The following is a 55,331-nucleotide window of genomic DNA, read 5'->3' as shown; positions in this document are numbered from 1 at the left end:
CAACCAGCCCCAGCTTAAACGCCCAAGCCAACAGCCGCCGGCTGCGCGTTTTACCTGTTTTTGCACTGCGTTTTCTAGCCATAGTTCCCGTACTGCCAAAGTGTTAACAAGGATTGCCAAAGGGGCAACCGGCATAGCGCCAAGGTTGGCCTGAACCATGCCAACCCGCATAATGCGTCCTTTGCCCGTTAAAGCAAGGACAAACCGTGAGCCTGACACTGCTGAAAGCACTGCAAAACCCTGATCTTTTCGACCACCCGGTGACCGAGTTTACCCTGATGGAAACGCATATCTCCTGGGTTCTGCTGACCGGCGATTACGTCTACAAGGTCAAGAAGCCAGTTAACTTCGGCTTTCTCGACTACAGCTCACTGGAAAAACGTGCGCATTATTGTCGTGAAGAAGTTCGCCTGAACCGCAGACTGGCACCCGAGATGTACCTTGATGTCATCGCAGTCCATGGCACTGAAGCCCAACCAAACCTCAAGGGTAATGGCCCGATCATCGAGTATATGGTCAAGACCAGACAGTTCCGCCAGCAAGACCTGCTCGGCAACATGCAGCACGCCGGAACCCTGACAAACGATCACATCGACAGTCTTGCCGCACGCCTGGCCGCGTTTCACCAATTGGCGCAGCCAGTAGCCAAGGACGCGCCCTGGGGTACACCGGACAACCTGCATTCGCCAGTAGCCGATAATTTCACGCATATCCGGCCTTTGCTCAGCGATGCTTCAGACCTGTCGCAACTCACACAACTTGAAAGCTGGGCGCATAGTACCTTTCAGCGCCTGATTCCCCAACTGGCACAACGCCGAAGCCAGGGTTTTGTGCGCGAATGCCATGGCGACATCTATCTGGATAATGTCACGCTCATCGACGGACAAGTGACCCTGTTTGATGGCATTGAGTTCAATGATGCCTTCCGCTGGATTGATGTCATGAGTGACGTCGCCTTCATGGCCATGGATCTGGAAGACCGCGGTCTCAAGGCCATGTCCCAGCGCTTCGTGAATGCCTACCTGGAGCACACAGGTGATTACGCCGGCCTGGCGGTACTGGACTATTACAAGGCCTACCGCGCCATGGTCAGGGCCAAGGTTGCATTGCTGCGCCTGGGTCAAGCCGGCGTCAGCGAAGAAGAGCGACGCCAGGTGCTTGATCGGTACCATAGTTATACCGCTCTTGCTGAACGCTATACTCACGTGCCATTGCGCTTCGGCATTCTCACTCAAGGCATCGCCGGATCCGGCAAAAGTACAGTTGCTTTACACCTTGTCGAGCATCTGGGTGCTATCCGCATCCGTTCGGATATTGAGCGCAAGAGGCTATTTGGCAAGCAAACAGACACTGGGCTGGACTCGGGCTTGTATGCCCCCGAACTGAGTGCGCAGACCTACACCCGCCTGGCGCAACTGAGTGATCAGATTCTCTCTGCCGGCTACCCCGTTGTGGTTGACGCAACCCACCTGAAGCAGGCCCAGCGTTCAGAAGTCAGGCAGGCAATTGAAGAACAGGGTGTGCCCTGTCTGATGCTTCAGTGCAATGCCTCGCTTGACCTGGTAGAACAACGCATTGAGGCACGCCGCAAGCACAGCAGCGACCCCTCAGACGCAGATATCGAGGTAGCCCGCCAACAGCTCCAAGCCATGGAGCCCCTTGATGAGGTCGAAAGTAGTCTGTGCATCCAGGTTGATACTGCTAATACCAACAGTCTGGACCAACTGATTGAGGAGCTGCACAAGCGTTTCTAGTCTGTCTTGCCCCTGACTGTACCTTCTGGCAGGAGCCATCTACACTGGATCGCGGGAACCAATAAAAAGAAGCCCGGACCATGCCTATTCTGACAAACACGCCGACCAGCCGGTCGGCCATGAACAGCTTGCACCTTGATGTCCTGCCACCCGTCACTGACCGGGAGGCTGTTGATGCTGAATGATGAGCTGTTAACCCTGCGCAACCTCGGTAAGACTTCGGCCCAATGGCTGCACGCCACAGGTATCCATAGTCGCGATCAGTTGCACCAGAAGGGTCCCGTTCAGGCTTATTGTGCTGTGCGCGCCCGAGGCTTTCGAGCCTCGAAGTCGCTGCTTTTTGCAATCGCCGGCGCCCTGCAGGACATACATTGGAATCAGCTGGACCCGCATTACAAGGCTGAACTGCTGGAACAATTACGCCGCCATGACAGTAGCTGAACAGAAGGCGAAGCAGCTCACATTGCCGCTGACCGGGACTTGCCATAGGCATGCCTCACATTTATGTTGGCAGTAGCTGTACCCGTTACAGTATCTTATGGGTAAAGACGCCCCCTTGACGCTCCTGACCAGCCGATGGCCATGACAGAGCACGATAGGAAAACCACAAAAAGGAATTCGCTTATGTATCTCATCGGTGATCAGCCACCCTACGCTGAAAATCTTATTGCCGCGTTACAGCGTATTCCTGAACAGCTACTGGACGGCCTCGAGCCCTGTGGCGAGCCCATCTCTCTGGATGCAGTGGACGATCTTTATCAGCACGTTGGCAATAATCGGATTTACCTGTTGCAGAGCGGCCTTATTCACGCCGTCATCGAAGACAAGCCGCTGTTCTATATTCAGGAAGGCGATCTGATTGGCCTGCGTCAGGGCCTTAATACCGCACCCTGCACCTACAAGAGTGAAGAATCACTGGTGCTGATCCCCTTTGATCGGGAAGCCCTGTTCAAGCATATCCACACCAGCAGTCAGCGCCAGGAACAATTTACCCAGTACATCCTCGGCCAAGCGGCTCTGATGTCCGACGCGCTGGCCCATAGCCGCCCACCGGAAGTCCGTCCGGTAACGGGATTCCAGCACTTCCAGGCTGGCGCAGAGCTGATTCGCCAGGGGGATGATGCCGATCACGTCTTCATTATCACTGAAGGCCATGCCGAAGCCTTTGTGCAAGGCATCAAGGTTGGCGACGTTCAGAAAGACGAAATTTTCGGTGCCATGGCCCTTTTTACGCGCGAAAAGCGCTCGGCCACTGTTATTGCCAGCGCGCCAACCACAGTAATGATGATTCCCAAGGAGCAGTTTCTGGCGCTGATGCAAAGCAATCCACGTATTGCTCACAGCCTGATCGAGAGCATGGCAAGGCGTATCGATCTGATGAACAAGGAATTGACCCACTACAAACAGAAAGCCATGAATTAATCGAATGAGAGGGGTTGACATGCAAATGATAATCTATATCATTTGCAACAAGTCATCGCGATGGTGACCAGAAAAAGCAGATCTAATCCTCTGTTTTTTTGGATGACCGACTGTCTTCGGACCCAGGTTATCTCCTCATCAGGCTAATCACGGACTTAAGCCCGCTCTCTGAGCGGGCTCTTTTTTGTCCTGAAATCATACAAAGCAAATCTTCCCTACCTGTCACGACTCTCTCATCTGGGCGCAATAATCGGTTTCTGGTGTTGCCGGCGTGACCCAGATGTAATCTGCCTGATCTGCATCGGCCAAATCCGCCCCACTCTCGTGCAACAACAGAACAACCGGGGCGCTGACCTGTTGCGGCCAATGCACGGGGGCACCGAGATCCTTGCGCACATGAAAGCTGCCAGCAATCAACAAGGCTGGCACCGGCGCAGCCGCCATAACCTGGGCCATACGCTGGTCACGTCCCTGCTGAATCGACAACATGGCGGGCACAGCTGTCTCCGGCAAAGCGCCACAGTGCGAGTCCAGCATGACCTGCGCAAGCAAGTCCCTCCCTTCTTCATCAATCACATCTGCCAGCGGCAGAGGATCTCGGTACAGCACCCCCATCTCCCCGCGAGTCAAATTGGCTGCCAGCAAACTGTGCGCTGTACTCAAGCCCCACTTGACCAGATCAGCGTATTGCGCCCAATCCCAACCCGCGCTCCAGGCCAACTGCTGCTGCAATTCCAGATCGTAAGGCAAGGATTGACCCTGCAATTGATCAATGGCCTGCTGCTGGTCCGGCCCCAGCATTTCCATAACCAGGGCAGCCTGCAGCCTGCGCTGCTGCAACGCACGCAGCAACCATAACTGCAGTCGATGATGGTCAATATTGTCGTGCTTCTCACCCACCAGCACATGCTCATGGTTCACCAGCCTGTCGATCAACTGCTCGGCTGAGAGCCACTCGCCACTGGCCGTATCCAGCACCTGGCCAAGCCGTGGGTGCTCAAGCCCGTGCTGATTGACCCAGCTCGGCACGGGTTCAGCACTGAGCATCGAGGGGACGAAAAGTACAAGAATAGTTAACAGCGTGCGCATGCCCACCTCAGATAATCACCAAAGGACAATCCTGCAACGGATGGCGCTCAACACGGGCGCTGACGCCAAATACAGTTTGAATACGATCACGCTCCAGCACCTCCCAGGGAGTACCCAGGACCGCCATGCGACCACGATGAAGCAGCATGATGCGGTCAGCATAGCGGGCGGCCAGGTTCAGGTCATGCAAGATGACCAATACGGCGCCTCCGCGCTCTGCCACCTTGCGGGCTTGAGCAAGGGCAACCTGTTGATGCGCCAGATCCAGAGAGGCTGTAGGCTCATCCAGCATCAAACAGCTACCCTCAGCCTCGCCAATCTGCGCCAACACACGGGCCAGATGCACACGCTGACGCTCGCCGCCAGACAGGGTCAGGTAATTACGCCCGCGCAACTGCATGACATCCGCAGCCAGCATGGCCTGCTCAATTACCTGCTTATCCCGTTCGAGACCGCTGTCATGCGGCAGCCGTCCCATGGCCACCACCTCCTCACAGGTGAACGGGAAAGCCAGGGTTGAGGCTTGCGCCAGTACCGCAAGCCGCCTGGCGCGATCACCTGAAGACCAATCAGACAAGGCACGGCCAGCAAAGATCACGCTGCCAGCTGCCGCCGGCAACTCGCCCGTCAGCGTTGCCATCAGGGTGCTTTTGCCCGCCCCGTTGGTACCCAGCACCGCCATGACCTCCCCCGCCTTGAGATCAAAATCAATACCCTCAAGGATACGGCAGCCACCACGCGCGCAACTCAATTGTTCAGCCCTGAGCATCACAGACCTCCCCGGCGTTGTGCGCGCATCAGCAGTACCAGGAAGAATGGCGCTCCCAATAGCGCGGTCAAAATACCGATCGGCAGTTCTGCCGGTGCAATCACCAGACGCGCCACCACGTCGGCTATCAACAACAACCCGCCGCCGAGCAACATTGACGCCGGAATCACCCGACGATGGTCCGCACCCAGCATCAAACGCACCAGATGTGGCACCACCAAGCCGACAAAGCCGATCAGCCCCGCTACCGCCACACAGGCACCCACGCCCAGTGCGGTGAGCAGCACCAATTCACGTTTTACCCGCTCGACATCAACGCCCAGATGCCGTGCTTCGGACTCACCCAGCAGCAGGGCATTCAGCGCCTTCGCCTGACGCGGCAAGCGCCACCAGACCAGTGCACAGCAGAGCGCCAGCACCATCACCTTGTCGACGCTGGCGCCGCCCAGGCTCCCCATATTCCAGAACGTCAGGGTACGCAGCATGGCATCGTCGGCAATGTAGCTGAGCAGGCCAATAAAGGCGCCGCTGATCGCCGCAATGGCAATACCGGCCAGTAGCATGCTGGCCACCGACGTACCCTGGGCTGTCTGACCGAGGCGATAGACCAGCAAGGTGGTAACCACACCACCAACGAACGCACCACCAACCGTCGCATAGGGCAACCAGCCTGAAGGCAGCCCACTGAGCAGAACGCCGCCCAGCACAATGATCAAGGCCGCACCCAGCGCCGCGCCGCTGGAGACGCCTATCAAACCCGGATCAGCTAAAGGGTTACGGAACAGCCCCTGCATCACCGCCCCGGTCAGCGCCAGTGTGGAGCCAACCATCAGTCCCATCAGGGTGCGTGGCAGACGAATATGCTCAATAATCAAAGCGGTTTCAGTCGCAACCTCGGTCAGGCCGAGCAGACTGCCCAGAGCGCGCAAGGTATCCAGCGGATGGATAGCCACGGCGCCCAGCGTCAGCGACAGCACAACAGCCAGCAACAGAAAAGCCAAGAGCAAGCTGAGTGTGATCAGGTGCAGGCGATGCAAGTGATTCATGACAGTTCCTTGATGAATCGAGTCATACCCGCCAGCTCGTGCGCCGGCAAAAGCCCAAGGGGGGGGACAACACGGTATCAGCAACCGCCAATGTGCGGCCACCAGACTTGTTTCGTTTTTTTAGGACCGACAGGCCCCTTAGCCACTTGATTGCCCCATGTTGGATACGGCGTGCAATGGTTAGAGACGCTGGTCATGACAGCACAGGACGGCGATAATCAGCGTATGAATACCGCGACGCCACCCAACGCTCTGTGCCTGATGGCAGACATAGCCGATCCCGGCAGCAAAGGTATGATTTACCGGGGACTGGCTGTATTTGCCGTTCGCCAGGGCCAGCAAGTACAGATCTACGAAAACCGTTGCCCGCACCGGGGCATTCCCCTGGAGTGGGTAGCGGACCAGTTTCTCGACCACTCCGGACGTTTGATCCAGTGCGCTTCACATGGCGCCTTGTTTCTGCCTGAGACCGGCGAATGTGTCGCCGGTCCCTGTAGCGGTCAGTTTCTGCGCCAACTTCCCAGCACCCTGCACAACGGCTGGATCTGCATGGAGTGAGCTTACAGCTCGACCGGCAACATCCCGGCCACACACAAACCCGCTGGCGTTGGTACAACCGACAGCGCGTATACCTCGACGCCGCCGGCCGCCGCAGCTCGCAGTAGCCGTCCATACTCCGGATCAATCTGATCGGCCGGCTGTACCCGACTGATCCCCTCATGCATGACGCAAAACAGCAGGCAAGCCCGGCGGCCCGTGGCAACCACCTCAAGCAACGCCTTGAGATGCTTCTGCCCGCGCAGACTGACCGCATCCGGAAAGGCGCCCAAACCGGCCCCCATGGCCAGAGTCACGCTTTTTACCTCGACCACACACTCACCCGGATCGACCAGCAAAAAGTCAAAGCGGCTCTCTATGTCCGGCAGACTGACCTCGGCGCGCTGCTTGCCATAGCCGACCAAGGGCGTCACCCATCCGGCAGCCAGCGCCGCTGCCACCACGCGGTTGGCCCGCGCGCTATGAATACAGGCCAGCTCACCCGGCGCGGTTTCAACCAGTTCCCAGGTCCCCGGCAACTTTCGTCCCGGCTTGGACTGCAGGCTAACCCATACGCGACTGCCCGGTTCAGCGCAATTGAGCATCGAACCGGTATTCGGGCAATGCAGTGTCAGCTCGCGACCATCGGCCAAGCGCACATCCGCCAGAAAACGCTTGTAGCGCCGTATCAACTGCGCCTCAAACAAGGGTGGATCAAAGGGAATCAGACGCTCGGCCATTGTGCCAACCCCCGCTGCAGCCGCTCAACGGCCTGCTCAAGCCTGGGCAACGAGGCGGTGTAGGCAAAGCGCACATGTTCGTTACAGCGATAATGACCAAAATCCAGTCCCGGCGTCAGCGCCAGGTGCTGGGTCTCGATCAGATGCCGACACAGGCCGGCACTGTCGCCGCCAAAGCGCTGCATATCGGTATACAGATAAAAGGCGCCCTCGGGCGTCACTGGAATACGGAATCCCAGATCACGCAAGGCCGGCAGAAGATAATCCCGGCGCTGCTTGAAGGCCTCCCTACGCGCCTCGCAAATACCCAGGGTTTCTTCACTGAACGCAGCCAGGGCTGCCTGCTGGGCCATATGCGGCGCGCAAATGTAGAGGTTCTGCGCCAGCTTTTCCAACTCTGGCACCGCAGCCTCCGGCGCCACCAGCCAGCCGAGCCGCCAGCCAGTCATGCCAAAGTATTTGGAAAAGCTGTTCAAGACGAAGGCGTCCGGCGCCACTTCCAGCACCGAACTGGCCGCGCAGTCATAGGTCAGGCCATGATAAATCTCGTCAACCACAAGGTGCCCACCCAAACGCCGGGTGGTCTCGGCCAGCGCCAGCAGCTCTTCACGCTGCAACAAGGTACCAGTGGGGTTGGCCGGCGACGCCGCCAGAACGGCGGCACTGCGGCTGCTCCAGTGTGCTTCGAGCAACGCCGGGGTCAGCTGGTAGCGGCTGTCCGGCCCGGTTGGAATCAGCAGTGCACTGGCCTCAACCAGGCGCAGGAAGTTGCGATTGCACGGGTAGGACGGATCGGCCATCAGCACCTGCTGACCCGCCTCGACCAGCAGCGCGCTGATCAACAGCAAGGCCGCCGAGCCGCCCGGAGTAACGACGACCCGCGCCGGATCCAGATCCACACCGTAACGGCGCTGGTAGAACGCGGCTATGGCCTCGCGCAGCGCGGGCAGGCCGAGTGCCGGGGTATAGCTGGTACACCCACTGCGCAGGGCCGCATGTCCGGCACGCATGATCGGCTCTGGCGTGGTGAAATCCGGCTCGCCAATCTCCATATGAATAACGTCGTGCCCCGCTGCTTCAAGCGCCTTGGCTCTGGCCAGAACCGCCATGACGTGAAAGGGCTGTATCTCGCTGCTGCGTCTGGCCCACTGCTGTTGGCGCATCGTTGTCTCCGTCCAAAGCCTTGGCAAAGCCGGATGATACCCTTGCAAAGCCTCTGCAAGCAGCCTGTTTGATCACGATTGAGGCTCGCCGCCGAGCCATCTGGCGGCAAACAGTAGCGCGCGTGATCAGGTTCTGGTAGTTTTGCCCGCTTGCACGCCAGAGGCTGCACCCTCAGGTCACGCCAGACTGGGACCTGATACAGGACGATCGAGCTAAAAAGTGAGGGGTTCTCATGCCCAGCAATGCCAAAGAAAAGAGTTCCATGCTGATTCGCGGGTTTGCGCCCTACAAGGAAAAGAAAGGCGAAGAGTACATGAGCGAGCAACAGCTTGCGCATTTCGCCAGCATCCTCAACGGCTGGAAGCAGGAGTTGATGGAAGAGGTTGACCGTACTGTGCATCACATGCAGGACGAAGCGGCCAACTTCCCTGATCCCGCTGACCGTGCCAGCCAGGAAGAAGAGTTCAGCCTTGAACTGCGCGCCCGCGACCGTGAGCGCAAGTTGATCAAGAAAATCGATCAGACACTGCAGCGCATTGAAGATCAGGACTACGGTTACTGTGATTCCTGTGGCGTCGAAATCGGCATTCGCCGTCTTGAGGCTCGCCCAACTGCCACCCTGTGCATCGACTGCAAGACCCTTGCAGAGATCAAGGAAAAGCAGGTCGGCGGCTAACCTCAGCCTGACCCCATCGGATCTGCCCATGTGGGAGACCGGATCCGATGGCCAAGTGCTCTCCACCTTCAGGCCAGATCATGCCTGACGTTATCCCGTCACAACCCGTGGGGCGCTTTGCGCCAACACCCAGCGGCCTGCTGCACTTCGGCTCGCTGCTCGCCGCGCTGGCCAGTTATCTGGACATCAAGCATCGCCGCGGCCAATGGCTTGTGCGCCTGGAAGACCTTGACCTGCCGCGCAACCAGCCCGGCGCCGCCGATCACATTCTCGACACCCTCGATCGCTATGGACTGAGGGCCGACGGCGAGATTCGACAGCAAAGCCAGCGCACAGCTTATTATCAGCAGCAAATTGATCACTGGCTGGCCAGCGATCAAGCCTATTACTGCAACTGCAGCCGTGCTGATCTGGCCGGAACCGATGGCATCTACCCGGGCACCTGCCGGGAACGCCATCTGCCGGCCCAGGCCGATCATGCCGTGCGCTTACGCGTAAGCGATCAACCCATCGCCTTTACCGACCGATTGCAAGGGCCTTTCAGTCAGAGACTGGAAAGCCAGGTGGGCGACTTTGTCATCCGCCGTCGCGACGGCATCATTGCCTACCAATTGGCGGTGGTACTGGACGACATCGATCAGGGCGTCACCGAGATAGTAAGGGGCGCCGACCTGCTCGATTCCACCCCACGACAACTGTGGATCTACCAGTTGCTTGAGCAGCCCGCACCCGGTTACCTGCACATCCCGCTGATCATGCGCGCCGATGGTGAGAAGCTCAGCAAGCGCCTGACCTCAACCCCGGTCAGCACTGATGCCGTATCAACCACCCTGTTCCAGGCACTGCAGGCTCTGGCGCAAAAACCACCACTGCACCTGGTTGGCGCCAACCCCAGCGAACTGCTGGCGTGGGCCGTAGCCCACTGGCAGCCCATGGCACTGCCTGCCAGCCGGCAGTTGCTGCAAACTGATTTACCCCATTGAGCGCTCAGCCACTGCGCACCCCCTTGGCAAGCAACGCCCGGCTGATTACCCTAGCCGATGTTTGCGGTCGCCTCAGCGACCTGATGCGACGCAGGTTTGAGCGCGCCGCCATACCGAGACTACGGAAGCCCATGTACATCTACCGACTGGTTCTGCTGCTGGTTATCGGCATTTACCTGTTTTCACCGGCCATCATGGACTGGTGGATTCAACCCCAGGGCGCCTGGTACAGACCCTATGTGCTATGGCTGATCCTGATCATTGCCGGCATCCTCCTGCAGAGTCCAAAAGATGCCGACGAGCTTTGATCTCAATCAGCTCCTGCTGATCAGCATTGCCTATCTACTGACCCTGTTTGGTGTGGCCTGGATTACCGAACGCGGCATGCTGCCCCGTGCGCTGATGCGACACCCTGCGGTCTACACCCTGTCGCTCGGCGTGTATGCCAGCGCCTGGGCCTTTTATGGCACTGTTGGCCTGGCCTACCAATACGGCTACGGCTTCCTCACCTATTACCTGGGTATCTGCGGCGCGTTTCTGCTGGCACCAGTGCTGCTCAATCCGATTCTGCGCATCACTCGCACCTACCAGTTGTCGTCGCTGGCCGACCTGTTCGCCTTTCGCTTTCGCAGTACCCTGGCAGGCACACTGACGACCCTGTTCATGCTGATTGGCGTGTTGCCGCTACTGGCATTGCAGATTCAGGCGGTCGCCGACTCGGTCATGATCCTGACCCAAAGTCGCGGTCAGGAGTCGGTCGCCCTGGGCTTCTGCATTCTGATCATTCTGTTTGCCATCCTCTTTGGTGCGCGGCATATCTCGACCCGGGAAAAGCATGAAGGCCTGGTCATGGCCATCGCCTTTGAATCCCTGGTCAAGCTGTTTGCCCTGGGCGCCGTCGGCTTGTATGCCCTGTATGCGGTCTTTGATGGCCCGGGTGATCTGGAAAACTGGCTGGCAAGCAATCAGCAGGCCATTCAAACACTGCAGCCCCCCCTGCAGGAAGGCCCCTGGCGCACCCTGCTGCTGGTATTTTTTGCCGCCGCCATCGTCATGCCGCACATGTATCACATGGCCTTTACCGAAAATATCAGTCCGCGCTCACTGGCCACTGCCAGTTGGGGTCTGCCGCTGTTCCTGCTGCTCATGAGTCTGGCAGTACCGCCTATTCTCTGGGCCGGCCTGCACCTGAATGTGCCAACCAATCCGGAATACTTCACGCTCAGTCTGGGGGTGACCGCCGGTGCCGATTGGCTAAGTCTGCTGGCCTTTGTCGGCGGTCTGTCGGCAGCCAGCGGACTGATCATCGTGATTACCCTGGCGCTGTCCGGCATGGTCCTCAACCATCTGGTGTTGCCGGTCTATCAACCCAGCGCCGATAACAATATCTACCGCTGGCTGCTGTGGACCCGACGCACCCTGATCGCCGCCATCATCATGGCCAGTTACGGTTTTTATCGGCTGCTCGGCGCCGAACAGGATCTGGCCAATCTGGGTATCGCCGCCTTTGTCGCCACGGTGCAATTTCTGCCCGGCGCGCTGTCGGTGCTCTACTGGCCGCAGGCCAATCGCCGCGGATTCATCGGCGGACTGGTCGCCGGCATGCTGGTCTGGGCATTAACACTGCTGCTGCCCCTGGTAACCGAGCTCGCCAGCTTGCAGGTCTTCGGCCAGCAACTGCTGTTCAATGCCGATACCTGGCATCTGGCGGCCATTGCATCGCTGGCCGCCAACATCTTCGTGTTCACCTCTGTGTCACTCTTTACCCAGCGCTCGGCCGAGGAAACCAGTGCCGCCGAAGCCTGTTCAGTGAACAACGTCAGTCGCCCGCAACGCCTGGAACTGATCGCCAACTCACCCCAGGAATTTGCCCAACAACTGGCCAAGCCGTTGGGTAACAAGACCGCCCAGAAGGAAGTCGAGCAGGCTCTGCGTGACCTGCAGCTACCCTTCGACGAACGTCGCCCCTACGCTCTGCGGCGCCTGCGCGATCGCCTGGAAGCCAACCTGTCCGGCCTGATGGGCCCGGCAGTGGCCCAGGACATCATCGAGACCTTTCTGCCGTTCAAGCTGGCGCGTGATGGTTACGTTACCGAAGATATTCACTTTATCGAGAACCGACTCGAGGACTACCACTCTCGACTGACCGGCCTGGCCGCCGAACTGGATGCCCTGCGCCGCTACCACCGGCAAACCCTGCAGGATCTGCCCATGGGTGTCTGTTCGCTGGCCAAGGACAACGAAATCCTGATGTGGAACCGCGCCATGCAGTCACTCACTGGCATCACCGCTGAGACGGTGGTTGGCTCACGCCTGGAAAATCTGCCCGCGCCCTGGAACGAGCTGCTTGAGCGCTTCGTCGCCGACCAGTCCGCCCACCTGCACAAACAGAAAGTCCTTATCAACGGTCATACCCAATGGCTCAACCTGCACAAGGCAGCCATTGACGAGCCGGGCAATACCGTCAGCAGCGGCCTGGTGCTGTTGATCGAAGATCAGACCGAAACACGCATGCTGGAAGATGAGCTCATGCACTCCGAGCGCCTCGCCTCGATCGGCCGGCTGGCTGCCGGGGTGGCCCACGAGATCGGCAACCCGGTTACCGGCATTGCCTGTCTGGCGCAGAATCTGCGTGAGGAATCCGACCAACCCGAGGCGCGCGAGATGGCCGAACAGGTCATCGAGCAGACCCGACGCATCTCACGCATCGTGCAGTCCCTGGTCAATTTTGCCCATGTTGGCAGCCGCCACAACAACGCCAATGAAGCAGTCGACCTGAGCGCCTGCACCAACGAAGCGATACATTTGCTGTCACTGAATCGAAAGGGTTCAGAGGTGATTTATGTTAACCTTTGCAACCCTGATCACTTGGCCGCCGGCGACAGTCAACGTCTGGTTCAGGTCCTGATCAACCTGTTGGGCAATGCGCGGGACGCCAGTCGCAACGGCGATCGCATCAGCATCAGCACACAACAGAACGAGCATCATGTGCTGCTGCTGGTCGAGGATCAGGGCAGCGGCATAGACAAGGCCGCCATGGCCCGCTTGTTCGAACCCTTTTTCACCACCAAGGAACCAGGGACAGGAACAGGGCTCGGTTTGGCACTGGTTTACTCGATCATCGAAGAGCACTATGGACAGATTACCGTCGATAGTCCGATAGACGACATTCTCAAGCGCGGTACGCGTTTTACAGTAACGCTACCGCGCTACAGCGTTTTGAGCACAGGTCCGTCAGCCTGATACCGGGCGGGCCGCGCATGGGGTATCTATGTCACATATTCTGGTTGTCGAAGACGAAAGCATCATTCGCTCTGCCCTGCGCAGACTGCTGGAACGCCACCAGTATCAGGTGAGCGAAGCCGGCTCGGTGGCGGAGGCCGCTTCCAACTTTGACCTTGGCCAATTTGATCTGATTGTCAGCGACCTGCGCCTGCCCGGTGAACCCGGTACCGAAATGATCCGCAAGGCGCCGGATACCCCGGTACTGATCATGACCAGCTATGCCAGCCTGCGTTCGGCCGTAGATTCAATGAAACTCGGCGCCGTGGACTACATCGCCAAACCCTTCGATCACGACGAGATGCTGCAGGCCGTAGCGCGCATCATCAGCGACAAGCACAACCGCCAAAACCAGCCCGAGGCCGCCAGCGCAGCAGCACCCACCCTGCCTACGCAGGCCACCAGCAGCCAGCAATCGATGGGCATCATTGGCTCCTGCGCGCCGATGCAAACGCTGTTCAAGCGTATCGGCAAGGTCGCACCGACGGACTCCACCGTATTGATTCAGGGCGAGTCCGGCACCGGCAAGGAGCTGGTTGCACGGGCACTGCATGAGCATTCCCGGCGCGCCAAGGCGCCGATGATCTCGGTCAACTGCGCCGCCATTCCGGAAACTCTGATCGAGTCAGAGCTCTTTGGCCATGAGAAAGGCGCCTTTACCGGAGCCACCGCGGGCCGCACCGGACTGGTTGAAGCAGCTGACGGCGGCACCCTGTTTCTTGATGAAATTGGTGAACTGCCGCTTGAGGCCCAGGCCCGACTGTTACGGGTACTGCAGGAAGGCGAAATCCGCCGCGTTGGCTCGGTGCAGTCACACAAGGTCAATGTCCGCCTGGTGGCAGCAACCCACCGCGATCTCAAGACCCTGGCACGCCAGGGCCTGTTCCGTGAAGATTTGTACTACCGCCTGAACGTGATCGAACTGCGCCTGCCACCGCTGCGCGAACGCGATAACGACGTGATGTTGATTGCCAATGCGTTACTGGCCCGAGCTGCCCGCACCATGCAACAGGAAGGCCTGCACTTCACCCCTGAAGCCACCCTGGCGATTCGTCGCCACAGCTGGCCTGGCAACGTGCGCGAACTTGAAAACGCGGTAGAACGGGCGGCAATCCTTTGTGACGAGGATGCCATTACCGCCGAGCTACTGGGCATTGAGCTGGACCTGGAGTTCGAACGCGCCTCACAGGCTGCCAATGCCCTGGAAACCATGCAACACAGCGACAGCATCAGCAACGAACCTACTGAAGACCTATCGCTGGAAGATTATTTCCAGCATTTTGTCCTCGAGCACCAGGAACACATGACGGAAACCGAACTGGCCAACAAGCTGGGCATCAGCCGCAAATGTCTGTGGGAACGCCGTCAGCGACTGGGTATTCCGCGCAAAAAGACCGCCAATAGCTGAGGGCAACCCGGCAAGTGTTACCTGCCTCACCGCGCACAAACCCAAAAGTGTTACCCCTATCAGTCTGTTACGTAACACATGGACGGGTTGATAGGTAACGAATCACCCTCTGCAGCCTGCCCCGCTTTAACTGAAAAAATCTTAACCTGTTGAATTAAAAGAGATTGCCTAAGTTGGCACGGCAAGTGCTATATGTTTTGCACAACAAAAATAAAAACCAAGCACCACATAATAAAAATAAAATCTGACTACACACACAATAAAAATAAAACGTGCGAGTCGTAGCAAACTGATTTTTTTGGAGAATGTGTCCTCCACTCTGCGAACAGGACGTTCGACTGGACAGAGAAGAATAAAAGTTGCCTGAGCAACCGACAGTCCAGCGCCACGATAGGCAATGAGTTGAGTCATAAGCGTCCAAAGCAATCCGTTTGTTTTTGGGATAGCCCGGGATGGGCATATCAAAGGCGGCTCTGTCGCCTCTGCCTAACAAAAACAACTTTGCTGAACATAATAAAAATAAAAAATACCATTAGGGGGAGTTCATACTCCCCTTTAGCTTTTCTGGAACCCGCATTCTTTACCGCTTTTTCCCCTCCGTAGTATTGATTATCAGCGCACAATTCTATTCCAACGCCATACAGGCTAGAATGCCGTTCATTCAGGTCAGGCAATTGGCTGCCATACAGCAGTTCAGTCCGATCCAACCCACACTGTCATGCAGTGTCGTGATCGGTCAGAAACGGCTCTTCAGTGATTTTTCCCTGACATACATGCGACTTTCAGCCCCCCCTGATGCGGGTTTGAATATGCCGGTGGAACGCCAGCCCCTATGATTCGAAAGCTGTTGCAAAAACTGCCTACCCCCTTTGGTCGTCCGGCTCGCCGCCGCACAACACCCTCGGTGATTCCCGCCAGCCAGCACTCCCTGCGCCGCGAGCGTATCAGTCGCAACGCCGTCAACGTAGTCGAGCGTCTGCAACAGGCGGGTTACCAGGCCTTTGTCGTCGGGGGCTGTGTGCGGGACTCGCTGTTGGAAATGACACCCAAGGATTTCGATGTGGCCACCAGCGCCACACCCGAACAGGTACGCGCCACCTTTCGCAACGCCCGGCTGATTGGCCGTCGATTCAAACTAGTGCATGTACACTTTGGCCGCGAAATCATCGAAGTCGCGACCTTCCGCGCCAGCCATGGTGATGAAGGCGAAAGCAGCGACACCCACAGCGACGAAAAATCCCGACAAAGCGAAAGCGGTCGCCTGCTGCGTGACAACGTTTATGGCAGTTTTGAAGACGACGCCCAGCGCCGTGACTTCACCATCAACGCGCTCTATTACGACGTCAGCACCGGTCATATCCATGACTATGCCAACGGCATGCATGATATTCGCAACCGCCTGATCCGCCTGATCGGTGACCCGCAGCAACGTTACCAGGAAGATCCCGTGCGCATGCTGCGGGCGATCCGCTTTGCTGCCAAACTGGATTTCGAGCTGGAAGCCCACACCGCCGCGCCGATCCCAGATCTGGCCGAGCTGTTGTTCGATATTCCACCAGCCCGACTCTTTGATGAGAGCCTGAAATTGCTGATGAGCGGTCAGGGCGAAAAGACTTTTGATCTACTGCATTACTACTACCTGTTCGAGCCATTGTTTCCCGACACCGAAGAGGCCATTGAAGCGAACCCGGATTACTGTCTGAGACTGATCCGACAGGCTCTGCGTAATACCGATGAGCGCATCCGTGATGGCCGGCCGGTGACCCCGGCTTTCCTGTTCGCGGCCTTGCTGTGGCCGGGTCTGGCGCCCCGCATCAACGCCCTTGAAGAAAAAGGCATTCCGCTGATTCCGGCCCAGCAGCAGGCAGCCCAGGATCTGCTCAGTGATGCCTGCAAGCATATCGCCATTCCCAAGCGTTTCAGCGTGCCGCTGCGGGAGATATGGGACATGCAACCGCGCCTTCAGCGGCGCAGTGGCCGACGTGCTGACCAGTTGCTGGAACACCCGCGCTTCCGAGCCGCCTACGACTTCCTTCTGCTGCGCGAAGGAGCCGGTGAAGAAACCGAGGGGCTGGGCCAATGGTGGACCGACTATCAGGACGCCAGTGCCGACAAACGCCGCAAGATGATCTCCGAGCTGGACGACAAGCCGGGCGCGGGCAAGGGTGCTCGTCCCCGGCGCAAGCGCAAGCCCAGGTCGAGACCGCAGAGCGACGCATGACAAATCGGTGCTACATCGGACTGGGCAGCAATCAGGCTGACCCGGCCAGTCAATTAAGGCGTGCCTTGCAGGCCATGGCCGCATTGCCTGACACCCGGCTGGCTGGCTGTTCACGCCTCTACAGCAGTGCGCCAATGGGGCCGCAGGATCAGCCCAGCTATATCAATGCCGTTGCCGCGCTGGACACCGATCTTGCGCCACATGTTCTGCTCGATGCCCTGCAGCAGATCGAACGGCAACAGGGTCGTGAACGCAAGGCCGAGCGCTGGGGCCCGCGTACGCTGGACCTGGATATCCTGCTGTACGGCAACCGGCAGATCCAGGACGAACGCCTGCAGGTGCCGCATTACCATATGCACGCCAGAGCCTTTGTGCTTTACCCCTTGGCAGAGCTGGCCGCTGATCTACTGCTGCCCGACGGTACGCCGTTGCAGCATTGGTTGGAAAAATGTCCGAAATCGGGCCTTGAACCCCTTGCCGACTTCTCATCACAGGGGTAAAAGATGTCTCGCAACCAAGCACACGCTTCAGGACTATACTGCCCATGAGGTTCATCCTGAGCATCCAGCGCCAGCGCCGCGACACAATCCGGCCAGTGCCCAACCAGACGACGCCTTCGCCGGCTCGAACCAGTGGAATCAACCATGCCTGATGTAACCCTGACAACGCTGAACAAGCTCAAGCAGGACGGTGAGAAGATTACCTGCCTCACCGCCTATGACGCCACGTTCACCAAGCTGGTCAATGAGGCCGGCGTAGAAGTGATTCTGGTCGGTGACTCACTGGGCATGGTGCTGCAGGGCTGCGACAGCACCCTGCCGGTCACCGTCGCAGATATGGCCTACCATACAGCGGCCGTGAAACGCGGCAACACGCACGCCTTCATCATGGCCGACCTGCCGTTCATGTCCTATGCCACCCAGGAGCAGGCCATCAATAACAGCCGCGTGCTGATGCAGGCCGGTGCACAGATGGTCAAGCTCGAAGGAGCCGGCTGGCTGGCGCCAACCATTCGTACCCTGGTGCAGAACGGTGTACCGGTATGTGCGCATCTGGGCCTGACACCACAGTCCGTCAATCTGCTCGGTGGCTACAAGGTCCAGGGTCGTCTGGATGCCCAGGCGCAGATCATTCTCGATGACGCCAAGGCGCTTGAGGCCGCCGGCGCCAGCATGCTGCTGCTCGAATGCGTGCCCAGCACCTTGGCCAATGCCATCACCCAGGCAGTGTCCGTCCCGGTTATCGGTATTGGCGCTGGCAGCGGCACGGATGGTCAGGTTCTGGTGATTTATGACATGCTCGGCCTGACCCGCGGTCACCGCCAGCCCCGTTTTGTGAAGAATTTCATGCTCGACCATACGGATATTCCGGCGGCACTGCGTGCCTATGTTGATGCAGTAAAAGCCCTGACCTTCCCTGCGGCCGAAAACGAGTTCTGAGACCATGAACACCTTGCACAGCATTGCGCAATTGCGCGCAGCCCTCAGTCGTGCCCGCCAGGAAGGCAAACGCATCAGCCTGGTTCCGACCATGGGCAATCTGCATGCCGGGCATATCACCCTGGTCGAGAAAGCCCGCCAACGTACCGATTTCGTGGTCGTCAGCATCTTCGTCAACCCGCTGCAGTTTGGCGCCGGTGAAGACCTCGACAGTTACCCGCGAACCCTTGAGGAGGACCAGCTCAAACTATTGGATGTCGGCACCGACCTGATCTTTGCGCCCAGCGTGAAGGACATGTACCCGCACGGCATGCAAGGCCATACCCGGATCAGCGTGCCGGTGGTGTCTGAAGGCCTGTGCGGCGCCAGCCGTCCAGGCCACTTTGAAGGCGTGGCCACCGTGGTCTGCAAGCTGCTGAACATAGTCCAGCCGGATCTGGCCGTCTTTGGCCAGAAGGACTATCAACAGTTGGCGGTGATTCGCAAAATGGCCCATGACCTGTGCCTGCCGGTGCAAATCATGGGTGAGCCGACCATTCGGGCAGAGGACGGGCTGGCGCTGTCCTCACGCAACGGTTACCTGTCCAGCGCCGAGCGCAAGACCGCGCCGCAGCTGTACCGCACCCTGCAACAGGTGGTCAGCGAGATCCAGTCGGGCCGCCGTGACTACGCGGCGGTGATTGAAGCCGCGCGCCAACAGCTGGAAAGTGCCGGACTGCGTGCCGACTACCTGGATCTGCGCGACGCCCTGAGCCTCGACCCGGTGAATCAGGACACCACCGAGATGGTAGTCCTGGCCGCCGCCTTCCTCGGCAAGACACGCTTGATCGACAATCTGCAGTTCAGCCTCAAGTAATAGCCTTCCGCCGGCTTGATCTACTGCGATCAGCCGGCCACCCCCGTCCTCCCTATCAGACCAAAGAAGGGTTGAATTAGCCGCTGATATGATCAAGTCTTGTCGCATAACAAAGCTGGCCATGCCGAGACAACAAGAGGACCCCATATCATGTACAAGATCGAGAACCACAAGGTATCCGATGCGGCGCGCGCCAATACGCATATCGATGATGCCGGCTATCAACAACTGTACAAAGAGTCCATCGAGCAACCCGATACGTTCTGGGCCAACCAGGCAAAACGCTTCCTGAGCTGGGACAAACCCTGGACCAAGGTCCACGAAAGCAACATGCTCAAGGGTCAAGCGGCGTGGTTTATCGGCGGCAAACTCAACGTCAGCGTCAACTGCATCGACCGGCATCTGGCCGAGCGCGGCGACCAGACCGCGATCATCTGGGAGGGTGACGAGCCCACCGAGCACAAACACATCAGTTACCGCGAGCTGCATGAGCAGGTGTGCCGCCTGGCCAACGTGCTCAAGGCCCGTGGCGTCAGCAAAGGCGACCGCGTCTGTCTGTACATGCCCATGGTCGCTGAAGCCGCCTATGCCATGCTCGCCTGCGCCCGGATTGGCGCCGTTCACTCGGTGGTCTTTGGTGGTTTCTCCCCGGACGCCCTGCGCGACCGAATTCTCGATGCCGATTGCAAGGTGGTGATCACCGCTGACGAGGGCGTGCGTGGCGGCAAGAAGGTGCCCCTCAAGCAGAACGTCGAACAGGCGCTGAAGGCCTGCCCGGATGTGCACACAGTGATTACCGTGCAGCGTACCGGCAGCTCGATTGACTGGCAGCCCGCGCGCGATCTCTGGTACCACGAGGCCTGCGCCGCGGCATCCGCCGAGTGTACGCCCGAACCCATGGACAGCGAAGATCCGCTGTTCATCCTCTACACCTCGGGCTCCACCGGCAAGCCCAAAGGCGTACTGCATACCACCGGCGGCTATCTGTTGGGCGCCGCCATGACCCATCACTATGTGTTCGACTACCACCCCGGTGAGGTTTACTGGTGTACCGCCGATGTCGGCTGGATCACCGGCCACTCCTATATTGTCTACGGCCCACTGTGCAACGGTGCCACCACCCTGATGTTCGAAGGCGTACCCACCTACCCGGATGCCTCACGCTGCTGGCAGGTAGTCGACAAACACAAGGTCAATATCTTCTACACCGCACCGACCGCCATTCGCGCCCTGATGGCCAAGGGTAACGAGTATGTCAGCAGCACCTCGCGCAGCAGCCTGCGCTTGCTTGGCAGTGTCGGCGAACCGATCAACCCGGAAGCCTGGGAGTGGTACTACCATGTCGTCGGTGAAATGCGCTGCCCGATTGTCGATACCTGGTGGCAGACTGAAACCGGCTCCATCCTGATCACGCCCCTGCCCGGCGCCACCGATCTCAAGCCCGGCTCGGCGACCCGCCCGTTCTTTGGCGTCGAACCCGCGCTGTTTGATCCCGAGGGCAACGAACTGCAGGGTCCGGCCAGCGGTAACCTGGTTATCAAACGCTCCTGGCCGAGTCAGATCCGTACCGTCTATGGCGATCACCAGCGCCTGGTCGACACCTACTTCAGCACCTACAAGGGCGTGTACTTTACCGGTGACGGCGCGCGCCGCGACGAGGATGGCTACTACTGGATTACCGGTCGGGTTGACGATGTCCTCAACGTCTCCGGCCACCGCATCGGCACGGCCGAGGTCGAGAGCGCCCTGGTACTGCACGACGCGGTCGCCGAGGCAGCCGTGGTCGGTTGCCCGCACGATATCAAGGGGCAGGCCATCTACGCCTATGTCATGCCGATGCACGACGTCACGCCGACACCGGAGTTGATCAAGGAACTGACCGCCTTTGTTGCCAATCAGGTCGGCGCCTTCGCCAAGCCGGACTATATCCAGTGGACCCCGGGCCTGCCGAAAACCCGCTCGGGCAAGATCATGCGCCGCATTCTGCGCAAGATTGCCTGTGATGAACTGGACAGCCTCGGTGATACCTCGACGCTGGCTGACCCGGCGGTAGTCGACGAGTTGATCGAGCACAGACTGAATCGCGCCTGAGACAACTTGTTCTGACCGATCAAGGCCTCTATGCTGACGTCCTTTGAGAATCCGTGTAGAGGAATGCCCCATGCAAGAGGTCGTGATCGTCGCCGCCACCCGTACTGCCATCGGCAGTTTTGCCGGACAGTTCGCCAGCCTGCCCGCCCATCAACTGGGTGCCACGGTGATCCGTGCGCTGCTGGAGAAAACCGGGATTGATCCAGCCAGTGTCGATGAGGTGATCTTCGGTCAGGTACTGACCGCCGGCTGCGGCCAGAATCCCGCGCGCCAGGCAGCCATCCATGGCGGCCTGCCTGTCAGCGTCCCTGCACTGACCCTCAACAAGGTCTGCGGCTCCGGCCTCAAGGCCCTGCATCTGGGTGCCCAGGCGATTCGCTGTGGTGACGCCGAGATCATTATTGCCGGCGGTCAGGAATCCATGAGCCTGTCGCCCCACCTGCTGCCCAGCTCGCGCAGCGGTCAACGCATGGGCCATGGTCAGATGCTCGACAGCATGATCCATGACGGTCTCTGGGATGCCTTCAATGACTATCACATGGGCATCACCGCCGAGAATCTGGTTGACCGCTACGGCATCAGCCGCGCCGAGCAGGATGCCTTTGCGCTCGCCTCACAGCAAAAGGCCGTGGCGGCTCAGGATGCCGGTCGCTTTGACGCGGAAATCACTCCGGTTATGGTACCCCAGCGCAAAGGCGACGCGCTGGCCGTCAGCCGTGACGAACAGCCCCGTGCCAGCACCACCGCCGAATCACTGGCGGGTCTGCGCCCGGCGTTCAAAAAGGACGGCAGCGTCACGGCGGGTAACGCCTCAAGTCTGAACGACGGTGCCGCTGCCGTGCTGCTGATGAGTGCCGACAAGGCCAAGGCGCTGGGTTTGCCGGTGCTGGCTAAAATCGCCGCCTATGCCAATGCCGGGGTAGACCCGGCCGTCATGGGCATTGCCCCGGTCTCGGCTACCCAACGCTGTCTGAGCAAGGCCGGCTGGGCCGTGTCCGACCTGGATCTGATCGAAGCCAACGAAGCCTTTGCCGCCCAGGCACTGGCAGTAGGCAAGGAGCTCAAATGGGATGCCGAGAAGGTCAACGTCAACGGTGGCGCCATTGCCCTGGGCCACCCGATTGGCGCGTCTGGTTGCCGGGTACTGGTCAGCCTGTTGCATGAAATGCTGCGCCGCGATGCCAAGAAAGGTCTGGCTACCCTGTGTATCGGCGGCGGTCAGGGCGTGGCCCTGGCGCTCGAGCGCAGCTAAGGCTGCTAGGTGCCGGGGCAGATTGCTCCGGCACCGTTCAGTCGGCCGAGCGCCCGGCGCCAAAGCGCGGCGGGTAGCGCCACCAGGACGCCAGTACCAACCCGGCAAAGCCGGTATAGATCAGAATAAATACCCATTCCGGAAAATCGTGGTACAGCAACCGCTGCATCCAGAAGGCAACAAAGCCACCACTGTAGGTGCTCTGACCAGCCAAACTGCGTAACAACATCTCCAGCGTGGTCAGCGGGCAGACCAGCCCCATCCAAGCCTGCGCTACCACCACCAGAATGGTCAGCAAGTGCGCGAGCCGGAACCACAGGTTGTTGACCCAGCGCCAGCCCAACGCATTGCCGACAAACACCAGAATCAACCCCACCAGCACAAAGCAGACTACCGCCAGATGGCTGGCCAGCACCAGATCAGCGAGCAGTTTGTAATGCCAGTCCTGCATCTTCGCCCCCTCAGAGTCCCGGTAACTGGCCGGTGGCGGCTTCGGCTTCCAGTAATTGCTGCTGCAGCGCCTCGCGCAGAATTACCGCTACCGGTGCGCGCAACACCTGCCTGAGAAAATCGGCGTTATGGCCCTTGGCATGCCAGTAACGGAAAATATCCTGGACTCTGGGGTACTCCGCCGCCGCCGGCACCAGCTCAATGGCATCGCCGGCGCACAGCTGACCCGGTTGCAGCACCCGTGCATAGGCACCAGAGCGTTCGGCCCGAATGAATGCCTTGAGAAAAGCCGGGTTACCGACACGACTGGCCATGACTGCACAGGGCATACGCGGCGCGGTAATTTCCAGTAGCACCTGACCTATCTGCAGGCGGTCGCCGACCCGCACATCCGGCCACCAGCGCGAGATGCTCAGGTTCTCACCGAAAAAGCCGGGTTCCAACTCACGCTGCAACTGCCCGGCCCACCAATCACTGTCTTCACGGCTGTATAGATACAACGCCTGATCCGGCCCGCCATGAAATGTGCGATTGATTATCTGATCGCCGGGCACGCCCGCCGCGGTGATGCTGACCGGACCCGATACCGGCTGTTTGAACAGCCCGGTATTGAGTTGCTTGTTACCCACCTGCAGGGGCCGGGCGGTTGCCGCATTGATCGACAGCAGTTGCAATTCACAGGGGCTCATACAATCAGGCCTTAATTATGGAGTCTGCCCCTATGCTGTGCGCTAGACGTCTGGCGGGCAAGTACTTTGCTGCCCTTCCAGGTCATCCAGCGCTTGCCGCGTCTCGGCCTGACGCTGGCGGTCAATGCCATAGAAGCAATAGGCGCCGATCGAGGCAAAACCGAACAGGCAGGCTGACAGATTCAGCATGGCCAGACGATTGACCTCGGCCAGGGTGACCGTGCTGGGTTCGGCCTGAACCGGAAAGGCGATCAGGTCAAGACCGATACCTGCCACCAGATAACCCACGGCAGCGGCCATCTTGCCGGTAAAGGCCGTAGCACTGAACAGAAAGCCCTCCTGGCGACGACCGGTGCGGTACTGATGCTCCTGGGTCACGTCGGCCATCATCGAGGCACCGGAAATGATCGCCAGACCTGATGCCACCCCGCCGACAAACAACAGGCAGAAGATCAGCGGCACAAACAGCGCGCTGTCCTGGGCGGGGAAATAACCCAGCAACTTGGCTGCCACGGCAACGTTGCTGGACAGGGCTCCGACCAATGCAGCGCCCATGATGGTGGCTTTCTTGTCGAAGCGTGCATGCATCGGCCGGGCCAGCAGAATACCCACCGGCCAGCCGGTCAGCAGACCGATGGCGAGAAAGGCAATAGAGCTGCTGGAAAGCTGCCAGAAGAACACGTTCAAGTGCATGTTCAGGGTTTGCACTATGCCAATCGACACCGCTACCAGCAGCGTGCCGAGAAACAGCGAGCGAAACGACAGATTGCCCCAGGCCGCGGCAATATCGGCGCGTACCGATGAGCGCGCCTGGCCTTTCAGCGACTTGGGTAGCGTAGGTATGCGATCCAGGGTGCCCCAGGTTGACAGCAGAATGGCCACCACCATCAACAAGGCGCCGGTCAGTGCCACCTTGGGATAACCGGCCGGATTGAGCAGACCGTTCTCGTAGGCGTCAGTGTCAGGAAAAAACAGGGCAATCCCGACAACCACCACCAGCGCCGCAGCAGTGACACCGCAGAATCCGCGCCAGGCCGCTACTGATGTGCGCTCCTGATAATCGCTGGTCAGCTCTGCACCGAGCGCCAGATAGGGCACGTAGTAGAGGGTAATGGCGCCGCGCACCAGAATGGCAAAACCGGTCAACCAGAAGAACAGTCCCCACTCACCGAGCCCCTCGGGCGGCATGAACAGCGCATACCAGGCCAGGCCCAGCGGCACTGCTGCAGCAAACATGAAGGGGTGGCGACGGCCACGCGGTGAGTGCCAATGATCCGAGACATAACCGGCCAGCGGGTCGGTCACGGCATCAAACACCAAGGCAATCATGACGGCTATGCCCGCCAGGGTACCGGACAAACCCAGTACCTGGGTAAAGTAGAAAAACAGGAAAATATCAAACCCGGTCGCCTTGATGGTCTCGGCAATCTGGCCGATGCCATAGGCAAAACGGGTTCTGAGAGGAAGTGTCATGGTCTGCCCGCACATATTTGTTTTTATTTCGAGTACATCGACCTGCCCCGGACGGGTGATGCCGGGGTGCGCCAGTTTATGCTCCACTGAGCCGGAATGGTCAATGGATTCAACGCATAATAATGAATAACGCCGCCGAGATACCGCACAGCATCGACTGCCGCTGGCTATTGGCGCTGTATGCCATCATCCCACTGTGCCTGTCGCTGGTGCTGATTGACAGCCTGTTGTTGAATGGCCTGGCGCTGCACCAGTATCTGCCGGACAACCCGGATAACTGGCCGCTCTGGACGCTGATTTTCGGCTTGCCGCATATCATTGCCAGTTTGATCACCATGGCCGACCGGGATTATCTGGCGCATTACCGCCGCACCCTGTTCTGGCCCATGCTGGCCTTTGCCGCGCTGGCCAGCGCCGGCTACCTGGGTCCGCAGCCACTGAGTTACAACCTGCTGTTCGTGTTCTTCGCCTTCTACACCATCTACCACGTGTTGGCCCAGCAACTGGGCCTGACCCTGATGATGATGGGCATAGCGCCCAACGGCACTTTCAAGGCCTGGAAGTGGCTATCGGTGTTTGCCGGTTTCGCCATTTATATCAATGTCTACGGGGCCCAGTATCTGGGTCAGATCCATCTTGGCCCGATCAGCCTGTACCAGTTGATGACCACGGTTGCCGCTCTGCTGTGCGCCGCGCTGCTCACCCTGGCAATACGCCTGACGCCACAATCGCGCAGCCGTATCGGGGTATGGTATCTGTGGGGCAATGTCGCGCTGCTGCTGTCAGCGCTGCTGATCAATGAAATCGGCTACACCCTGTTTGTCATCCTGATCCCGCGCATCATCCATGACGTGACGGCCTACATGGTCTATATCACCCATGACCGCAACCGCAACAAGACCCAGCCAGTCAATCTGGTGTACCGCGCCACCGCCTTCAGCCGACTGTCACCGGTGCTGCTGCTACCCCTGTTTTCCATCCTGATTGCCCTGGCACTGACCAGCCATCAGCAATACCCGCTGGTCAGTATCGTGATTCTGACCCTGTCCTTTCTGCACTATTATTTCGAGGGTTTTATCTGGCGCGGCCCAAATCCACACCGGCAGTTTATCCAGTTCAAACACTGATTGCCGGCTCGGCCGCGGACAAACACTCAACCCGGTTACGCCCTGCCCCCTTGGCCCGGTACAGCGCCTGGTCAGCCTGGCTTAACAACCAGGCCGGAGTAAGATCCGGACCGTAATCCTCAACCGTTGCCACGCCCAGACTCAAGGTGACAACCTCGCCGGCGTGTCCGGCCACATGCGGCAGACCCAGCGCCATGACGGCCTGACGAATACTTTCGGCGACCCGACAAGCGCCGGCTTCATTGGTCTCCGGCAGCACCACGGCAAACTCCTCGCCACCATAGCGCGCCACCAGATCCCCCGGGCGCACCACGGTTTCGCGCAGCGCTCTGGCCACTGACTGCAACGCCAGATCGCCGGCCTGGTGACCGAGGTTGTCGTTATAGATCTTGAAATAATCGACGTCGCACATGATCACCGACAAAGGGCGACTATTGCGTTTCATGCGCAGCCATTCGCGCTCCAGCGTGTCATCCAGCTGTCTACGATTGGCCAGACCCGTCAGGGTATCGGTCTTGCTCAGGGCGGTCAGCGTCCGGTTGCTTTCGGTCAGATCGCGCTCGGCCATATCAATCTCGCGACGAAACAGATAGGACAGCACAGCCGACATGCTCAATACGCCGAGAACACTGCAGGCAAACATGATATCGACGAAGGGTGACGGAACAGCTGTTGGCGTGCGTTGCGCCGTAAAGGCAAAGTGGCTGATCAGAAACAACAAGCCAACACCTACAGACTGCAGCCAGAAGCGCAGCGGGCGCATTTCCTTGTAGATCAGCGCCAGCACGCCTCCAATGGTGAAATAAAACAGGTGTACGCCTGCCGCCGAGCTGATGAAATAAGTCACGACAAACACCTGAGCGCTTGCGTTCAAAAGCAATAGATTGCGCGAGAACTCATAGCGTCCTCGGTAGTTGAAATACAACACCGAGATGTACAACAGGATAAAAAGTACATTAAAGCTGAATACCAGGCGGTACTGGGTAAAATCATAAAGGAAATAAAACAACTGGTAAGGCAACGTCATAGCCGCTGCCATCAGGCCAACCTGATTTCCCAGGGCAATCTGACGGCGCATGTTGATCGACTTGTCTCGGGCGCCTATTGTCCATAGCCAGCTTATTAGTCTTGTCACCTGTCACCCTGATGCGGAACACCCTGTTGCTGCAATAGTAGTCCAAAACCCGCTGCGCAAACCAAGGCAGGTCAAGAATTGAGCCTGAGGACAGCTGTTAAGGATAAAATGGCGGCATGAAACTCGACCGCCTGATCAGCAATCTGCCCGACTACAGCCGCCATAGCGCCCGTTTGCTGATCGCCAGCGGCCAGGTCTGTGTCGACGGTCTGATTGTGCGTGATGTCAACGCCGACATTGATCGTTTCATGTCGGTGACCCTGGAAGGGCAATGCGTTCAGGCTGCCACCCCGGCCCGCTATCTGATGCTGCACAAGCCAATGGGGTTGCTCAGTGCTACCCAGGATCCGCAACACCCGACGGTACTGGAGTGCCTGCCCGCCGCATTGCGCAGCGATCTGCACATAGCCGGGCGCCTGGATCGCAGTAGCTCAGGTCTTTTGTTGCTGACCAATGACGGCCTCTGGTCCCGTCGCATTACTGCGCCGGAGAAAAAGACCCCCAAGGTCTATCTGGTCAGCACCGCTTACCCGATCAGCCCGGATACGGCTGATCGCTTTGCTCAGGGCATGTATTTCGCCCATGAAGGCATCACGCTGCAACCTGCCTACCTGCAACAGCTCAGCCCCTGCCAGGCTCGACTGACTATCCATGAGGGGCGCTACCATCAGATCAAGCGCATGTTTCATGCCGTCGGAAACCGGGTCACGTCGCTGCACCGTGAGAGCATGGGGTCCATTGTCCTGGACCCCGGATTAAGACCGGGCGAGTACCGGCCACTGACTCAGGCCGAGGTAGCCTCGGTCTGAGCACCGAACAGCACCGAACCGCTGTTCAGTCCGGTTACCGAGAATGTTTCCATTTCCGTGGTCTGCATGGCTATTTTTACCAACATGCGGCTCGAACTCGCATCCGTTGGGAAGCGGCTTGAGCCAAGCCGCCACTGCAAGGCTACTGCACCGTCGGCCAGTTGCAGCGGCAGTTGCTGAAGACGCTTGGTCAGCGCGCTACTGTCTGCCAATTGCGCTTGATCAAGCAGCAACATGAAACCGCCAGAGGCATAACGGGCGAGGAATATGTCTGCTCCAACCAGGCGCTTCAAAATCAGCGAAAGACTGTGCAGCCGGGTCTCATCCAGTTGTTTTTCGACGCTGCGAAAGTTGGACAGCGACAGGAAAAGCAGCCCGAAAGGCGACTTGCTGCCCTCACTGCGGATCATCAGATCAAAAACGGCCTTGTCGAAAGCAGCACGATTGGGCAGACCGGTGGCGCTATCAAAGAAAGCCATCTGCTTGAGCTTTTCCTCTTGCTCCACTGCCCGCAACTGTTCTAGTTTACGCAGACGCATATCCGCGACGGCGGACATCACCGCCAGTGCAATAAAGACGCTGATGGTCAAGGCCAGCGGTAACCCGAGCCAGCCACCAGCCAGTTGGTTACCAGGATGTGGCATGGCATCGGCCGGAAAGCTTACAGCCATCATGCCGGTATAGTGCATGCCACAAATAGCGGCCCCCATCACCAACGAGGCAATGGCTTGCAAGGTTGCGGCCTTGCGACCGCTGGTGCCCTTGAGAGCGCGGCAGATCAGCATCGCAGCCGCCGAGGCGACAATGGCGATTACAATCGAGAGCACCAGCAGCAGCGGATCATAGCTGGGGGCCGGACTCATGTTGATCGCCCACATTCCCGAATAATGCATCAAGGAAATACCGCCACCCATGACCAGGCTACTGACAATCACATGCAGCACACGGACGTTCTGCAGACTGATAATGAACAGGGCAATGGCGGACGCCAGCACTGCAGCCAACCAGGAAAACACTGTTATGCCCAGATCATAGGTCATTTCCACCGGCATGATATGCGCACGCATACCGACAAAATGCATGGTCCAGACGCCCGTACCCATGGTCATGGCACCCAGAGCCAGCCAGAATCGGCCCTTGGCCCGACCAGACGATGACAGTTGCGCGCCAAAATGCAGGGCACTGTAGGACGCCAGAATGGCGACCAGGTAAGACAGCAAAACAAGACCTGGATCGTAATGACCGTTCATGTACAACGCTCTCCGAAAAATGGGGCCCTGGAATGTGGCCGCTTTCACATTTCGACGCTTTTGTACCACAAACCTATACAAAATAAACAAGACGTCAGCACTCTGTATAAGTATTAGAAATTACCCCTGGGCTGCTCATCTTGTGTCAGCAATACGTCATTCAGGCTTTGTTCTTTCAACCATACGGGCCAAGGCATTGAAATAATGGATCATATAACTCATGGCTGTGAGCAGTGATTCATACAAAAATACACCCCGTCTCTGTATGAAAGCCCAGGTCAGGCTCATAGCCCGTTACATTTCTTGTACGCCAGGTGTCGGCGATAACGCTCGGGACAGGAGCCTGTCCAGCGGCGAAAGGCGCGATTGAAGGCACTTTGTTCGGAAAAGCCAAGCAGGAAGGCGATATCCGTGCCACTCAGTGCGGCGTCAGCCAGATAGTCACAGGCCAACTGTTCACGGGTCTGATCCAGAAGCTGGCGCCAGCAAGTCTGTTGCTCGGCAAGCCGCCGCTGCAGGCTGCGCACCGACAAATGCAGCTGCCTGGCAATACGTGGCAGCGTTACCTGCCCCTCAGGCAAGCAACGGATCAGCGCCTGCTGCACCGCGCGGTCGATCTCACCCGCATCCGGTGCTGCACGTAAAAGCGCCTGGGCCTGACTGTCCAGTAATCCGCGCAAATACGGGTCGCTACCGGGTAAGCGGCTGACCAGGCACTCAAGCGGCATGACAACCGCCGTTTCCGTTGCCGCAAAGGAGACCGGACAGGCGAAAAAGTCTTCATAACACTGCAGCTCTTGGCGCTTATCCGGTCTGGCAAAGGCAAAACTGACAGACTTGAGGGTGAAGGCACTACCCAGCAAACGGCGCTGAAAGGCTACCAACGCGGCTATGGCAACCGTATCGGCAAGCCTGCCGGTGGATGCTGAGGCAGGCCAGGACAGTCTGACCTCCCCCGCATCGAGCTGCACCTGGGCCAGATTGACGCCGTAGAACAGGCGCTCGTAACGGCGATAGACCTGCAGTGCCTCACCCAGGGTATCGCAGGCCAGAATCAGATAGCCCAACACCCCAAGGTGTCGTGGTTCAACCAGAGCGCCCACAGCCAAGGCCTGGGCAGGCAGCTCGGGGCGCAGTTGCAATGCTTGTTCGAGCATATCGGACCAGAGTGGCAACGGCACGTTATCTGCTGGCCGGCGACTACCCAGAATCGCCCGCACGCCCGGCGCCGGCAGAGCCTGTTGATCCAGCCAGGCGGTCAACAACTGCACCCAGGCGCCGGTTACCCGCAGTGGCGTCATCATCAGCCTCCATTGCATTTGGCATATTCGGTCAAAATGGTGGCATGAAAAGTCAATTTTTGCATCAGCAACCGGGGCAGACTGAGACTAATTGCCAGCCTTACAGGAACAACTCTGATGAACTGGGCCTCGGCGTTCAATGCAGTGTATGTCGATAGCGGCCTCGCCAATCTGGTCAACGCCTTGCCAGCCTGGCTGGCCATGGATGAGCGGCAGCTGGTTTTCATACTGGCGACACCGGTGTTTATCGGGGTATTTGCCTGGGAATATCTGAAGATCCGCCATGATCCCCGCCTGGTGGATGGCAAGGAGTCGTTACGCAACTTCATGCTCGGCGCCGGTTACCAGATGACCGAGCTGCTGTTTGCCGGGATTATCGCTTTCCCCGTCTATGCGCTGGCCTACCACTATCGCCTGCTGGATATCTCTCTGACCCTCACCAGCGCACTACTGCTGTTTGTTCTGACTGATCTGTGCTTTTACTGGATGCATCGAGCCTCGCACCGAGTGCGCTGGTTGTGGGCCGCCCATGTTACCCATCACTCGTCGGAACGCATGAATTTCTCGACCGCCATGCGCCAGAACGCGACCAATATCTTCAATGGCGGCTGGCTGTTCTACGTGCCACTGGCACTGCTCGGCTTCAATCCGGTATGGATCGGCGTCTGCTACGCCCTGTCGCTGGTCTATCAGTTCTTCATTCACACCACCCTGGTGGGCAAGCTGCATCCGGCCATCGAGTATGTGTTCAATACGCCCAATCACCATCGTGTACACCATGGGCGCAACCCGGCCTATATCGACACCAACTACGCCGGGGTTTTCATCCTGTTTGATCGACTGTTCGGCAGCTTTGCCTGTGAGCGCTGTGATCAGCCGATAGAATACGGCATCACCCGCCCGGTACCCGGACAGGGCCTGCTGATCAGTTGGCTGCATGAGTACCGCGACCTGTTCAGCGACATGGCCAAGCCAGGCGCATTGGGGCAACGACTTGAACACCTGTGGCGACCGCCGGAATGGGAAAGATCCAATCTGGACAGTGCAAAACAAGACGAACCTGCCCGACCAGAATAACCGGGCAGGTCACATACCGGGGCTATCAGGGCCGGGTAATGCCGTGCAATCCCCCGGCGCTTCTGAGTGACAGCAGATCGTTCAGACTCATGAACATAGTCTCATTGTAGTAGCTGTCAACATAGGCGCTGCCGTCTCGCACATCCTGGCGTACGCCGGACACCCGGTCATAGGCGAGAGTACTCAACTGAAACTTGATCTTGTCGCCATTGACCGAGACCACCCGCATGACCCCATGTTTGAACTCGGTATCCTCATGTTCGTAGACCCGACTGTAATCGACCAGGTAGAGGTCGTTGACCATCGGCTGCTGGATAAAGACGGCTTCGTTATCAACCTCCTGTTTGACGACAACGGCCATACCAGCAAAGAGCACAGCGATCAGAATGAGGCCCGAGAACAACGGTACCATGCGGCCACGGGTAAACAGCTTGCTGGACAGTGCCTGACGCACCTCGGCCGGGATTTCCTTGTCCATCAGGGTTTTCTTGCAGTGCAGACACTCGACACCGACCTGCCGCGAGGTCATCAGCGTGGGAATCCAGTACAAGTGAAAATAGCGCATCACACCAAAGCTGATGAACTCACGGTTATTGCAGCTAGGGCACACCAGCCCGTCAACCAACTGCCCCTGCACCACCTTTCCCTTGGTTCCAAAAAAAATCATTCGGGCTTCCCCTGCGCTATTTGATGGCAATATGCCAATGCAGTGTGCCCAATCATCGGATGCTGTAAAAAGCAGAAATACTTTAAAGTGTTAACCGGTTCATGAAATAAACCGAAACATGTCCTGCCACGCCACAGCAAGGCGCTTAACGGCTGTGCTCTGGTGGTATCGAATAAGTACCCACCGCATGAGCCACCGGCTCGTCCGAGCCCTCGGAGAATATCGATACCTCGCCTATGGCCAGCGTTTTCCCAACCTTGAGCAAGCGGCATACGCCAAGAATGTCGCAACCAGCCGCAGGTTTGCGCAGAAAATTGATATTCAATGCCGTGGTCACCGCCAGCGGTAGCAAACCGATTTCACCGAGAATGGCCGCATACAAGGCTACATCCGCTGTGGTCATCATCACCGGACCCGAGACCGTGCCGCCCGGACGCAGCTCGGCATGTCCGACTCGATGCCGAACCGTTGCCGAGGCCTCACCCAAGGCTTCAACCCGAACCTTGGCCTGAGGAAAGGTCTCATTGAAAAACGCATTGAGTTCATCAACCGATGGTTTGTGGCGCATGCTCCACCTCGCCTGACATGCCAGCCTTGAGCATGCCCTGGGTTTCAGGTCGGGACCACGCTTTGGCCGATCCAGCCGCGTATTCGGCACTGTCAGCCCAGCCTTGTGCGGCCACCTCAGTCGAATCGCCCCGCCACCTCAATACAATTCCGGCCTGCGGCCTTGGCCCGGTACATGGCATGATCCGCCTCCGACAGCAGCTGCTCCAGGCTGTGTTGTGCATCAGGGCTCTGTGCAATACCAAAGCTGGCCGTACACAGGATGTCTGAATTGCCATACCTGACCTGCATCGCCATCAGCGCCTGGCGTAGGCGTTCAGCCAGTGCAGTGGCTTCTTCCGCCGACTGACCGGCCAGCAATATGGCAAACTCCTCCCCACCGATACGGGCAAAAATATCCGCGTCACGGACTAGCGGCGCTGCAGCCTGGGTCATGGCCACCAGCATTTTGTCACCCGCGCTGTGACCGTAATGGTCATTGATCTGCTTGAAATTGTCGGCATCGAACATGACCAGTGAAACCGGCTGTTTACTGCGGCGCATCTGATGCAGGGTCTGGATACCGAGGGCAAAAAACGCCCGTCGATTCCGCAGACCGGTCAGCTCATCCGTTTGCGCCAGATTTTCAGCCAGTTGCTTGGCGTGCTTCAGCTGTTCTTCAACACGCTTTCGGTCGGTAATGTCAGTGGCAATTTCCATTCGCACCAGACGGCCATCAGTCCAGACAATGGCCTGATCCCGACACTGGTACCAATGCTGGGTCAGCGTATTCTGAAACTCCCAGACGTAGGGCGGTTTGGGCTTGCCGTCAACATCGAGCAAACGATGATTGGTGCAAAACACGCAGGGGCCGGTCTGACCAGTCTGAATGGTTTCCCAGCAGCGTCGGCCACCTGGCTCGCCCCACAACCGGCGACCATAGGCATTCATATACAGGAGATCGTGGGTCTGCATATCCGACACATAGACCAGCGCATCGAGGCTGTCGAGGATGCTGCCCATAGGGACTGGATTGGGGTCTGGAGGAGCCTGGCTCATATCCTGGTATCCTTGTCTGGATGGGCCTGTGGCAGCCCTGGCTCAGTATAGACCCAAAGAGTGAAACCGAGCGCAATGTCATCCGTCCAATCCTGATCAGGTTGAACCTGTGCTGTCAGAAGCGGTACTCGAAGCAACTGATGTCACGGGCATACAGCTCGGCCACCCGCTGCCGGGTTGCCTGATCATAGTAATCACGGTAGTCCGCATGAACCGGAATACGCTGCCCGGTCAGGCGCCGAGCCAGCGTCCGCAAGGACTCAGCAGGGGTCATTCGAGCGACTGCTTCGCGTGATTTGTTTACATGAGGCAGTCCCGTCTGCGGTATGGAGAGCGCATCACAGACCTGATGAAAGTCTTGCTGCAACGTCTCGAAGCGACCGACAAAGTCCACCAGCAGACGCTCTCCCTGATACAGGTAATCCGCCTGGGGCCCCACAAACCAGTACATGTCCTCAAACAGCCTGTTACTGAAAGGCCCCATCAGAAAGGTCTTGAAGTCGCAGCGCCGCTGGTATCCCAGATATTTATAGAATGACACCATGCGACTCCAGGGATTGCGCACAAAACTGAACTTGTAATAGCTGTCAAACATTGTGGATGAGACGTATCTGCAGCTTACATACTCACCGGCTTTAAGGTGGGCAAGACGGGGTGGACCGAGCTCAGGACGATCATTTTGCCGCAGCAGCAGAGGCGCTCGGGTATCCCAGCTCAAGCCAAGGCGTTGTAAAAAAACATGCTCAACGCTCTGACCGGCATTTTTGGGAATATGGATGAAAATACATTTCTCATGGTGACAGATCATCCCACTAGGACTCCAGATGCCGTGTATCGACTGCAAAATGACTTCAATCTTTGGACCGCAAGTAGAACATCGCCAGCGGCGTTAAGGCAATGCTCCTGCCGACAAGCTAGCGTTATACTGTTACCCCACCCAGCAACTGGAACGACGCGTGACTCAACCGTTTGAAATCCAAGACCATGACCCCGCAGAGTTCAGGCGGCAGACACGCACCAGCACGCTGATCTGTGTTGCTCTTTTTGCGCTGCTGGCCATGGGTCTATCCACACTCGCTGTACATCTGTTTGGCTCGCCAGAGGGTAGTAATTTCAGATGGAATCTGGGCGGCATACTGTTTGGGCTGGCGTTGAGCATTCTGATTGTGCGCCTTCTATTCTGGCAGCAGCCTTGGATGGCACATGCCGTTTATGGCTGGCGATTGAAGCGCGCACTGATGAGCGTCAGCAATATCATGCACAAGGTCGAGAAGGGCGTTGAGGCGGGTGACGCTGATGCCATGCTGTTACTGCGCTTCTATCATTTGGGCCTGAAGCACATGCATGAACTGGAAGGAAACCAGGTAGCGCAGGACGAACTTCAACCGGAGCGCTTGCAGCATGAGCAGCGCATGCAGAGCAGGCAACTGACCCTGCTGGTTACGCGACTCGACCCACAGTGGCTGAGCAGCGTAAGCCAGCATTATTGACGTAAGGTCAGGTGCGTTGCTGCACACAATAATGCAGGACTGCGGGTATCAAATAAATCGATCGCTGATCAGCATGCCATGCAATACATAGCACATCTGTTTGCCGCGCCGCAGGGTAAGCGGGCTTCTGCTGGCAATGGTCCAGTGTTCGCTCAGCAGGGTATCAATATGCGCGCGAAGAGCGTCGAGCTTGCGTTGCTGTCGGTCTTCGAGTTCTACAACCTCAATGCCCAGCGGTGGCAATCCCAAGCTACTCACCGACACCAGAGCATCCGAAGCGATGACAGATTCGGCTGGCAAGCGCGAAGCACTGGCTGATGATGGGGTGCGGCGTGACTCGTGCATAACGATGACCCTGCATAAAGGAAACGTCGTCAGCGTCCTGGCTTATTATGGAAGCGGCATCTAGCCTGATCACATCTTATACAAATCCAGCTTATGTACAACCCAGGGAAATCGCCACGCCAGAAGAAAGAAATGCCAACTGGTTCACACAATTTATTTATTAATACCCCTCATCACTCGCTTCCACGCGAAAACAAGCGGCCTATCCCATGTCACAACCACCTGGCTAGCCGCCTTGGGGTTCACGACGTGTTACAAATCCAGCGGTCATCACAGCCGCCCTCATGCACAGGTCATCAGAAACGGGTATAGCAGCGAGAAGTCCAGCCATGAACCCTGTTTCAGGGCACTCCGTGTTGCAGCTCAAAGCCATCAAGGGCATGCTGACACATATCGACAATCAGCCTGTGAGCCTTCAATGCCTGCCTTGCATATCGACATCGTTTCCGACATCGCCTGCCCCTGGTGCGCCATTGGCTTCGCCAGACTGCAGCAGGCCATGATGCAATTGAATGGTGAAATGCAAATCACTGTGAGTTGGCGCGCCTTTGAACTGAATCCCGATCCGGATGCACCACCACTGCCGATCACCGAGGCGCTGTCGCGCAAATACGGCCGCCCGGCCGACGCCATCATTGCTGCGCAAAATGACATGATGCGGATTGCCAGCGAGTTGGGTCTGAACTTCTCCCGCATGCAGGAGCGCATGACGCGCAACACCTTTGACGGCCATCGGCTGGTTAAATGGGCCGCCCAATTCGACCGGCAAAGCGCCATGAAAATGGCCTTGTTCGATGCCTATTTTGGCGCAGCAGCCGATATCACCGATCACCGGGTCTTGACCGACTGTGCAACGGCTGCCGGGCTGAGTGCCGAAGAGGCCTCTGCCGTGCTGGGCTCAGACCAGTTCAGCGAGCAAGTGCGGGCAGAAGAGAGGCATTATCAGCAAGCCGGGATCAACTCGGTACCGGCCTTCATCATTAACCAGCAATTCCTGATTTCCGGCGCACAGGAGCCTGACACCTTGGTCAGCGCACTGCGCGAGATTGCCGCGAAATCGCCTACTGAAACAAACCCAGACCGATAAAGCCCAATAGCAGCGTCAATACAAACTGGAAGGCCACCGCCAGCACGCTGATTAGGAAGCCCTTCAGTAGCGTGGTACCCAGTACCAGGGCAAATACCCCGGCACCCACCAGCGCAGACACAAGCAACGTGACAAAATCGCCCAGAACCATCTGCTCCAGCAGCATGAAGACCGCGATCAGCACCACCACCGCCAGCAGGGCGGAAGAGAAACTGGTCTTTTGCGCCCCGACCAAACGGGCTGCCAGCATCACCGGCAGCACCAGCAAAACCACCAGCACCACAACCACAACGATCCAATTCATGCAACGCTCCTTGAGACAGCACCAAAGCTTAGCTAATCGAAAGCACATCGACCTGCGGATGTGTGGCCATTTCCACCCGATTACGCCCCCCCTCCTTGCTCGCATAGAGCGCAGCGTCAGCCCGCGCAATGCTACTGCTGAGCGCTTCACCCGGCAGGTGCTGGCTAACACCAATACTCAGGGTTACTGCCAATCCCTGCCCATACTGTGACCAGTTGTGCTCGGCCACGGCCTGGCGTATTCGTTCGGCAATCAGAAATGCCTGATTGCCGTCCGTGGCGGGTAGCACCGCGAGAAACTCCTCGCCACCCCAGCGGCCGACGTAATCCTGCTCGCGCAGGGCATCGCTGATGACCTGACTGATCTCGCACAGAATACGATCCCCCAGATCATGGCCAAAGCGGTCATTGAATTGCTTGAAGTGATCCACATCCATTAATAGGAAGGCAACTGCAGAAGCCTGTGAATCCTCGGCGAGAATGTCCTGATCAGCACGCTCAATCATGTGCCGCCGGTTGAACAGACGGGTCAAAGGGTCAGTCATCGCCATGCGACCCAATACCTTGTGCGCCTGCTTGACCGTGGTCATGTAATAGACCGACAGATAACTGAACATGGCAAACACAACGGTCAGATTGAACAGGTGCACCCCCAGCAATGCCCCCTCCGGAATTGGCTGAACAGGTTCCATGTAACGCATGCTGACATCCAGGACAACATAGAACAGCCAGAGGCAAAACACGGATAGCGCGGCCCAGCGCAGGGAGCGGGTACCGGCAAACAGGGCGGGGATAAACATGAACAAATAGTAGTGAAAGCCGCTGTCCCAACCGATCAACAGTGTACCCAGCGCGGCATGAACTATGACTTCAATCCAGATCAGCAAAACGGCCAGACGGTTCCTGCGCCTGGTCAGTGCCACGTATGCCGTGGCATACATGGCCACACTGACCACGTTGATCCAGGCCAGAATCGGCGAACCCAGATAGTGGAATATAAAGAAGAACGCAACATCCACGCTGCCGGCCATCACGCAACAACGCATGCTCATCAACCAGAACTGCGAGCGTGGCTCATCGTTGCGCCGGCGTGCATCCATGTCTCTTACCGCTCCCTTTACGTAATGTCTTTTGGATATTAAACCTTAATGCCATTTCAGTATTACATACACTACCATTGGTGCCTGAAATACCTTTGGGAGCCATTTTGTTGATGACATACCAGGCTCGCCACCTGAAACTGGCAACGCTATCCATTTCAAGAGACTCCGGCATGGCCTACTGGCTGGTAAAAAGCGAACCTGACGAATGCGGTATCGAGGATTTTGCCGCCAACCCGGGCAAACCCATCCGCTGGGACGGCGTGCGTAATTACCAGGCCAGGAATTTTCTGATGCAGATGGCAGAAGGCGATTCAGTCCTGCTTTATCATTCCAGCTGCAAGCACATCGGCATAGCCGGAATCATTCGAGTGGCCCGCTGCGCTTACCCCGACCCGACCCAGTTCGATCCTGCGTCCGCCTACCATGACCCCAAAAGCAATCCGGACAGGCCGCGCTGGCAAGCCGTGGACATGCAATTCGTGGCACGCCTGCCAGAATTGATTCCACTTGATCAGTTGCGCACAAAGCAGGGACTGGAGAACCTGCCACTGGTGCAAAAGGGCAGTCGGTTATCGGTCATGCCGGTGTCGGCGGCTGAATGGCAACTGATACTGGGCCAGTCAGACTGAGCCAGACGCTACCTGAAGTCCACCTGACTCTTGGCATGGTAGGCCTTGAGCAATGCCAGTAACTCGGCATGGCTCACCTTCAAGCCATTGGCGGACAGACTAACGGGTGTGCCGCACATTTTCAGATTGGCCCGTTGCGCCATACGTTTCAAGCCTGTGTCCGGCGCAATGAAATTCTCCGGCTTGTGCATCATCACCAGTACAAGACGTTGCCCGTGTATCGACGTCTCGCGGATATCGAGCACCGCTGACCAGGGCACAAAACCTGAGGACACACCACTGCTGTTATCAGCAAAGCCTGACTGGCCCAGGATCAGTCCGGGTTTGCTGTCGACCAGCTTTTTAATTCCGATCAGCGTACAGAGGCCAAAGAATCCGATTGCCAGCAAGCCAATACCATAGACCAACCACGGCATATTGAAGCGGCGCTGAGCAGCAATGGTTTGCGCATCCATGGAGACCATCCACACACCCAGGGCGACAAAACCACACCCCAGCAGAGTCAACAGCAGAATTTTACCTTTGCTCAGGGCTATCCGTGTCTCGGGTATGCTCGGATTCAGTTCAACCATCTCTTTTCCCTCGGGCCCGCTCCCATCAGAGGGAGCCGGGTAAACAGCCCCAGCCAGCGGCAAAGACTATCAGCGCAGGCCTGATACGCACCAGAGAAACATAAGTGATCCGTTTAACAGTACCGGCATGACGCCATGCATCACCCGTTCCAGTGAGTTTGGCATTCGTCCGCAGGCAAACACTTGTATCTGTAATAGCAAAGAGCTACTTTGAAAAAAAAAGAGCAAAATACATGTCAACCCATGCCGTAGCCACCCACTTAATTCGGTGGACATGCTGATGAGTCGCCGCGAAACACAAGACGATGGTTTTCTCGTTCTGTTTCGCAGGTTGCCTATTGCCTGCATGCTCACCCGCATAGCAGACGATCAGGTACTGGCCGTCAATCCCGCCTTCGAGCACCTGTTTGGCTGGGATGGGGCTCAGATCATCAATCGCCATTCCGCCGACCTTCCGTTTTGGAGCAGCCCACAGCAACGTCAGGCATTTCTCGATCGATTTGCCCGGTCCGGCCGTATCCAGCAATGCGAAACCGCCTTCAAGTGCCACGATGGCCAGATCAAGCCCTGCCTGGTCTACGTGGAGTTTATTGATATCAATGGCCAGGCCTGCCGCCTGTCCATGGCCCACGACATGTCAGAGCGGACCGCCGCCGAGCTGACGTTGAAGCAAAGCGAAGCCAAGTTCTCAGCCCTGTTTATCGATTCGCCAGAGCCCTACGTCCTGTTTGAGAAACGCAGTGCGCAGATTGCCGATATCAACCGCCGTTTTACGGAAGTATTTGGCTACCAACCCAAGGATGTCATAGGTAAAACCGCCATGGACTTCGGGCTCTGGCGTTATCCGGAAAAACGTCCGGCGATCATCGACAAGCTGATGCGCGAGCGCTGCCTGCGCAACGAACCCATCGACTTCATAGCCAAGGACGGGCGCGTACTGAACTGCGAAGTATCCAGCAACTTCATCATGATTGGCGGCGATCGCTGCACCCTCTCCTGCTTCAAGGATGTTACCGAGCAAAAAAACATCGAAGCGCGGATCAAGCACCAGGCTTATCACGACGCCTTGACTGACCTGCCCAACCGCTTACTGTTGCAGGACCGCCTGCAACAGCATCTGGCTCTCGGCGAACGTCATGGCCTGGGCTGCGCACTGCTGTTTTTTGACCTGGACCATTTCAAGCGTATCAACGACTCGCTGGGCCACAGCTGCGGGGATGCCGTGCTTCAGGAAGTCAGTCGCCGCCTGCGAGAACGCGTGCGTAAAGCCGATACGGTCGCTCGCCTGGGCGGCGACGAATTTGTCATCCTGCTCACCGGCCTGGCTGGCGACAGCACCCAGATTGCCGAGCATGCACGCCTGCACGCTGCCGAATTGCTGGAAGCGGTTTCCGCTCCGATGCAAATTGAAGGTCACGGTTTACAACTCAGCTGCAGCATTGGCATTGCGCTATCGTCCGAGCATGGCAACACCCCTGAAGACCTGCTCAAACACGCAGATACCGCCCTGTACGGGGTCAAAGCCAGCGGTCGCAACAATATCGCGTTCTTTGAACCGGAAATGCAGGTAGTGGTCAGCCAGCGCCTGCACCTGGAAGCCGAGCTGCGGCAGGCGCTGCTTGAGCAGGCGTTCCATCTGCATTACCAGCCACAGATCGACGCGCAGGCCCAGCGCATCATCGGCGGCGAAGCCTTGCTGCGCTGGCAGCACCCGGTGCAGGGCCTGATTGGGCCCGCCACCTTTATGCACGTGCTCGAAGAGAGCGGCATGATCCTCGACGCCGGTCACTGGATACTGCGTGAAGCCTGCGGTTTTATTGCCCGCATGCTGAGCAAGGATCTGATCGATGCCGACCAGTTCAGTCTCAGCATCAACATCAGCCCCCTGCAATTCCGTCAGGCTGACTTTGTTGCCCGGGTGGCTGCTGCCATTGCCGAGCAGCAGATCCCGACCCAGTGCCTGAAACTGGAGATCACCGAAAGCATGGTGATCCACAACATCAATGACACCGTGGAAAAAATGCATGAGCTGCGCGATATGGGCATACGTTTTGCCATCGATGACTTTGGTACCGGCTATTCATCGCTCAGCTACCTCAAACGCCTGCCCGTCGATCTGCTGAAAATCGATCAATCCTTTATCAACGACTGCACTCACGACAGCAACGATGCTGAGATTGTCCGTGCCATCATCGCCATGGCCCGCAGCCTGAAGCTGGAACTGATAGCCGAAGGGGTGGAGACCATCGAGCAACTTGCTTTCCTGCAGCAGCAGGATTGTCATACCTATCAGGGTTACTTCTTCAGTCCAGCTGTCAGCGAGCAGGCCTTCTGCGCACTGCTAAGCTCTCTGCCCGGAAAAGCCAAGAGCTAAACCGGGTGTCTCGCCCCTGAACCCGGCTTCTTCACAGCCCTGAGCCGACCAGCTCATCCACACCCAACAGCGCATCCAGGCTTTTCAGCGTATCGGTGACCACGCGACCCTGCGCGGAATGACAACCGGTGTCATGCTCCAGTGCTGCCTTTTCAAACTGCTCGCTGGTCCAGACCACGGTGTAGAGCGGCAGATCCGTGGCACGCGGCTCACAATCGACCGTCATGCTGGTCGCGCCCATGACCGGCTGCAATGCAGCCAACCGGGACTGAACCCGTTGAAAGACCAGCGCTTGGTTGCTCAGCCGCCGTTGACCCTCAACCTGGGTGTAGAGATCGCCATTGAAGTAGGTCGACCCATCCGCTTCCACCGCAACCTGATAAACCGGGCACTGGCCATTGCAGGGGCCAACCGAGTAACTGATCCTGAATATCTCTGCCGGATTCTCGCTACTGGCGGCACTCGCGGGCTGTTGCTGTTGCTGTTGCTGTTGCTGGGCACAGCCAAGCATCAGCAGGAAAGGAACACAAAGGCTCCATCGTAAACGTCTGTTGTGGATCAAGGACTGGCACCTTCTGCAGGATCATGGACTGCGCTATCAAAACCGCAGCATCCATTACATGGTTTTTATTCGCCTGGTACAGGCTAGACGGCCGAGCAAACCATAGACAACAACCCGTGAGGATAAAATCCCGGGCAATCGAGACTATCACGCATGACAGACATTCTGCCGCTGCCATGATCCAGTCCGTCACCATGCCCTGCTACGTCATATGGCGTATGTACCCGTGCAACACCGGCTCTAGAATGACAAAAACAGCTCGTCAACACGGCGCATACCTCATGCAAAAAGTAGGAACCATTCAGTCAATCTGGCGCTATCCGGTCAAAGGCATGGCCGGTGAGTCGCTTGAAGCCTGCTATCTGAGTGCCAGCGGTCTGCTGGGTGATCGTACCTGGGCAGTACAGGACCTGAAGCGCGCTGAAATCCAGAGCTGCAAATTTCGTCCTGATTTGCTGCGCTGCCGTGCGCGTCAGCAATTGGATAGCCAGGGTAACCTGAGCGGCAGGCTGGATATTCACTTTCCGGATGGCGAGGTACTGACCAGTGACGATCCACAGGTGCATCAGCAGATTTCCAGCATCCTTGGCCATGCCAGTGCATTACAGCCCCTGCGGCCCTTCGCCGACGATCCGGCCTTTTATCGTCGCCATAAAACTGACGACCAAAGCTGGCTGAATGAATTGAAAGCAACCTTTGCTCGTGAACCCGGCGAACCCCTGCCGGATCTGGATAACCTGCCAGAGGTGATGCAGGAGTATGTATCGGTGCCCGGCACTTTCTTTCTGGTATCGCCCTTGCACCTGCTGACCAGCGCCAGCCTGCAGCACATGCAGCAGATCAACAGCGCAGCCGATTGGCATGTGGAACGCTTTCGCCCGAATCTGGTGATAGATACCCTGCCAGGCATGCAGGGTCTGGTAGAACAGCGCTGGGTTGGCAAGCAGATCATCCTCGGCGATATCCGCATTCATGCCAGTGGCACCGCACCCCGTTGCGGCGCGGTAACCCGAGCACAGGCCCAGCTGCAGCAGGACACCGGCATTCTGCGCAGCATTGTGCGTGAAGCCGATCAGAATCTGGGGATCTATGCCGCCATTGAAGGCGAGGGCCTTCTGCAGGTTGGCGACGAGGTCTTTGTCGGTTAGCGCTGTCGGGTTGGGTTAATGCAGAGGGCTGAGCCGATTACCGATTAGTAACTCACACCCCGTCGGTCTTCAGTCCATGGATCCTGGCGAGCGCTTCGACCGCCGCACGGGTTCCGGTGATTTCCCACTCAAACCAGTTGGTCCATTCAAACACCAGCCTGGCGTTGTCCCTTGCAAAGGTATAACTGTCAAAGTCGATGCCCTTGTCAAAGGCCAGACAGCTGTACTCCGCGCTGATTTTCCAGCCATCGGCCTTGAGCGCATCCATTATCTCGACGCCCTTTCCGGTTTCCAGATCAATAACCTTCACCTGTCAGTGCCTGCACTGTTCAGCGTCATAAGGTCGTGGGCTCGGGCCTAGCCAGAATATAGTCCGGCCCATAGTGGCTGCACAGCGCCAGCAAGTTGGGGTTGCTCGGCACGACAACACGGTGCTGGCTGTCAGTAAAGGTGCAGGTTACATCGTTATCGGTATCGGACCCGACGTTTATGCCCACTGCCATCGCGTAGACAAAGTCCGATGCCTGAACCGGCTCACTGCTGGAACGCGGGAGATAGACGCGATACTCCCAGGAACAGCAACTGGCTCGACCGGACTCGACCAGAAACTCATCAACCATAATCAGATCCGCGTAACCACTGGCAAAGAACTCAAACAGGGCATCCCGCTCGGGCGTTAGACGGTAAATCGCGCCTTCGCAATTGGGTCCTGCCCCACACATGCCTCGGGTTTCAAGCTCATGCAGACCATCGCCGTCCAGATCGCGCAGCGCGGCACCACCCATGGGCGCTTCCTCGGCATCCTGAACCAGCGCAAAGATGAGCGTGTAAGGGGCGTCAGCGATGGCGCGGTAACTGACTCGGATATCCCGTTCAATCGCCTCTTCGCAATACTGCACCAGCAGTTGCAACGATGAGCCATCAGCGTTTTCGGCTTGCTCAGTGACGGCATCACACTGCGCAAAAGCCGATGAGTGAACAAGGCCGAGCGAAACAAAAAGCAAAAAGGGATAGGCGCGCATAGCATAGTTAAGTAGAATGCGAACTGTTCGCATTACGTTATAGATCTGCATATAGCACAACACGCCAAGCTCCACGGATTTCCATTTACCATCAGAGTTACCTGTCATGTCGTCCAATAATCTCAAGCCGTCTGCCCTCTTCCTGCTCCTCGCCACATTGCCGCCACTGGCGCTTGCCCAGCCCGCTGCTCAGGATGAGCCAACGGATAGCCTTGAACTGCCGACCACCATTGTCCGCGCCAGTGCCGATGCATCCGCCAAGGGGCTTCCCGCAGCTTATGCCGGCGGCCAGGTAGCCTCGGGCGCGCGCATCGGTGTTCTGGGTAATGCAGATTACATGGAAACACCCTTCAACGTGACCAGCTATACCGAGATGCTGATTGAAGACCAGCAGGCCGCCAGCATTGGCGAAGTGCTGATCAACGACCCCGCAGTGCGCGTAGCGCGCGGTTTCGGCAACTTCCAGCAGGTCTATCTGGTGCGCGGGCTGCCCATCTTCTCTGACGACATCTCCTATAACGGCCTGTTTGGCCTGTTGCCCCGCCAGTACATGGGCACCGAGTACGTCGAGCGGGTCGAAGTACTGCGTGGCGCAAACGCCTTCCTGTATGGCGCCGCCCCAGGCGGCAGCGGATTGGGCGGTGCGATCAATATCGTGCCCAAGCGTGCCCCCAATCAAGCGCTGAATCAGGTTACCGCGGGCATTCGCTCGGGCGGACAAGCTTACGTCGCTGGCGATTTCGCACGGCGCTCGGCGGATAACCGCTTTGGTCTGCGTCTGAACCTGGCGCGCCGTGATGGCGATACCGCTGTGGATGGCGAGTCCGCGGAACTGGATGTAGCGGCCATTGGTGCCGATTTTCGCCAGGGCAATCTGCGCCTGTCAGCGGATATAGGCCATCAATATCATCGTCAGGACGCCTCCCAACCCAACATCACCATTGCCGCCGGTCTGGCTATCCCATCCGCGCCCGATGCCGACAAGAGCATTGCTCAACCCTGGTCATACTCCAGCGCCCGGGACACCTTTGGCACGTTGCGCGCCGAATATGATTTTAGCGACAACCTCACCGGCTGGATCGCCGGCGGCCTGCGCAAGGGCGACGAGTCCGGCAACTTCGCCAACCCCACCGTGATCAACGCCGCCGGAGATACCACCGCCTACCGCTTTGCCAATGTGCGTGAAGACGACATCAAAACCGGTGAGGCCGGTCTGCGCGGCAGCTTTATGACCGGTTCTGTCGGACACACAATAACCCTGTCCGCTGCAGTGTTTTCCTCGGAGTCACGCAACGCCTTTGGTTTCTCGGATTTCAGCGGCTTTGGCAGCAACCTCTATACCCCGACGGATGTCACTGCCCCCCCTACCACAGCCTTTATCGGTGGCAACTTCAATAACCCGCTGGTGACCGAGGAAGTCAGCACCCGCAGCCTGGCCCTGGCCGACACCCTGTCATTGCTCGATGACAGGCTGCGACTGACCCTGGGTGCTCGGCACCAGCACATCGAAACCCACAGTTACGACGCCAGCTCAGGCGTGGAAACGGCCGACTACTCGGAAAGCGCAGTCACACCCATTGCCGGAGTGGTCTATCAGATCAATCCGGTGTTATCCGCCTACGCCAATTACATCGAAGGCCTGGTCAAAGGGGATGTTGCCAATGCCGGATTCGGTCAACCCCCGCTGAACAACCAAGGCCAGGCACTGGAACCCTACAAGACGCGCCAGAGCGAGGTGGGTCTGAAGTATGACGGCGGTCGGATCGGCGGCAGCATTGGCCTGTTCCAGAGCCGCAAGCCGATTGGCGGCGTGGAAAACAACACCTACAAGGTAGTCGATCATCAGCGTAACCGCGGCCTCGAGCTGAGCGCCTTCGGCCAGCCGGTTGCAGGCCTGTCGATACTCGGTGGGATCAGCTTGCTGGATGCCGAGGTCGACGACAATGATGCTATCGGCTCACCCGACACTCAGGTCAATCTGGGCCTGGACTGGGCGGTACCGGGAATACACGGCCTGTCACTCGACACCCGGGCGATCCACACCAGCTCACAATACGCCGACCTGGCCAATACCCAGAAACTACCGTCCTGGACCCGCTTTGATCTGGGCGCCCGCTACACCACCTTTATCAGCGATGAGCAGCAGATCACCCTGCGCGCCCGCGTCGAGAACGTGACCGATCGCAACTACTGGGCCTCGGCGGGTGGGTATCCTGGCGCGGGCTACCTGACTCTGGGTGCCCCACGCACCTTCATCGTATCGACCACGCTGGATTTCTGAACATGCACAGGTTTGCCTGATGTTGAGCACCGCTTCATTGAAGATCTGGTCCTGGCTGCATACCTGGACCAGCCTGGTCTGCACGGTATTCATGTTGCTGCTGTGCCTGACCGGCTTGCCATTGATTTTCCACCACGATATTGGCCATCTGCTGGGGACCGAGGCTGAGCCGGCCGAGATGCCGGCTGACACCCCGCACATCAGCCTGGACCGCGTGCTGGACATCGCCAAGCAACGGCACCCGGATCTGGGCGGGATGTTTCTCTCCATGGAGCAGGACGAGGATCGCATCTGGTATCTGACCATGTCGCCCACGCCACGCGCCCATGAAGGGCTCAAACAGGTGGCCGTGGATGCCCGAACCGGCGAAATCCTGGTGGAGCCGCAGCTGGAAAGCGGCTTCATGTATGTCATCAACAGTCTGCACATTGACCTGTTTGCCGGATTACCCGGCATGCTGTTTCTTGGTTTCATGGGCTTTCTACTGCTGATATCGCTGATCTCTGGCACGGTGCTGTATGCACCCTTCATGCGCAAACTGCGTTTTGGCGAGGTAAGGCGCGAGCGCACCCCGCGCATCAAGTGGCTTGATCTGCACAATGTACTGGGGATCGTTACGCTGGTCTGGTTCTTTGTCGTCGGCAGCACCGGCGTCATCAACGCCTGGGCTGATTTGCTGGTAGACCACTGGCAGGACACGCAGCTCAGCGAGATGGTCGCACCCTATGCTGACAAGCCCGTACCGGAGCAAATTGGCTCACTGGAGGCGGCGGTTCAGGCGGCACGTGAACGGGAGCCGGATATGCGTGTGCAGTTCGTCGCCTTCCCCGGTACCAGCTTCTCCAGCCCTCACCACTATGGCGTCTTTATGCGTGGCAACGAGCCGCTGACCTCGCGCCTGTACAAGCCTGTTCTGGTCGATGCCAGCACCGCCGAGATCACCGACAGCCGCGAGCTGCCCTGGTACTTCAAGGTATTGCAGATATCTCAACCGCTGCACTTTGGCGATTACGGCGGGCGGGGCGTGCAAATGCTCTGGGCGCTACTGGATATCATCACCATAGTGGTGCTCTGCAGCGGGCTGTATCTGTGGTTTGCCAAGCGCCGCAAGCGAATCACGCCATCCCAAACCTCGGACCAACAGTCCCGGCAACTGACAGAGGGGCAATCATGATCACCCCTGATAAAAGCAGCGTGCGGCAGATCTGGTTATGGCCCAGTGTATTTGGACTGCTGACCGCTGCAGGACTGATCGCCGCACTCCTGGGCGATGGCTGGTGGGATGCGGCATCTACCCTGGCGCTGGGTATCGTGACACTGGTCTGCATCCGAATTTGGCTGATACCGCGCCCCCTTCTGCCAGTTAGGCGGCGCATCGGCAAAAAACCTGAGCATTACATCTGCGACGCCGCAAAAAACCATGCCGCTGGAATGACAACGCACGAAGGAAAAATCCGTGATCGCTTGCCGAGAGGGTAAACTGCTGCAACGGATTCATTGGCATCTGGTCAGACTGAACAGGGTGCAGGGTAAACCCTCTCTCCAGGCTGGCCATGCATGTCACCAAAACGGGTAACCTTCATGCTTGTCTATTTTTTGATCGCCTGCGACCGCCTTGAAGAAAAGCGGGAGAAAAAACTCAGGCAGAACCTGCCGGAATTGCAGGCAGCCCTGCAGGCCTATGTTGAGGCCAACACAGCCAACCATGTCAGCCTGATCAATGATTGCGACAGCGACGCCTGTGAAGACTGGCAACTGGGCATCACCCAGCCGATAACCAAGAACATTCACCTGAACTTTCCAGTCAGCCTGTTCAACCGCCTGGCCAAGCAATACGGCATTGATTGTGAGGTGGGCTATATCGAAGACGACAGCCGCGAGCCGGTCAGTTATTTCGGCAAACAGGAAGGGCCCGGTGAAGCCTTTCTGATCGCCGAGTATCTGACCCTGTAGCAGAGACCTTGTTGGCCTGCCAGCGCCCGCTGACAGCCTGATCTCAGCGAGGATTTTACTGCCGTGCCTGGCATGGGCATGGCGGCGCTGGCGCCAGAACCTGATTGGACGAGAGGAGTTCGGCGCACTCCGAAGGGCTTGCCCCTGCATCAGCCATAGGCAGACTGATTTGCCCTCACATTAACAGCATGGCCGACGTCAGAAATTCGGATGTCAGCCATACCGTCAGTCATGACCTCACCCAATGGTATCTACAATGCCGCCTTCCACCCTCAAGGCCGCGCCCGTGGTGGCCGAGGCTTGCGGCGAGCAGGCATAGACCACCATATTGGCGACCTCGTCGGTACTGGCAATGCGCTGGATAATCGAAGAAGGCCGTTTGGCCTGAACGAACCGGTCACCCGCTTCCTGCAATGACAACCCACTTGCATCGGCCATCGGCTGAAGTATCTTGCCGACCCCCTCGGAGAGGGTCGGACCGGGCAACACAGCATTGACTGTCACACCCGTACCGGCCAGCCGTTTTGCCAGACCACGAGCAACCGACAGATTGGCTGACTTGGTAAAGCCGTAATGAATCATGTCGGCAGGGATGTTCAGGCCAGACTCAGACGAGATAAACACCACTCGCCCCCAGCCCTGATCGACCATCGCCGGCACATAGGCGCGAGATACTCTCACCCCCGAGAGCACATTGACGTCAAAGTATTCCTGCCAGAGTTCGTCAGAGGCCTCAAAAAAATCCTTCATCCCAAAGATACCCAGGTTATTCACCAGAATATCGGCCTTCGGTTCTGCAGACTGCAACTGTGTCAGACCCTCAGGCTTGCTCAGGTCCGCTGCAACACCGCGCACCTGCGCCTCGGGCAATAGGTTACGCAGCTTTTTCAACGCTGCGTCTACGCTCGCCTGTTTGCGGCCATTCAGCACCACGGTCGCACCCGATGCGGCGAGACCCTGAGCAATGGCAAAACCGATGCCCTCAGTGGACCCGGTAACAATGGCGATTTTTCCAGACAGATCGATGTGCATGGTATTTCCTCTGTGAACAGCGAGATCAGCAGTCAAGTACGCCGCAGTGATCAACAAAAGACAAGGTTAGCCTCCCGTTTTTACACTATTTGTTGTTGCTGGACGCGACAGGAGGACGCGGGATGGATGGTCATTTTGAGTCGCTATCCCGGGGTGCCCCGCTGTAACAACAGGGCCCATCAAGCAAAAAAGGGAGACACCGGAAAACCCGGTGACGCTGCCCGACCACCGGGGCTAATGCATTAACTAGCCGCACTCGGGGCTTTCTGCTCAGGTACCTTTACTCAGAATGTGGGTGGGCTTGCCATCAATAGTGAACTGGTTTTTCTCTTGCCAATACTGACGGATCCCGGCCTCCCCTTTTTTCACTGCCCAGTTGTTCAGCAGCTCACGCTCAGCCACATACTGATATAGAGGCACCGACATGCCGCAGGAGGTTTGCACCAGATCCACAGCCAGATCAAAGATTTGCCTGGCACCGGGCAAAGGCGTGAAGTGGGCAAAAAGCGCCGGCCACTGCGGATCATCACGATGGATAACACGGGCCTGGCCAAACACCCGAAGAATCATCGGGTCACCTTCAAAGGACGTGAACATCAGCGTCATGCGCGGATTCTCTTGAACATGCGCGGCGGTTTCATTGCCACTGCCCGTCACGTTCAACCAGATGACGCGCTCCGCATTGAGCACCCGCAACGAATCCATCCCCTTGGGTGACACATTCACCCGCCCATCATCAGCCGCGGTACCGACAAAAAACAGCCGCTGCCGTTCGATAAAGCCTTTAAGGGTGTCTGAAATGGTCTGGTACTGCTTGCCCATCTGAATGCTCCATGCAAAAAACTGCAGTCTTGAATCAACGAGGATCCACCCAATCAGCCAAGATTGTCACTACCCCGTCATGCCTTCACCATCAGGTATGTCCCGGCGCCCAGCATCAGCCCTCCAGCCGCCAACTCAACTGCACGCCCGGGCTTTCGCCCCCTGACCAGCAGGATCAACCTGCTGGCCGCGCAGGCATATGCCAGTTTCACACCGCCCACCGCCACCAGGGTGACCAGCACAATAATCAACAGATCAGCAGCGCCAAGCGCCGTCAGATCTACAAACAAGGGGAACAGACTGGCATAGAAGAAGATGGCTTTCACATCGCCCAGGGTAATGAGCAAGCCAGACAGCAGGCTTGCCGGCAAACTGGTAGCGGCCCGGCCCAGCGGGATCCGGATTGACCGTCTGGTCCGCACAAGACTTATCCCCAGCCAGATGAGGTAAAGTCCAGCGAGATACTTCAAAACCAGAAAAAAGCCGCCCATCACATCAGCCAGCATTGCCAATCCGGAAATCGCCAGGAATACGAATACCAGATCCCCCATCACAATACCCAGTGCGACAGCCGCGCCATGTTTGAACCCGACCGTCGCCGACCGCGCAACAACCAGTGCGACACTGCTGCTGGGCACCAGCGCCAACAGGGCCATTAGCGTAAACAGGCCGGCTATCTCCAGCAAGCTCATGGTGTTCCTCCGTATCCGCTAGCCCATATCAAGCCGGCACCCGAAGATCAGTCACCTCCGCAGCCACCACCATCGCCATCACCGCCAAAAAAGCCACTACCACACCCATCACTGGAACCTGCATCGCGCGATCTGCCTTTGTGGCCGATACGAATGCCAACCCAGACCAGCAGCGCCACAACCGATAACGCAAAGAGAAAGGGAAAAGCAAAGCCTTCAATCAAGCCGCTCGACTTGAAGTCACCGAAAGCATAAGCCAGCGAGCCAACCAGCAAGATCAAGAAAAGAGATTTCATGCGCCCCCTTTTGCTAAGCGGAAAATACAGCCTGATCGTGGCAATCATGGCACCGAGCTGCTGTTGCGCCAACCTGATAGAACCTTCAAACCGGAGGCCCGAAACTCCAGCTTGTCGGATCAGAATATCCCGCACATCCCGCACAGTGTCTGCAGCATCAGCAATTCAAATCCAGCTTTCGGTTCTTGTACCAACCAATGCAGCCGATAACCAGAAAGCCGATCCCCATGACCAGCAGAAACCACTGCGGTTCGCCGTAATCCATGCTCTGGTACAGACCAAAGCCGGTGAAGACCAAACCGAAAAAGAAATGTATCAGCAGGCCCGTTGGCATCAAGGTTGGTTTACTGCCGATGGCATAGATCTGTTTACTCTTGTCGATTATCTGGTTCTGCTCGTCAATCTCGTGAGTACACTCGGCAGAACAGGACAAGCCCCGTCCCATATCGATTGCGCAAACGGCACAAACGGCTTTGCTGCAACTCTTGCAGATGCCAACCGACTCATTGTCGCGGTGGTTAAAGCATTTCATTTCAGCTTTTATCTCCAAAGCTTGCCTGCTGACAGCGCGGAGCCATTCCGACGGCTGAAGTAAGCAGCAGAAGGCTTTCCCTTTTAATCTGATTCAGTCTGGCGTTTAAGACATCCTTTGACCTGTGAAGCTAATACACAACTTAAGACTAGGCCACGCAAGAAAGACCCCAAAAATCATCAGCCCCATACCCAACCATGGACAAAGATCATACTCGACCGCCCAGGCTCCGAGTTTACTGATCAGACGCTTTCCCGATGAAGCATTGATCAGAAAGCCACAGCTCCCTGATACAAGACTGTGAAAACCAAGCCCAAAAAAACTTGTTCCCAAAGAAAGCACCAAAATGGCATGGCCCCAGGCCAACAAGCCTGCCTGTCTGAAGCGATCAATATATCCACCCGCCCAGAAGCAAAAGAGCGAGACTATGAGTAAGGTAGTAGAGCAGACTGTCAGGAAGAGTACGTAACCACCAAGGCCCATATCGAAAATTGCAACGTTAATGGCGATGGCCACCAACATGATGAAAAACAGGAAAAAATATCTCACAAGCTGTCCCTGCGCGTCATTGAGCCAACGAACAAAACGCTCAAGCCTTACTACTGGCTTACATAGTCGCGGATTGCCGCTTCATGAAATGCATCTAACGCCCTAGCCAGATCACGGTCTATCTTCGGTTTGATCTTGTTCATGTTATTAAAGCTCTCGCTCATGGAAAGCTTCATGATTTCTATGATCTCATCGGCATTGAAGTGACGCATGGACTCTGCTTCATCCATGGGGATCCCCGTTTTTTGTGCGGAAAAAGCCATGTCGAAAAACTGCTTGATCTCAGGCTTCTGGGTTAAACGATCCAGCTCCAGCAAATCATCCATGGAAACATGACGCGCATAGACACGCGCCGCTATCAACTCATAGTCATCGGCCGTCACATTGGCCAGACTGCGCTGAGCCACCTCCGCCAGCCCCGGCTGATTTATCGCTTCCAGCTCCATGTCAGACTTCATGGTTTCCAGCAATGCCTGGCCTACGCCAATGTTGTTGAGAAAACGCGTGGCTGCCGCGACATGCTCAGGGCTCTGCTGATTCTGTCTTGGTAGTGTCTGCTGTTGTGGTGGCGCAGCCTGGGGAAGCGGTGTTGCAGCCTGGGGGCGTGGTGGTGCTGTTTCACAGCCGACGACAAACAGCAGAACCAGCATCAGTAACGCTGACCATCTAACCTTCACGTACATCATGTGTATCCTTACTCATTAGTATGTTGATCTGCTGGCAGACATTTTACCTGCCCAACGCCAACGCCAGGCGCTCGTTGCATTCGCGCCACTCCGGTCCGACTCGGGTTGGGCCATGGCCAGCGGGCATTGGCTGCCAGGGTTATCTACCACGTGGTCAGTCTCTCACGAAAAGCCAGCGAGCTGAATGGCAGGCGCAACAACCCCTGCCTATCCATAAAAACTCCACCAAAACCCGCTAGACTGTCAGTAGCGCCTCACCACACAGGACACACCCATGGCTATCGACAACAACCGCTTGCTGCTGGAGCTTGAAAAACAACGGCGAGAAATCAACCGCAACATCATTAATGCCGCCATACCCGAACTGAGCCTTGAGGCGCTCAATCCGATGCTGACCATGGTGGCACAGGCACGTAAAAACTACCTCTGCTGCCTCACCGATATGGCCAAAACCTGCCAGGGCAAAGCGCCCGATAGCGAGCAAATAGCCACCTTGCGGACATTCAGGGAAACCTATGACGAGCTGGTCAGCGCGGCCAACGCCCTGGAAACCGCAATTCAACGCGACTACCTGGATGTGCGCACAAGTCGCCGTTAAGCCATTATCGCCAGCAGCCACACTTTGGCTTCAACGTTATTCTGCGCTGCCTGGCTCGGGTCACATGAGCATTAACAAAGCAATTTTCATCTAAACCCTTTTTTCGGACAACCTGATCACGCTGCGTGTTTGCCTGCCGTTAAACACGCAGGCGAAGTCGCAGAAGATAGCAATAGTTATTATTTAATAATCATTCTGATTATCAGTAGTTCTAACTTCCTGCGCTATATTGTATGTCTTAATGTTGTGGATATTGAACATTGAATTGTCAGACCCTATTCTCGATCGGGTAAATGCTCATCACACAAATCAATTTATTCAACATCAACAATATATAAACTTGAGGCAATATCATGATTAACGAAAGTCGTCGTAAATTCATGCGTCACAGCTTGCTCGGCATGGCTGCCTTACCCCTTGGTATGGGTATTCTGACCCAGCGGGCTTTCGCCCAGACCCTTACACCACTGGACCCATCAAACCCTCAAGCCAAGGCACTGAACTACGTTACAGTCGCTGAAGAAGCCGCCGGCCACCCAGCTTATGCAGCGGGCGAGCACTGTGCCAATTGCGCGCTCTTTCAGGCAGCCAACAATGGCTGCTCACTGTTCCCGCAGAATTCGGTTGAGTCAAACGGATGGTGCCAGGTCTGGGCGCCGAAAGCCTAGCCGTCGTCCAGAAGTAATAACTAAGCAGCCGGGGCCGATTTCTTGATTAATTGGCTCCGGTTTATTTCACAAGTTTGTGCATGCAGTGAACTCCATAATTCCCCGCTTGTAAAACCCCCTGCCCACCTCTGCATCAAACTTAATAGTTCTACCCTGGTTGCAATACTTTTATTACCATCGACCCTGGTTTAACTAAAAGTCACTCACTTTGTTAAAGTCCATTATGTTAATTACATAGCCGTTTTTTGGTCATCACCGAAGCGATACGCTAAACC

Annotated in this window: 58 protein-coding genes and 1 pseudogene (1 of these 59 running past the window's edge); 30 read left to right on the top strand and 29 right to left on the bottom strand. The window is 57.5% G+C overall.

From position 1 onward, the window contains the following. Positions 1-82, bottom strand: partial view of a penicillin-binding protein 1B gene (gene mrcB, locus AC27HQ_RS15955; RefSeq protein ID WP_487157194.1) — the 5' portion only. 2,246 nt of this gene lie to the left of the window's left edge; 82 of the gene's 2,328 nt are visible here — the first part of the coding sequence; it begins with the start codon at positions 80-82; its stop codon lies off the left edge, out of view. Positions 83-206: 124 nt separating this feature from the next. Between mrcB and AC27HQ_RS15950 the strand changes: the two genes are divergently transcribed. From AC27HQ_RS15950 to AC27HQ_RS15940, 3 genes are all read left to right on the top strand, one after another. Continuing rightward, positions 207-1,754, top strand: coding sequence for a bifunctional aminoglycoside phosphotransferase/ATP-binding protein (locus AC27HQ_RS15950; RefSeq protein ID WP_487157192.1), 1,548 nt, complete (start codon positions 207-209; stop codon positions 1,752-1,754). A 177-nt stretch (positions 1,755-1,931) separates the two neighbouring features. Continuing rightward, complete coding sequence (locus AC27HQ_RS15945) at positions 1,932-2,195, top strand: TfoX/Sxy family protein (RefSeq protein WP_487157205.1); 264 nt, start codon at positions 1,932-1,934, stop codon at positions 2,193-2,195. 183 nt (positions 2,196-2,378) lie between these two features. Next, a complete protein-coding gene (locus AC27HQ_RS15940; RefSeq protein ID WP_487157191.1) occupies positions 2,379-3,176 on the top strand; it encodes a cyclic nucleotide-binding domain-containing protein in 798 nt (265 codons plus the stop codon). A 222-nt stretch (positions 3,177-3,398) separates the two neighbouring features. On the opposite strand, the gene AC27HQ_RS15935 is transcribed toward AC27HQ_RS15940, so the two are convergent. The 3 genes from AC27HQ_RS15935 to AC27HQ_RS15925 are packed head-to-tail and all read right to left on the bottom strand — an operon-like array spanning position 3,399 to position 6,080. Then, on the bottom strand, positions 3,399-4,265 hold the full coding sequence (locus AC27HQ_RS15935; RefSeq protein ID WP_487157190.1) for a ChaN family lipoprotein: 867 nt from the start codon (positions 4,263-4,265) through the stop codon (positions 3,399-3,401). A 7-nt stretch (positions 4,266-4,272) separates the two neighbouring features. Further along, positions 4,273-5,034 carry a heme ABC transporter ATP-binding protein gene (locus AC27HQ_RS15930; protein ID WP_487157189.1) on the bottom strand — a complete coding sequence of 254 codons (762 nt, stop codon included), beginning with the start codon at positions 5,032-5,034 and terminating at the stop codon, positions 4,273-4,275. After that, a complete protein-coding gene (locus AC27HQ_RS15925; RefSeq protein ID WP_487157188.1) occupies positions 5,034-6,080 on the bottom strand; it encodes a FecCD family ABC transporter permease in 1,047 nt (348 codons plus the stop codon). Before AC27HQ_RS15925 ends, AC27HQ_RS15930 begins: the two co-directional genes overlap by 1 nt. Positions 6,081-6,305: 225 nt before the next feature. Between AC27HQ_RS15925 and AC27HQ_RS15920 the strand changes: the two genes are divergently transcribed. Next, positions 6,306-6,638, top strand: a complete 333-nt coding sequence (locus AC27HQ_RS15920; protein ID WP_487157204.1) for a Rieske (2Fe-2S) protein — start codon at positions 6,306-6,308, stop codon at positions 6,636-6,638. A gap of 2 nt (positions 6,639-6,640) precedes the next feature. Here AC27HQ_RS15920 and sfsA read toward each other — a convergent pair whose 3' ends face one another. After that, complete coding sequence (gene sfsA, locus AC27HQ_RS15915) at positions 6,641-7,342, bottom strand: DNA/RNA nuclease SfsA (RefSeq protein ID WP_487157203.1); 702 nt, start codon at positions 7,340-7,342, stop codon at positions 6,641-6,643. Beyond that, positions 7,342-8,520 (bottom strand): pyridoxal phosphate-dependent aminotransferase, encoded by a 1,179-nt coding sequence (locus tag AC27HQ_RS15910; protein WP_487157187.1) that lies wholly within the window; start codon positions 8,518-8,520, stop codon positions 7,342-7,344. The genes sfsA and AC27HQ_RS15910 overlap by 1 nt, the downstream gene beginning before the upstream one ends. A gap of 233 nt (positions 8,521-8,753) precedes the next feature. On the opposite strand from AC27HQ_RS15910, the gene dksA reads away from it, so the two are divergent. The 11 genes and pseudogenes from dksA (at position 8,754) to AC27HQ_RS15855 (ending at position 22,729) form a co-directional block, all read left to right on the top strand. Then, positions 8,754-9,197 (top strand): RNA polymerase-binding protein DksA, encoded by a 444-nt coding sequence (gene dksA / locus AC27HQ_RS15905; RefSeq protein WP_487157186.1) that lies wholly within the window; start codon positions 8,754-8,756, stop codon positions 9,195-9,197. 80 nt (positions 9,198-9,277) lie between these two features. After that, positions 9,278-10,180, top strand: coding sequence for a tRNA glutamyl-Q(34) synthetase GluQRS (gluQRS, locus tag AC27HQ_RS15900; protein ID WP_487157185.1), 903 nt, complete (start codon positions 9,278-9,280; stop codon positions 10,178-10,180). 131 nt (positions 10,181-10,311) lie between these two features. Then, on the top strand, positions 10,312-10,488 hold the full coding sequence (locus tag AC27HQ_RS15895; protein ID WP_487157184.1) for a hypothetical protein: 177 nt from the start codon (positions 10,312-10,314) through the stop codon (positions 10,486-10,488). Then, positions 10,472-13,423: a sensor histidine kinase gene (locus AC27HQ_RS15890; protein WP_487157183.1), complete on the top strand. Its 2,952-nt coding sequence runs from the start codon at positions 10,472-10,474 to the stop codon at positions 13,421-13,423. The genes AC27HQ_RS15895 and AC27HQ_RS15890 overlap by 17 nt, the downstream gene beginning before the upstream one ends. A 28-nt stretch (positions 13,424-13,451) precedes the next feature. Next, positions 13,452-14,625 (top strand): annotated as a pseudogene (locus AC27HQ_RS15885) (sigma-54-dependent transcriptional regulator); the annotation flags it as partial. Positions 14,626-15,702: 1,077 nt separating this feature from the next. Further along, positions 15,703-17,091 (top strand): polynucleotide adenylyltransferase PcnB, encoded by a 1,389-nt coding sequence (locus AC27HQ_RS15880; RefSeq protein WP_487157182.1) that lies wholly within the window; start codon positions 15,703-15,705, stop codon positions 17,089-17,091. Then, positions 17,088-17,591, top strand: coding sequence for a 2-amino-4-hydroxy-6-hydroxymethyldihydropteridine diphosphokinase (gene folK / locus AC27HQ_RS15875; protein ID WP_487157181.1), 504 nt, complete (start codon positions 17,088-17,090; stop codon positions 17,589-17,591). The genes AC27HQ_RS15880 and folK overlap by 4 nt, the downstream gene beginning before the upstream one ends. Positions 17,592-17,735: 144 nt before the next feature. Then, positions 17,736-18,530 carry a 3-methyl-2-oxobutanoate hydroxymethyltransferase gene (gene panB / locus AC27HQ_RS15870; protein WP_487157180.1) on the top strand — a complete coding sequence of 265 codons (795 nt, stop codon included), beginning with the start codon at positions 17,736-17,738 and terminating at the stop codon, positions 18,528-18,530. Positions 18,531-18,534: 4 nt separating this feature from the next. Next, the gene (panC, locus tag AC27HQ_RS15865; RefSeq protein ID WP_487157179.1) at positions 18,535-19,386 is read left to right on the top strand and encodes a pantoate--beta-alanine ligase; all 852 of its coding nucleotides are present in this window, start codon (positions 18,535-18,537) and stop codon (positions 19,384-19,386) included. Between the two features lie 150 nt (positions 19,387-19,536). After that, entirely contained in the window at positions 19,537-21,477 is a 1,941-nt protein-coding gene (gene acs, locus AC27HQ_RS15860; protein ID WP_487157178.1) for an acetate--CoA ligase, read from the top strand. A 70-nt stretch (positions 21,478-21,547) separates the two neighbouring features. Further along, positions 21,548-22,729 (top strand): acetyl-CoA C-acetyltransferase, encoded by a 1,182-nt coding sequence (locus AC27HQ_RS15855; protein WP_487157177.1) that lies wholly within the window; start codon positions 21,548-21,550, stop codon positions 22,727-22,729. A 37-nt stretch (positions 22,730-22,766) separates the two neighbouring features. Here AC27HQ_RS15855 and AC27HQ_RS15850 read toward each other — a convergent pair whose 3' ends face one another. Genes AC27HQ_RS15850 through AC27HQ_RS15840 form a run of 3 tightly spaced genes read right to left on the bottom strand, consistent with a single transcriptional unit; the run spans position 22,767 to position 25,341 of the window. Further along, positions 22,767-23,180, bottom strand: a complete 414-nt coding sequence (locus AC27HQ_RS15850; protein ID WP_487157176.1) for a DUF2784 domain-containing protein — start codon at positions 23,178-23,180, stop codon at positions 22,767-22,769. A gap of 10 nt (positions 23,181-23,190) precedes the next feature. Beyond that, positions 23,191-23,868, bottom strand: a complete 678-nt coding sequence (locus AC27HQ_RS15845) for an MOSC domain-containing protein (protein ID WP_487157175.1) — start codon at positions 23,866-23,868, stop codon at positions 23,191-23,193. A 42-nt stretch (positions 23,869-23,910) separates the two neighbouring features. Next, on the bottom strand, positions 23,911-25,341 hold the full coding sequence (locus tag AC27HQ_RS15840) for an MFS transporter (protein ID WP_487157174.1): 1,431 nt from the start codon (positions 25,339-25,341) through the stop codon (positions 23,911-23,913). A gap of 122 nt (positions 25,342-25,463) precedes the next feature. On the opposite strand from AC27HQ_RS15840, the gene AC27HQ_RS15835 reads away from it, so the two are divergent. Beyond that, positions 25,464-26,468: a hypothetical protein gene (locus AC27HQ_RS15835; RefSeq protein WP_487157173.1), complete on the top strand. Its 1,005-nt coding sequence runs from the start codon at positions 25,464-25,466 to the stop codon at positions 26,466-26,468. On the opposite strand, the gene AC27HQ_RS15830 is transcribed toward AC27HQ_RS15835, so the two are convergent. Next, a complete protein-coding gene (locus AC27HQ_RS15830) occupies positions 26,458-27,603 on the bottom strand; it encodes a GGDEF domain-containing protein (RefSeq protein WP_487157172.1) in 1,146 nt (381 codons plus the stop codon). The two genes, AC27HQ_RS15835 and AC27HQ_RS15830, sit on opposite strands and share 11 nt — an antisense overlap. 116 nt (positions 27,604-27,719) lie before the next feature. On the opposite strand from AC27HQ_RS15830, the gene AC27HQ_RS15825 reads away from it, so the two are divergent. Beyond that, complete coding sequence (locus AC27HQ_RS15825; RefSeq protein ID WP_487157171.1) at positions 27,720-28,412, top strand: pseudouridine synthase; 693 nt, start codon at positions 27,720-27,722, stop codon at positions 28,410-28,412. Here AC27HQ_RS15825 and AC27HQ_RS15820 read toward each other — a convergent pair. Both AC27HQ_RS15820 and AC27HQ_RS15815 read right to left on the bottom strand, forming a co-directional pair. Beyond that, positions 28,388-29,662 (bottom strand): MHYT domain-containing protein, encoded by a 1,275-nt coding sequence (locus AC27HQ_RS15820; RefSeq protein ID WP_487157170.1) that lies wholly within the window; start codon positions 29,660-29,662, stop codon positions 28,388-28,390. The genes AC27HQ_RS15825 and AC27HQ_RS15820 overlap by 25 nt on opposite strands. 284 nt (positions 29,663-29,946) lie before the next feature. Then, a complete protein-coding gene (locus AC27HQ_RS15815; protein ID WP_487157169.1) occupies positions 29,947-30,966 on the bottom strand; it encodes a helix-turn-helix domain-containing protein in 1,020 nt (339 codons plus the stop codon). Positions 30,967-31,080: 114 nt separating this feature from the next. Between AC27HQ_RS15815 and AC27HQ_RS15810 the strand changes: the two genes are divergently transcribed. Further along, positions 31,081-32,040: a sterol desaturase family protein gene (locus AC27HQ_RS15810; RefSeq protein ID WP_487157168.1), complete on the top strand. Its 960-nt coding sequence runs from the start codon at positions 31,081-31,083 to the stop codon at positions 32,038-32,040. Positions 32,041-32,065: 25 nt separating this feature from the next. Here the strand turns inward: AC27HQ_RS15810 and AC27HQ_RS15805 are convergent, their stop codons facing one another. The 4 genes from AC27HQ_RS15805 to AC27HQ_RS15790 form a co-directional block, all read right to left on the bottom strand. Further along, positions 32,066-32,707 carry a hypothetical protein gene (locus AC27HQ_RS15805; RefSeq protein ID WP_487157167.1) on the bottom strand — a complete coding sequence of 214 codons (642 nt, stop codon included), beginning with the start codon at positions 32,705-32,707 and terminating at the stop codon, positions 32,066-32,068. Between the two features lie 145 nt (positions 32,708-32,852). Further along, the gene (locus AC27HQ_RS15800; RefSeq protein WP_487157166.1) at positions 32,853-33,275 is read right to left on the bottom strand and encodes a PaaI family thioesterase; all 423 of its coding nucleotides are present in this window, start codon (positions 33,273-33,275) and stop codon (positions 32,853-32,855) included. Positions 33,276-33,391: 116 nt separating this feature from the next. Beyond that, a complete protein-coding gene (locus tag AC27HQ_RS15795; RefSeq protein WP_487157165.1) occupies positions 33,392-34,312 on the bottom strand; it encodes a sensor domain-containing diguanylate cyclase in 921 nt (306 codons plus the stop codon). Between the two features lie 115 nt (positions 34,313-34,427). After that, complete coding sequence (locus AC27HQ_RS15790; RefSeq protein ID WP_487157164.1) at positions 34,428-35,120, bottom strand: sulfotransferase family 2 domain-containing protein; 693 nt, start codon at positions 35,118-35,120, stop codon at positions 34,428-34,430. 148 nt (positions 35,121-35,268) lie between these two features. Here AC27HQ_RS15790 and AC27HQ_RS15785 point away from each other — a divergent pair, with 148 nt between their 5' ends. Further along, the gene (locus tag AC27HQ_RS15785) at positions 35,269-35,802 is read left to right on the top strand and encodes a DUF3087 family protein (protein WP_487157162.1); all 534 of its coding nucleotides are present in this window, start codon (positions 35,269-35,271) and stop codon (positions 35,800-35,802) included. A gap of 48 nt (positions 35,803-35,850) precedes the next feature. On the opposite strand, the gene AC27HQ_RS15780 is transcribed toward AC27HQ_RS15785, so the two are convergent. Then, entirely contained in the window at positions 35,851-36,147 is a 297-nt protein-coding gene (locus AC27HQ_RS15780) for a hypothetical protein (protein WP_487157161.1), read from the bottom strand. Between the two features lie 418 nt (positions 36,148-36,565). Here AC27HQ_RS15780 and AC27HQ_RS15775 point away from each other — a divergent pair, with 418 nt between their 5' ends. Next, the gene (locus tag AC27HQ_RS15775) at positions 36,566-37,234 is read left to right on the top strand and encodes a DsbA family oxidoreductase (protein WP_487157160.1); all 669 of its coding nucleotides are present in this window, start codon (positions 36,566-36,568) and stop codon (positions 37,232-37,234) included. Here the strand turns inward: AC27HQ_RS15775 and AC27HQ_RS15770 are convergent. Both AC27HQ_RS15770 and AC27HQ_RS15765 read right to left on the bottom strand, forming a co-directional pair. Continuing rightward, complete coding sequence (locus AC27HQ_RS15770; protein WP_487157159.1) at positions 37,209-37,538, bottom strand: hypothetical protein; 330 nt, start codon at positions 37,536-37,538, stop codon at positions 37,209-37,211. The genes AC27HQ_RS15775 and AC27HQ_RS15770 overlap by 26 nt on opposite strands. A gap of 28 nt (positions 37,539-37,566) precedes the next feature. Beyond that, the gene (locus tag AC27HQ_RS15765) at positions 37,567-38,637 is read right to left on the bottom strand and encodes a GGDEF domain-containing protein (RefSeq protein ID WP_487157158.1); all 1,071 of its coding nucleotides are present in this window, start codon (positions 38,635-38,637) and stop codon (positions 37,567-37,569) included. Between the two features lie 173 nt (positions 38,638-38,810). Here AC27HQ_RS15765 and AC27HQ_RS15760 point away from each other — a divergent pair, with 173 nt between their 5' ends. Then, positions 38,811-39,269: an EVE domain-containing protein gene (locus AC27HQ_RS15760; RefSeq protein ID WP_487157202.1), complete on the top strand. Its 459-nt coding sequence runs from the start codon at positions 38,811-38,813 to the stop codon at positions 39,267-39,269. Between the two features lie 8 nt (positions 39,270-39,277). Here the strand turns inward: AC27HQ_RS15760 and AC27HQ_RS15755 are convergent, their stop codons facing one another. Next, on the bottom strand, positions 39,278-39,841 hold the full coding sequence (locus AC27HQ_RS15755; RefSeq protein WP_487157157.1) for an STM3941 family protein: 564 nt from the start codon (positions 39,839-39,841) through the stop codon (positions 39,278-39,280). A gap of 280 nt (positions 39,842-40,121) precedes the next feature. Here AC27HQ_RS15755 and AC27HQ_RS15750 point away from each other — a divergent pair, with 280 nt between their 5' ends. Continuing rightward, entirely contained in the window at positions 40,122-42,215 is a 2,094-nt protein-coding gene (locus tag AC27HQ_RS15750) for a putative bifunctional diguanylate cyclase/phosphodiesterase (protein WP_487157156.1), read from the top strand. A 31-nt stretch (positions 42,216-42,246) separates the two neighbouring features. Here the strand turns inward: AC27HQ_RS15750 and AC27HQ_RS15745 are convergent, their stop codons facing one another. Continuing rightward, entirely contained in the window at positions 42,247-42,777 is a 531-nt protein-coding gene (locus AC27HQ_RS15745; protein ID WP_487157155.1) for a DUF6438 domain-containing protein, read from the bottom strand. Positions 42,778-43,058: 281 nt separating this feature from the next. On the opposite strand from AC27HQ_RS15745, the gene AC27HQ_RS15740 reads away from it, so the two are divergent. After that, positions 43,059-43,925: an MOSC domain-containing protein gene (locus AC27HQ_RS15740; protein WP_487157154.1), complete on the top strand. Its 867-nt coding sequence runs from the start codon at positions 43,059-43,061 to the stop codon at positions 43,923-43,925. Between the two features lie 52 nt (positions 43,926-43,977). Here the strand turns inward: AC27HQ_RS15740 and AC27HQ_RS15735 are convergent, their stop codons facing one another. Together AC27HQ_RS15735 and AC27HQ_RS15730 are read right to left on the bottom strand one after the other, a co-directional pair. Beyond that, on the bottom strand, positions 43,978-44,235 hold the full coding sequence (locus tag AC27HQ_RS15735) for a hypothetical protein (protein ID WP_487157153.1): 258 nt from the start codon (positions 44,233-44,235) through the stop codon (positions 43,978-43,980). A gap of 25 nt (positions 44,236-44,260) precedes the next feature. Further along, positions 44,261-45,055, bottom strand: coding sequence for a hypothetical protein (locus AC27HQ_RS15730; RefSeq protein ID WP_487157152.1), 795 nt, complete (start codon positions 45,053-45,055; stop codon positions 44,261-44,263). On the opposite strand from AC27HQ_RS15730, the gene AC27HQ_RS15725 reads away from it, so the two are divergent. The 4 genes from AC27HQ_RS15725 (at position 45,054) to AC27HQ_RS15710 (ending at position 49,181) form a co-directional block, all read left to right on the top strand. Further along, positions 45,054-47,228: a TonB-dependent receptor gene (locus AC27HQ_RS15725; protein WP_487157151.1), complete on the top strand. Its 2,175-nt coding sequence runs from the start codon at positions 45,054-45,056 to the stop codon at positions 47,226-47,228. The genes AC27HQ_RS15730 and AC27HQ_RS15725 overlap by 2 nt on opposite strands. A gap of 22 nt (positions 47,229-47,250) precedes the next feature. After that, a complete protein-coding gene (locus tag AC27HQ_RS15720; RefSeq protein WP_487157201.1) occupies positions 47,251-48,402 on the top strand; it encodes a PepSY-associated TM helix domain-containing protein in 1,152 nt (383 codons plus the stop codon). After that, positions 48,399-48,707 carry a hypothetical protein gene (locus tag AC27HQ_RS15715; protein ID WP_487157150.1) on the top strand — a complete coding sequence of 103 codons (309 nt, stop codon included), beginning with the start codon at positions 48,399-48,401 and terminating at the stop codon, positions 48,705-48,707. The genes AC27HQ_RS15720 and AC27HQ_RS15715 overlap by 4 nt, the downstream gene beginning before the upstream one ends. Before the next feature lie 102 nt (positions 48,708-48,809). Beyond that, positions 48,810-49,181 (top strand): hypothetical protein, encoded by a 372-nt coding sequence (locus AC27HQ_RS15710; protein WP_487157149.1) that lies wholly within the window; start codon positions 48,810-48,812, stop codon positions 49,179-49,181. Between the two features lie 237 nt (positions 49,182-49,418). On the opposite strand, the gene AC27HQ_RS15705 is transcribed toward AC27HQ_RS15710, so the two are convergent. The 4 genes from AC27HQ_RS15705 to AC27HQ_RS15690 all read right to left on the bottom strand — a co-directional run bounded on the left by AC27HQ_RS15705 (position 49,419) and on the right by AC27HQ_RS15690 (position 52,023). Next, entirely contained in the window at positions 49,419-50,213 is a 795-nt protein-coding gene (locus AC27HQ_RS15705; protein WP_487157148.1) for an SDR family NAD(P)-dependent oxidoreductase, read from the bottom strand. A gap of 270 nt (positions 50,214-50,483) precedes the next feature. After that, complete coding sequence (locus tag AC27HQ_RS15700) at positions 50,484-51,035, bottom strand: pyridoxamine 5'-phosphate oxidase family protein (RefSeq protein WP_487157147.1); 552 nt, start codon at positions 51,033-51,035, stop codon at positions 50,484-50,486. A 77-nt stretch (positions 51,036-51,112) separates the two neighbouring features. Next, entirely contained in the window at positions 51,113-51,727 is a 615-nt protein-coding gene (locus tag AC27HQ_RS15695) for a LysE family translocator (RefSeq protein WP_487157146.1), read from the bottom strand. A gap of 47 nt (positions 51,728-51,774) precedes the next feature. Next, entirely contained in the window at positions 51,775-52,023 is a 249-nt protein-coding gene (locus tag AC27HQ_RS15690; protein ID WP_487157145.1) for a hypothetical protein, read from the bottom strand. Here AC27HQ_RS15690 and AC27HQ_RS15685 point away from each other — a divergent pair. Beyond that, complete coding sequence (locus AC27HQ_RS15685) at positions 52,022-52,618, top strand: hypothetical protein (RefSeq protein ID WP_487157144.1); 597 nt, start codon at positions 52,022-52,024, stop codon at positions 52,616-52,618. The two genes, AC27HQ_RS15690 and AC27HQ_RS15685, sit on opposite strands and share 2 nt — an antisense overlap. 42 nt (positions 52,619-52,660) lie before the next feature. Here the strand turns inward: AC27HQ_RS15685 and AC27HQ_RS15680 are convergent, their stop codons facing one another. Together AC27HQ_RS15680 and AC27HQ_RS15675 are read right to left on the bottom strand one after the other, a co-directional pair. Beyond that, positions 52,661-53,104, bottom strand: coding sequence for a hypothetical protein (locus tag AC27HQ_RS15680; protein ID WP_487157143.1), 444 nt, complete (start codon positions 53,102-53,104; stop codon positions 52,661-52,663). 50 nt (positions 53,105-53,154) lie between these two features. Next, complete coding sequence (locus AC27HQ_RS15675) at positions 53,155-53,790, bottom strand: hypothetical protein (RefSeq protein WP_487157142.1); 636 nt, start codon at positions 53,788-53,790, stop codon at positions 53,155-53,157. A gap of 274 nt (positions 53,791-54,064) precedes the next feature. Here AC27HQ_RS15675 and AC27HQ_RS15670 point away from each other — a divergent pair, with 274 nt between their 5' ends. Both AC27HQ_RS15670 and AC27HQ_RS15665 read left to right on the top strand, forming a co-directional pair. After that, positions 54,065-54,388, top strand: a complete 324-nt coding sequence (locus AC27HQ_RS15670; protein ID WP_487157141.1) for a hypothetical protein — start codon at positions 54,065-54,067, stop codon at positions 54,386-54,388. Positions 54,389-54,741: 353 nt separating this feature from the next. Then, positions 54,742-55,056, top strand: a complete 315-nt coding sequence (locus AC27HQ_RS15665) for a high-potential iron-sulfur protein (RefSeq protein ID WP_487157140.1) — start codon at positions 54,742-54,744, stop codon at positions 55,054-55,056. Positions 55,057-55,331 lie beyond the last annotated feature (275 nt).

The sequence above is a fragment of the Halopseudomonas sp. 4NH20-0008 genome (genome assembly GCF_057548395.1).
Note: the sequence above shows the minus strand (reverse complement) of the source record. Positions and strands in the feature narration are given on the sequence as shown.

What these genes read in the sequence shown, in the direction of transcription:
- AC27HQ_RS15940 (WP_487157191.1), top strand. Translation starts at nt 2,379, where the DNA reads ATGTATCTCATCGGTGATCAGCCACCCTACGCTGAAAATCTTATTGCC.
- AC27HQ_RS15935 (WP_487157190.1), bottom strand. Translation starts at nt 4,265, where the DNA reads ATGCGCACGCTGTTAACTATTCTTGTACTTTTCGTCCCCTCGATGCTC.
- AC27HQ_RS15930 (WP_487157189.1), bottom strand. Translation starts at nt 5,034, where the DNA reads ATGCTCAGGGCTGAACAATTGAGTTGCGCGCGTGGTGGCTGCCGTATC.
- AC27HQ_RS15925 (WP_487157188.1), bottom strand. Translation starts at nt 6,080, where the DNA reads ATGAATCACTTGCATCGCCTGCACCTGATCACACTCAGCTTGCTCTTG.
- AC27HQ_RS15920 (WP_487157204.1), top strand. Translation starts at nt 6,306, where the DNA reads ATGAATACCGCGACGCCACCCAACGCTCTGTGCCTGATGGCAGACATA.
- AC27HQ_RS15910 (WP_487157187.1), bottom strand. Translation starts at nt 8,520, where the DNA reads ATGCGCCAACAGCAGTGGGCCAGACGCAGCAGCGAGATACAGCCCTTT.
- dksA (WP_487157186.1), top strand. Translation starts at nt 8,754, where the DNA reads ATGCCCAGCAATGCCAAAGAAAAGAGTTCCATGCTGATTCGCGGGTTT.
- gluQRS (WP_487157185.1), top strand. Translation starts at nt 9,278, where the DNA reads ATGCCTGACGTTATCCCGTCACAACCCGTGGGGCGCTTTGCGCCAACA.
- AC27HQ_RS15895 (WP_487157184.1), top strand. Translation starts at nt 10,312, where the DNA reads ATGTACATCTACCGACTGGTTCTGCTGCTGGTTATCGGCATTTACCTG.
- AC27HQ_RS15890 (WP_487157183.1), top strand. Translation starts at nt 10,472, where the DNA reads ATGCCGACGAGCTTTGATCTCAATCAGCTCCTGCTGATCAGCATTGCC.
- AC27HQ_RS15880 (WP_487157182.1), top strand. Translation starts at nt 15,703, where the DNA reads ATGATTCGAAAGCTGTTGCAAAAACTGCCTACCCCCTTTGGTCGTCCG.
- folK (WP_487157181.1), top strand. Translation starts at nt 17,088, where the DNA reads ATGACAAATCGGTGCTACATCGGACTGGGCAGCAATCAGGCTGACCCG.
- panB (WP_487157180.1), top strand. Translation starts at nt 17,736, where the DNA reads ATGCCTGATGTAACCCTGACAACGCTGAACAAGCTCAAGCAGGACGGT.
- panC (WP_487157179.1), top strand. Translation starts at nt 18,535, where the DNA reads ATGAACACCTTGCACAGCATTGCGCAATTGCGCGCAGCCCTCAGTCGT.
- acs (WP_487157178.1), top strand. Translation starts at nt 19,537, where the DNA reads ATGTACAAGATCGAGAACCACAAGGTATCCGATGCGGCGCGCGCCAAT.
- AC27HQ_RS15855 (WP_487157177.1), top strand. Translation starts at nt 21,548, where the DNA reads ATGCAAGAGGTCGTGATCGTCGCCGCCACCCGTACTGCCATCGGCAGT.
- AC27HQ_RS15850 (WP_487157176.1), bottom strand. Translation starts at nt 23,180, where the DNA reads ATGCAGGACTGGCATTACAAACTGCTCGCTGATCTGGTGCTGGCCAGC.
- AC27HQ_RS15845 (WP_487157175.1), bottom strand. Translation starts at nt 23,868, where the DNA reads ATGAGCCCCTGTGAATTGCAACTGCTGTCGATCAATGCGGCAACCGCC.
- AC27HQ_RS15840 (WP_487157174.1), bottom strand. Translation starts at nt 25,341, where the DNA reads ATGACACTTCCTCTCAGAACCCGTTTTGCCTATGGCATCGGCCAGATT.
- AC27HQ_RS15835 (WP_487157173.1), top strand. Translation starts at nt 25,464, where the DNA reads ATGAATAACGCCGCCGAGATACCGCACAGCATCGACTGCCGCTGGCTA.
- AC27HQ_RS15825 (WP_487157171.1), top strand. Translation starts at nt 27,720, where the DNA reads ATGAAACTCGACCGCCTGATCAGCAATCTGCCCGACTACAGCCGCCAT.
- AC27HQ_RS15820 (WP_487157170.1), bottom strand. Translation starts at nt 29,662, where the DNA reads ATGAACGGTCATTACGATCCAGGTCTTGTTTTGCTGTCTTACCTGGTC.
- AC27HQ_RS15815 (WP_487157169.1), bottom strand. Translation starts at nt 30,966, where the DNA reads ATGATGACGCCACTGCGGGTAACCGGCGCCTGGGTGCAGTTGTTGACC.
- AC27HQ_RS15810 (WP_487157168.1), top strand. Translation starts at nt 31,081, where the DNA reads ATGAACTGGGCCTCGGCGTTCAATGCAGTGTATGTCGATAGCGGCCTC.
- AC27HQ_RS15805 (WP_487157167.1), bottom strand. Translation starts at nt 32,707, where the DNA reads ATGATTTTTTTTGGAACCAAGGGAAAGGTGGTGCAGGGGCAGTTGGTT.
- AC27HQ_RS15800 (WP_487157166.1), bottom strand. Translation starts at nt 33,275, where the DNA reads ATGCGCCACAAACCATCGGTTGATGAACTCAATGCGTTTTTCAATGAG.
- AC27HQ_RS15795 (WP_487157165.1), bottom strand. Translation starts at nt 34,312, where the DNA reads ATGAGCCAGGCTCCTCCAGACCCCAATCCAGTCCCTATGGGCAGCATC.
- AC27HQ_RS15790 (WP_487157164.1), bottom strand. Translation starts at nt 35,120, where the DNA reads ATGATCTGTCACCATGAGAAATGTATTTTCATCCATATTCCCAAAAAT.
- AC27HQ_RS15780 (WP_487157161.1), bottom strand. Translation starts at nt 36,147, where the DNA reads ATGCACGAGTCACGCCGCACCCCATCATCAGCCAGTGCTTCGCGCTTG.
- AC27HQ_RS15775 (WP_487157160.1), top strand. Translation starts at nt 36,566, where the DNA reads ATGCCTGCCTTGCATATCGACATCGTTTCCGACATCGCCTGCCCCTGG.
- AC27HQ_RS15770 (WP_487157159.1), bottom strand. Translation starts at nt 37,538, where the DNA reads ATGAATTGGATCGTTGTGGTTGTGGTGCTGGTGGTTTTGCTGGTGCTG.
- AC27HQ_RS15765 (WP_487157158.1), bottom strand. Translation starts at nt 38,637, where the DNA reads ATGGATGCACGCCGGCGCAACGATGAGCCACGCTCGCAGTTCTGGTTG.
- AC27HQ_RS15760 (WP_487157202.1), top strand. Translation starts at nt 38,811, where the DNA reads ATGGCCTACTGGCTGGTAAAAAGCGAACCTGACGAATGCGGTATCGAG.
- AC27HQ_RS15755 (WP_487157157.1), bottom strand. Translation starts at nt 39,841, where the DNA reads ATGGTTGAACTGAATCCGAGCATACCCGAGACACGGATAGCCCTGAGC.
- AC27HQ_RS15750 (WP_487157156.1), top strand. Translation starts at nt 40,122, where the DNA reads ATGAGTCGCCGCGAAACACAAGACGATGGTTTTCTCGTTCTGTTTCGC.
- AC27HQ_RS15740 (WP_487157154.1), top strand. Translation starts at nt 43,059, where the DNA reads ATGCAAAAAGTAGGAACCATTCAGTCAATCTGGCGCTATCCGGTCAAA.
- AC27HQ_RS15725 (WP_487157151.1), top strand. Translation starts at nt 45,054, where the DNA reads ATGTCGTCCAATAATCTCAAGCCGTCTGCCCTCTTCCTGCTCCTCGCC.
- AC27HQ_RS15730 (WP_487157152.1), bottom strand. Translation starts at nt 45,055, where the DNA reads ATGACAGGTAACTCTGATGGTAAATGGAAATCCGTGGAGCTTGGCGTG.
- AC27HQ_RS15715 (WP_487157150.1), top strand. Translation starts at nt 48,399, where the DNA reads ATGATCACCCCTGATAAAAGCAGCGTGCGGCAGATCTGGTTATGGCCC.
- AC27HQ_RS15710 (WP_487157149.1), top strand. Translation starts at nt 48,810, where the DNA reads ATGCTTGTCTATTTTTTGATCGCCTGCGACCGCCTTGAAGAAAAGCGG.
- AC27HQ_RS15705 (WP_487157148.1), bottom strand. Translation starts at nt 50,213, where the DNA reads ATGCACATCGATCTGTCTGGAAAAATCGCCATTGTTACCGGGTCCACT.
- AC27HQ_RS15700 (WP_487157147.1), bottom strand. Translation starts at nt 51,035, where the DNA reads ATGGGCAAGCAGTACCAGACCATTTCAGACACCCTTAAAGGCTTTATC.
- AC27HQ_RS15695 (WP_487157146.1), bottom strand. Translation starts at nt 51,727, where the DNA reads ATGAGCTTGCTGGAGATAGCCGGCCTGTTTACGCTAATGGCCCTGTTG.
- AC27HQ_RS15685 (WP_487157144.1), top strand. Translation starts at nt 52,022, where the DNA reads ATGCGCCCCCTTTTGCTAAGCGGAAAATACAGCCTGATCGTGGCAATC.
- AC27HQ_RS15690 (WP_487157145.1), bottom strand. Translation starts at nt 52,023, where the DNA reads ATGAAATCTCTTTTCTTGATCTTGCTGGTTGGCTCGCTGGCTTATGCT.
- AC27HQ_RS15675 (WP_487157142.1), bottom strand. Translation starts at nt 53,790, where the DNA reads ATGATGTACGTGAAGGTTAGATGGTCAGCGTTACTGATGCTGGTTCTG.
- AC27HQ_RS15670 (WP_487157141.1), top strand. Translation starts at nt 54,065, where the DNA reads ATGGCTATCGACAACAACCGCTTGCTGCTGGAGCTTGAAAAACAACGG.
- AC27HQ_RS15665 (WP_487157140.1), top strand. Translation starts at nt 54,742, where the DNA reads ATGATTAACGAAAGTCGTCGTAAATTCATGCGTCACAGCTTGCTCGGC.